This is a genomic window from Pseudomonas sp. PAMC 29040 (assembly GCF_003994535.1).
Taxonomy (GTDB): Bacteria; Pseudomonadota; Gammaproteobacteria; order Pseudomonadales; family Pseudomonadaceae; genus Aquipseudomonas; species Aquipseudomonas paraversuta.
This window is the reverse complement of record NZ_RZAA01000012.1, coordinates 56,103-113,383: the sequence shown is the minus strand read 5'-3', so window position 1 is coordinate 113,383 and position 57,281 is coordinate 56,103. Positions and strand designations below refer to the sequence as shown.

Sequence of the window (57,281 nt, the reverse complement as noted above, 5' to 3'; positions counted from 1 at the left end):
GCGGTGCGCCACGCCGACCTTGTTCAAGTAATGCTCGGCCCTGTCCCGCGCTTCGCCCTTGCCCATGCCAAGCACGTGCACCGGGGCCTCCATGACGTTTTCCAGAGCATTCATGTGGGACCACAGATTGAAATGTTGAAACACCATCGACAGTCGCGACCGCATGCGCTGCAACTGTTTCGGATCTGCCGCCTCAAGCCCTCCCCGCCTGCTACTGATCAGTTTGAGCGGTTCGCCGTCGAGCACGATACTGCCGCCGCTGGGTTGCTCCAGCAGGTTGATGCACCGCAAGAACGTACTTTTCCCGGAACCACTGGAACCGATGATACTGGTCACATCCCCGGCCTTCGCCTGCAACGAAACGCCCTTGAGCACTTCATGGGAGCCGTAGCTTTTGTGCAAATCCTGAACTTCAAGTTTGTACATGACATCCACTCTCGGGATCAGTCGCTAAGCAAGCGACCTTGGCGAATAAGGGTATTGCCGGCAACTTTGGCCAGCCACAAACCGGGCTGGGCAAAGCGCAGGCGTTCACGGGCATAGAGGATGCCGTCGGTACTGGCACGCACCACACTGTGGCGATCAGTCAGCGGGTCCATCACTTCAAACAGCGGATCGCCCGCTTTGACCCGCGCCCCCAGCGGCTGGATAAAGCTCACAACCCCCGGATGCGGTGCATAGGCGTACTGGGCACCCGCAAACGGCATGGCCTCACAGCTGTGAACGGGGGCGTCCGGCCATGCACCGCTGATCAGCCCTTGCTCGGCGAGATAACCGAGAATCGCCTCCGCACTCTCCACGCATGGCCCCGACTCGGTATCCGCCATGCCGCGCAGTTCAATGGTGGTGGCGATACAGCCCAGGGCAATCTCAGCCTCGGGAAAGCGCTCGGCCAAGTGCAACCAGGGCAGCGCACAGGCTTCATCAAACGCACTGCCCCCCGCATCCTCTGCCAACAGGGCCACCCCGGCGCGCAAACGCGCGGCCAGCGAGCGCAAGCGCGGCCAGTTTTGCGGCAAGGCGTACAGCAGCATGATCGACTCGAAATCACAGTGCAGATCCAGTACCACATCGGCGTCACAGGCATGGCGCAGCAACAGGCAACGCAAGCCATCGAGCTCAGAGGCCGGGGCTGGCTGCTCACTCAGCACATCGAGCATGGCCCGGCGGATGAGCAGTGTGTTGGCCTCGGCATCGCCACCCAACTGGCCGGCCACCCGCTCAGCCACGCCGTCTGCCAGCACTGGGAAGTCACGATTGAAATTCTTGCCGCTGGAAAACTCAAAGCGCCCCTGGTGGGTCGCCTGAAACATCTGGGCAATGCCGATGGGGTTGGCCATCGGCACCAGCTCGATCACCCCGTTCAACCGGCCTTGCCCCTCAAGCTCCAGCAGGCGACGCTTGAGCTCCACCGCAACGCGCATCCCCGGCAGCTCGTCCGCGTGCAGCGAGGCCTGGATGTAGGCCTTGCGCGTGCCCTGGCCAAAACGAAACAGGGACAGGTGGCGCTCAGTGCCCGAGGCACTCCACGGCAACAGGTATTTAATGTGTTCCATAACACGCCCCTCAGTATTTGCGCGGTGCCAGATACGCCAGCCAGCGGCGCTCGGCCAGCTTGAACAGACGGGTCAAAATAAAGGTCAGCACCAGATAGAAAACCGCCGCGGTAATGAACGCTTCAAACGGCAGGTAATAACGTGCACTGACCGTACGGGCGGCCCCGGTGATATCGACGAGGGTGACAATCGACGCCAGGCTCGTGGTCTGCATCATCATCAGCACTTCGTTGCTGTACTGCGGCAACACCCGGCGCAGGGCCGAAGGCAGGAGAATCCGCCGATACAAAGTCACTCGCGACATGCCCATGGCTTTGGCCGCTTCGATCTCGCCATAGGGGATGGACTTCAGACTGCCCGCCAGCAGTTCCGCGCTGTAGGCACTGGTATTGATCGCAAACGCCATGCACGCACAAAAGGTGGCGCTGGACAGGTATGGCCAAAACACGCTCTGGCGCACGGCTTCAAACTGCGCCAGCCCGAAATAGATCAGAAACAGCTGCACCAGCATCGGCGTGCCACGAATGACATAGGTGTAGAGCCAGGCCGGAAAGTTGATCAAAGGCGATCGCGAGACTCGCATCAGCGCCAGCGGAATCGCCAGCACCAGGCCAAAGAACAGGGAAATCAGCAGTACCTTGAGGGTTATCAGCGCGCCACCGAAATACAGCGGCAGGTTTTCCCAGATCAGGTTGTAATCAAGAATCATGAGGTGCTCCCAATCACAACTCAGCGGCTTTTATGCCGACCGAGTAGTGTCGTCCCAGAAAGCGCAGCACCAGCAATGACACGCTGGTCAGCATCAGATACAGCCCCGCCACGGCGAGAAAAAACGTAAAGGGTTCATGGGTCGCATCTGCTGCGCTTTTGGCTTTGAACATCATGTCCTGCAAGCCAATGACCGAGATCAGCGCAGTGGACTTGGTCAGCACCAGCCAGTTATTGGTGAACCCCGGCAGTGCGAAACGGACCATCTGCGGTACCAGAATTCGCCAGAACACCTGGGCGCTGCCCATGCCATACGCCAGCCCCGCCTCGATCTGGCCTTTGGGGATGGCCATAAATGCACCGCGAAAGGTTTCCGAGAGATAGGCACCAAAGATGAAGCCCATGGTGCAGACCCCGGCGACAAAGGGGTTGATATCGATATAGTCCGTGGAGCCCAGGGCCATAGCGATGCGGTTCACCAGATCCTGACCGCCATAGAAAATCAGCAGAATCAGTACCAGATCCGGAATACCGCGAATCAGGGTGGTATAGACCTCTCCCAGCCGTGCCAGCCACTTGATCGGTGACAAGCGCAGCGTCGCGCCAATCAGTCCCAGGACAATGGCCAGGGCCATGGCGGTCAGAGCCAGATTTACGGTCAGCCAGGCACCCTCGAGAATGCTCGATCCGTAGCCGTGGAGCATGATGCAGTTCCTCAAGCGAGCGCCAAAAAACGCGCGAGACAAGCCCCGGCGACTCCCACCGGGGGAGCCGCATCAGGGATACGGGTTGACTTACCTTTGACCGTAGATGTCGTACGTGAAGTACTTGGTCATCACTTGTTCGTACTTGCCGTTGGCGCGGATTGCATCAATGGCGGCATTCAGGCGTTCGGCGTTGGCCGTGTCGCCTTTACGCACAGCGATGCCTGCGCCCCGGCCGAAGAAGGCAGGGTCGTTGATATCCGGTCCGACCAGGGCGTATCCCTGGCCCAGCGGGGTTTTGATAAAGCTTTCATCGGTGTAGATGATGTCGGCGAGCGTGGCATCCAGACGGCCCGAGACCAGATCGAGGAAGGCTTCACTCTGGGTCGAGTAGCGCACCACCACGACCCCGGCCGTCTCAAGCTTTTGGGTGGCAAAGCGGTCATAGGTCGAAGAGCGCTGCACCCCGACACGTTTGCCCTTGAGATCCACCAGCGGATCGTTGATCACAGTGCCCGCCTTCATCGCGAACTTGCCGGGGGTGTGGTAGTACTTTTTGCTGAAATCGACGGACTTGAGCCGGTCTTCGGTAATCGACATGGAAGACAGCACCGCATCAACCTTGCGCACTTTGAGCGAAGGAATCATGCCGTCGAACTCCTGGACCACCCAGGTGCATTTGATTTTCATCTCCTCGCACAGCGCGTTGCCAATGTCGTAGTCAAAACCGCTGATCTCACCTTCAGGGGTTTTCATCGAAAACGGCGGGTAGGCCGCTTCGATACCAATACGCAGAGGCGCGTTATCGGCGCGGGCCACAAAGCTGAAAGCGCACAGGGCCAGTGCACCTAGAAGTACTGTCTTGTTCAAATTATTGACTCCTGAAGGGCGTTCGGGGGTGAAGAAACACTTGCCATCCAAGCTGGCGCGCAGGATCAGTCCGTCGACTGTGTGCGGCTATAGATGACACGTATTATTTCAGAAATCAACAAAGTGAAAATATTTATATCAAAAAGCGCCAGCCACCCCCTTCTCCACGGGCTCTGAGCTGCGGCTTAAAACTTTACCCCCACCGTCAGCGTCATAAAGTCCCGGTCGCTGACCGTGCTGTAACGCCCACCAAAGAAATTGGTGTATGAAAGGCTGCTGGTGTAGGTGTTCTGGTACTCGGCATCAATGCCCATGCTCACTGCCTTGCGCCCTTCGGCAAAGGTATTGTCGGGGCCCGGCGAATAGCCGCTGACATCGTGGGACCAGGCCAGATTCGGCTTCAGGTTGAGGCTGTTAAACACGTTGTTGTAGGCCCATACGGCACGTGCGCGATAGCCCCATGAATTAGCCGTGGTGAAGCCGTCGTTGCCGTCGCTACCAAATACCGGATCACGCCCGTAGCGCAAACTGCCGCCGAGACCGGCCACGTGGCTCACGCCAACCTCACCGATCAAGGTCAGCCGGTCAGCTCCCATGGCATTGTCGAAGACATGGGTCAGAGAGGTCTGAAACTGAGTGATCTCCTTGCGCCGATAGCCCTGGGAATCGGCACCCGGAGTAACGCTCAGCGGCGATGCAGCGGCCAGTCCCGGCAACAGGGTCACATTGGCGTACAGCAGATCATTGCTGTTGAGCTGTACCGGCGCATTGGGCCGATAACTCAGTTCACCTTTCCATGCCGAGCCTGTGGACAAGGTGGTGGCGAAGCTCAGGCCGTACAGGCGGATATCCTCGGGATACTCGACGTAGTAACTGGAGTTACCGGCGACGATCATCGGCGCCAGAGCGCCTGCAGCCGAGGCCGAGTCGTAGGCCGACTGCGATGCTGCACGCCCGCTGAGGATCGGATCGCGGCTGTGGTAGTTCATGAAGTAGGCGCCGAAATCGGTGTCCAGCGGCTCGAACACGTAGTGCATGGCCACGCCGAACTGCCCGCTGTTGCGCGCATCGCGATCAGCACCACGACGCACCAGCACGCCCTCGCCGTTCACATCGACACCCGCCGACGTCAGGGCTGAAAGGTCCGCCACATTCAGTGCCGAACGTTTGCTCATCACTCGATAATTGCCGTCACAGCCGTCGGCGGTTACGTCGGACTGGGAGAAAAATGTTCCGCAGTTATCGGTTTCTGACTGCTCCCAGTCCAGTTGATAAAAGGCTTGGGCCGAGAGGTTGTCGGTGAGATTTTGCGAAATGTAGAACAGATTGACCGGCACCAGTCCGTCTTTGTATTCAGTGCCCGGTCGCCGATACGCCGCGACATCTGTCGGGTTGATGGCATTGATCCCGCCACCGATAAAGCTGCTCTCACCCCAGTTGACCACCTGTTTGCCCAGGCGCACGGCCCCGGGCTGATCGGCAATGGCGTAGTTGTGATAGGCGTAGGCATCCAGCCACTGGGCTCCGGCAGACTGGGCCGAGGCTTTGCGCCCACTGTCGCTGACTGGTTTGAAGGGACGACTGTCATCCTGCAGTTCAAAGTCGTACCAATACTTGCCCCGGACATACACACCGCTGTCGCCGTACTTGAGCTCCAGCCCGTGGATGCCGGTAAAAATCTTGGAGAAGGTTTCGCCGCGCTTGAAGTTGAGGCGGCCATCATCCGAGATTTGCGATTGCCCCTTGCCGCCGTTGTTGGCGCCGATCAGCTTGCGATCGGCCTTGGCCGTGGACCAGCTGGCGCCAATGGACAGTTCGGAATCGATCTGGCCTTCGATCTCGCCTATGTTAAAGCTCACGCCCCAGGCGGGCCCGGCGAGCGTCGAGACAAGGCTGACTGCCAGTGGCAGTTTGACCTGGCGCCAGAACCGGTTGACTGAGGACATCGATACTTCTCCGAGGGCACGCACAATGAGCCGCAAGGATGAAGGAAAACCAGAAATTGACAAGATCGCCGGTGGCGCAACGCCAAACCTGTGGCCAACTGGCTGGCGCGCGTTGCGGCCAAGCCAGCCCCTGCAGCGTTCCCGCTAGCCGGGGTGGGCCCATGGAGCGATACGAAAAATCAATTCATCTCAGTGAACGCAAGCTTCACACCCAGGGCGACCAGCACCGCGCCCATGGTGCGATCAAACCAGTGGCCCATGCGCGCAAAGCCGGTGCGCACGCGCTGATGGCTGAACAACATCGCAACCATGCAAAACCACAGCCCCGTCGCGACCGCCAGGTACACGCCATACCCGGCCTGAATGGACAGTGGCGTATGCGGATTGATGACCACGGTAAACAACGACAGGAAAAACAGCGTGGCTTTAGGGTTCAGGCCATTGGTTACAAAGCCCGAAGTGAAGGCTCCGCGCGCAGTGCGCTCGCCAACCGGCAAAGAAGCAGCCACGGCTGCCGGATCAGCAGGCCTGGCGCGCAACGCCTTGATCCCGATGTACAGCAGGTAGGCAGCTGCCAGCCATTTGAGAGCGTTAAACAACACAATCGACTGCGAGACAATGATCCCGATCCCCAGCAGCGAATAGCCGACATGGACGAAAATTGCCGTGCCCACGCCGAAGGCGGTAAACATCCCGGCGCGACGGCCGTGAGTCACGCTTTCACGCACCACCACAGCAAAGTCGGGCCCGGGGCTGGCGACGGCCAGCAAGTGAATCAGGGCAACGGTCAAAAATTCTGTCCAGTACATGCACGGCTCCATTACAAATTGTTTCTTCTGTTAGGCTCGCCACATTACGCCTTCACTCGACAGCACAAAAGGTACAGTTGATGACGAACACTCAGCGCGCAGTATTCCTGGATCACACCTCACTGGATCTGGGCGACCTCGACCTTGCCCCTCTGCGCCAGTGTTTCAGCGAGTTGCAGCTGTGGTCGGACACCGACGCCGATAACCTGATCGAACGTCTGCAAGGCGCCAGCGTGGCCATCAGCAATAAAATCCAGCTCAATGCCCGAACCCTCGCGGCCTGCCCCGAGCTGAAGCTGATTCTGGTGGCGGCCACCGGCACCAATAACGTTGACCTTGAAGCCGCACGCGCCCGCGGCATTACCGTTGCCAACTGCCAGGGCTACGGCACGCCCTCGGTGGCCCAGCACACTCTGGGGCTGTTGCTGGCACTGGCCACCCGCCTTGTCGACTACAACAAAGCCGTGACTGCGGGCCAGTGGCAACAGGCCAGGCAGTTCTGCTTGCTGGACTTCCCGATTGTCGAACTCGAAGGCAAGACCCTGGGCCTGTTCGGTCACGGTGAACTGGGCAGCGCCGTGGCCCGGCTGGCCGAAGCCTTTGGCATGCGCGTCTTGCTGGGCCAGATCCCCGGCCGTCCGGCCCGAGCCGACCGGCTGCCACTGGATGAGTTGCTGCCACAGGTCGACGCCCTGACCTTTCACTGCCCGCTCAATGAACACACTCTCAATTTTATCGGCGCCCGTGAACTGGCACTGCTCAAGCCGGGGGCCTTTGTGGTCAACACTGCCCGCGGCGGCATGATTGATGAACTGGCCCTGGCCAATGCGCTGCGCAGCGGCCATCTGGGCGGCGCGGCCACCGACGTACTAAGCGTCGAACCGCCGCGCGACGGCAACCCGCTGCTGGCCCATGACATCCCGCGCCTGATCATTACCCCGCACAGCGCCTGGGGCAGTCGTGAAGCGCGCCAGCGGATCGTCGGCCAACTGACGCAAAACGCCGAAGCATTCTTTAACGGTACAGCGCTGCGGGTCGTCAGTTGATAGACTGCGGCCCTTTTTGAGGAGCAGATTATGGATCCGCGCAGTGAAGTACTGCTTCGTCAGCCTGAATACTTTCAGGGCTCGTTGCTGTTGGTAGGATTACCGGCTGACGAATTGCTCGGCGAACTGCCAAATGCCCACGGCTGGTGCTGGCACGCCGGCGACCAGGCCACCCTGGATGCGCGCTTTGAAGGACGGGTGCATTTCGGCATCGAGCTGCCTGAGCGCAGCTTCGACACCGCCGTGGTGTTTCTGCCCAAGTCCAAGGAACTGGCTGATTATCTGCTCAACGCCGTGGCGGCTCGCCTGCCCGGTGCGGACGTATTTCTGGTGGGCGAAAAGAAGGGCGGAATCGAAGGCGCATCCAAGCAACTGGTTCCGTTTGGCAAGCCGCGCAAGCTCGACAGCGCGCGTCATTGCCAGCTGTGGCAAGTCACTGTGGTCAACGCCCCGGCCGCACCGGTGCTCGCCGACCTCGCCCAGCATTACGAACTGCCGCTGGCCGAAGGCCCGTTGAAAGTCGTCAGCCTGCCGGGTGTGTTCAGCCATGGCCGCCTGGATCGGGGCAGCGCCCTGTTGCTGGAGCACCTGGACAAACTGCCCAGCGGCCACGTGCTGGACTTCGGCTGCGGTGCCGGGGTGCTGGGAGCCGCAGTCAAGCGCCGCTACCCGCATAACAACGTCACCCTGCTCGATGTCGATGCCTTTGCCACCGCCAGCAGTCGTCTGACCCTTGCCGCAAACGGTCTGGAAGCCGAGGTCATTACCGGCGATGGCATTGATGCGGCGCCTATGGGCCTGAACTCGATTTTGAGCAATCCGCCGTTTCACGTCGGGGTTCATACCGATTACCACGCCACAGAAAACTTGCTGCAAAAAGCAGTCAAACATCTGAAAACAGGTGGCGAACTTCGTCTTGTAGCCAATAGCTTCCTGCGCTACCAGCCGCTGATCGAAGAGCAGTTCGGCCACTGCACAGTCAAGGCGCAAGGTCAGGGTTTCCGGATTTACAGCGCCAAACGCCGCTGACAGAAAAGCGCAATAAGGGCTTGCCGGATCGGATTTGCCTAGGCAGAATCCGCTCCGTCCTAGGGGAGTAGTCTCCCACGAGCCTCGCGCTCGTCCGGCATGCGTCAACATACTTGGTCAACAGACCATGGTGCATGCGACCCAGGTGTCCGCACAGACGGACCGGGGTTTGACAAGACCTATGACACGAACACCTTACCCGGGGCGGGAAGGCTGTACGTGTCATAGCCGTGTCGACCCGCCCCTGGAAAACTACCTGATGATGCTCGATTCCTTACTCGTTCCTACAGCAATCGTTGCCTTGGCCGAAATCGGTGACAAGACGCAACTGCTCGCGCTGATTCTCGCCGCACGCTTTCGCAAACCCTGGCCGATCATCGCCGGCATCGTGGTGGCAACCCTCGCCAACCATGCGGCAGCCGGTGCCGTGGGCGCCTGGTTCAGCACCTTCTTCACCGATGTGATGTTGCACTGGGTGCTCGCCGCGAGCTTTGCCGCCACGGCCCTGTGGACTCTGGTCCCGGACAAGATGGACGACGACGAGGCCAGTACAGCCCGCAAATACGGCCCCTTCATCACCACGCTGATTACATTCTTCATCGCTGAAATGGGTGACAAGACCCAGGTTGCGACCGTGATGCTGGCGGCGCAATACCCGGATTTGTGGCTGGTGATTATCGGTACCACCCTGGGCATGCTGATTGCCAACGTGCCGGTGGTGCTGGCGGGTAACTTTGCGGCCGACAAACTGCCATTGACCCTGATTCGCCGACTGGCCGCGACCGCGTTCTTCGTGCTGGCCATAGTGGCGGTGTACAAGGCGATGGTGATCAGCGGCTGGCTGTAACGGCCACTGATCCCTGCAGGCGCTCTGCGATGCAGGCCAATGCAATCGCCGGCAAGCCAGGCTCCCACAAGGCGGTCTGAATTGTGGGAGCTGGCTTGCCGGCTATGGGATCACTGCGGTCTTAACCCTACTGGGTCTTCGGCGCTTGCTCATACAGCGGCATCACCTTGGGGATCGCCGCTTGCAATGCCGCAATCCGGCTGCTGGAAGCCGGGTGGGTGCTCATGAATTCCGGCGGCGCATCTTGCGCTTGCGCGGCCATTTTCTGCCACAGGGTAATCGCTGCATTCGGGTTGTAACCCGCCCGGGCAGCCAGCTCAAGGCCGATCAGGTCGGCTTCGTTTTCGTTGCTGCGGCTGTTGGGCAGCGTCAGGCTGTAGTTGACCACGGTATCGGCCAGCTGCAGGCTGTCCTGGCCCAGGCCCAACAACGCACCCGCGCCCTGTTTGGCGATCTCGATGCCATAGGCTTTGGACATGGATTCACGCCCGTGCTCGCGCAAGGCGTGGGCAATTTCATGGCCCATGATGGCGGCGATTTCGTCGTCGCTGAGCTTGAGCTGATCAATGATCCCGCTATAGAAAATGATCTTGCCGCCCGGGCCGCAGTTGGCGTTGAGCTCGTCGCTCTTGATCAGATTGACCTCCCAGTTCCATTGCGCGGCATCCGGACGAAAAAACGGCGCCCGGGCAACCAGGCGGTTGGCAATGGCTTGCAAACGCTTGGCGTTGGCGCTGGTTTTGTCCAGTGCGCCTTTGCTGCTGGCCTCGGTGACAGTCTGCTGGTACGACTGCGCATACATCTGATCCACTTGCTGACTCGACAGCATGCTGAACATGTACTGCTTGCGCTCAACCCCTACCGCGCCGCCACTGGTGGTGTTCACCGCCTGGCAACCTGCGAGCAATACCCCGGCGCCCACCGCGCACACTACCGCTAACTTACCCATCATGACTCTCCATAAACATGGCGCGCATCGTATCTCAACCCGGTGTCAGACACTCGGGCGCATTAAGTTTTGGATCATTGACCAGATTGGCCAGCGGCCGTTCGCGCAACGGCGTTTGCGGGCTGGCGAGCAATGCCTGAAGGTCCTGCAGCGGGGTTTCAGGGTCGAGCCAGGCCTGCTGCCCGGCCTCATCCAGAATCAGCGGTCGACGCTGACTGGCGGCGGCCTGAGTAATCACCGCAGTACTGAGCCACACATGCCCCTCGACCGGATAGGCCTCCCAGATGCCGGCAAAAAACAGCGAAGCGCCCTCACCCGGCGTCAGCCAGTAGGGTCTTTTACGCGTGGTCCCACGCCATTCGTAAAAACCGTTGGCCGGGATCAGGCAACGGCGCTGGCGCAGGGCATCGCGAAACATCGGTTGCTCGGCCACGGTTTCGGCCCGGGCATGGGCCGGGGTGCGCGACAGGTCAGTCAGCCACGGCGGGGTCAGCCCCCAGCGTGCCCGCGCCAGTTCACGCTGGCCGGGTTCGGCCCCGGCACGCAGGATCAATACCGAGTCATTGGGTGAAATGTTCCACTGGGCCTGCTGATCCGCCGGAAAACCGGGCAAGGCTGCAAATGCAGGGTTCCAGCGAAACAGGGCAAAACGTCCACACATGGGGCAGCACAACTCTTCTATATAGATGCAAAAAATATTCACTGATCAGCAGATCAGTACATCCGGGAAGCTTTCAGGCTCATCGCCCGCCACGGGTGACGCCGCATTGTACGCATCGATCAACTGGCGCGCGTATTGCGCCTGATCATCGGCCACCGTCAACCCCAGCAACCCGAGCGCCGGCAACTCGCCGGTCCCCCCGACCAGATCAGCCCCGTCCAGTCGGGCCTCGACCCCTTCACTGGCAAGCATGCCCAGCAATAGCTCGGCTTCCATCAGATTCTGGGGCTCGTAGATACGGCGCATGGTGATCACTCGTTCTCGCTACGCACATCAAGCATCCACTCCTGACCGTCGGTTTGAAGATGGAACACAATCGGCCGGCAACACACGGGGCAATCTTCAACGTAGGTCTGATCGCCACCCGAGAGGTCGAGCACGGCTTCAGCCACCTCACCGCAATACGGGCAATCGTAGTGTTCAGTCTCAAGCATCGCGGTCTCCAGAGTGACTTGTGCGTATAATCGCCGTCTATTTGCAGGGCTATTATTTTTGTCCTGCCCTGTGTACTAACCCTAGCCGTTTCCAACAAGAGAGCATGATGGGCGAATTCGATACCATCCGACCTTACGACGACGCAGAAGTCCCAGCAGTGCTGGCCCGGCTGCTCGGCGACAAGGCGTTTCTAGATATCCTGACCCACTTTCGCTTTCCGCGCCTGGCCGGCGCTTTCGGCTGGTTGTTAAAACCCCTTATAGCGCATCGTCTGCGTAAAGAGTTCGCCAGCGTTACTTCTGTCGCCACCTTACAGGACAAGGTCGAAGTCTATGTCGACCGCACCATCGAAAACGCAACCGACGGTGTGACCTACACCGGCGTCGAGCAGTTGAAGGCCGGCAATGCCTATCTGTTTCTGGCCAACCACCGCGATATCGTGATGGACCCGGCCTTCGTCAACTACGCGGTTTATCACGCTGGCCTGCCAACACCGCGGATCGCCATTGGCGACAACCTGCTGCAAAAACCCTTTGTCAGCGATCTGATGCGCCTCAACAAGAGCTTCATCGTGCATCGCTCGATCACCGGCCGCCGTGAAAAGCTGGCGGCGTATCAGTTGCTGTCGGCCTATATCAACCATTCGATTCGCAACGACTGCCAGTCGATCTGGATTGCACAGGCTGAAGGCCGCGCCAAGGACGGTGATGACCGTACTGATTCGGCGATTCTGAAAATGTTCCATATGAGCCGTAAAAACGAGCCGTTTGCCGAGGTTATACAGTCACTGAACCTGACTCCGGTGTCCATCAGCTACGAATACGACCCCTGTGACCAGGCCAAGGCTCGTGAGCTGTACATACGCGCCACCACGGGCACTTACAGCAAGGCTGCGGGCGAAGACGACACCAGCATTGCCAACGGCATTACCGGCTACAAGGGCCGTGTGCACGTTAACTTTTCGACACCTGTCAGCGAGCCATTCGAGGACAGCAAATTGCTGGCCAGCGAAATGGACCGGCATATTCTGAGCGGCTATCGCCTGTTCCCGGCGCACTACCTGGCGTACGCACAATGGAGTGATGCCGACCCGCAACTGCAGGTTCCACTGGCTGCGCAAGTGTTCCCTGCCGAAGAACTGGCCAAGGCCCAGCAGGAATGGCAACGCCGCCTGGACGCCTGCCCTGTCGAACACCGGCCGTATCTGGTGTTGCAGTATGCAATGCCGGTGCGTAACCAGTATCGGGTCAAGGCCGGCCTGCCTCTGTAACCCCTTCTCTGCTGCAGGCGCGGTCTCGCGAGATTTCTAGAGCTCGCGCCTGCAGGCACAGGGTAATTTCAGCTGTCACCGTATCGTCATGTAGAGAGGTCACTCTATGGCCCCTCGACACCGACACGGAGCTTGTCATGCTGCACGCAGAAAACCAGGACCGCCTCTACCTCATCACTCCCAGCGATGAACAGCAGGCGTTGATCGAAGGTCTGGCATTCAACGTCCAGGATCACCATTGGCTGGTCTATTGCGCACTCAGCGGCCACACCCATGCCGACTTGCCCGAGCTGGACCTGCTCACCGGCGTCAGCCGGCTTGAACTGTATGCCGAAGCCGCCTGAAACCTTTGCCCATAAAAAAGCCCGAACTCACAGAGTCCGGGCTTTTTGTCTTACTGGCATTACTCGCCGAGCAAACGACCAATAGCCGGGTCTTTAAACACTCGGGTCAGGGCATCACTCAGTACGTCACTCACCAGTTTGGTGTTGGTTTCCTGGTTCGGTGCCATGCCAAAGCGCTGGTCCAGCGACGCGCCGTAACGGCCACTATAGGTACGGCCGCCGTTTTTCACATCAGAGCGAAAGGTTGCGCCGATGGTCGCTTCGGTCACGTACATGGTGTCCTTGGGCGACTGATATTTCAGTTCGGCCAGGGTCACGGTCAGGGTTGGCGCATTCATCGCATTGGACGTCGGCGTGTAGCCCAACAGACGCACAGCCGCTTCGGCCTGGGCTTGCAGCTTGGGGATCAGATCTGCGCTGCTGACGCTGATCGCGCTGGTCTCCGGATACATGCCGCCACGGGTGCCCAGAGTCGGCCCCGGACGACCGTCCACCACACGCACCACCACCGGTTGACCACGTCCCACTGGCGCCAGTTGCGCGGTCAGCTTGGGTTGCGGGCTGAGTTGTTGCGGGCTGTGGGCACAGCCGACCAGGGTCAAACTGGTCACAGTAATCAAACCGAACAACAGGCGTTGCAACATGCTCATCTCTCCAGGACTGGGTAAAACAGGCCGCCAGTATAGCGGTGCACTGCACTTGCTAACTAGCCGCTTGCTGTCACCCCCTTGTCATGACCGATACATGGGGCTGTCACCTCATGCCGGTAGTGTTTGCGTTACTGACTCCCGAGGTGCCCGCCCATGAACAGTCTATGGTCGCTGCTCAGCTTTACCCGCCCCCGTCGCTGCTTCGCCCGACTGGACAGCGCAGGCCGCTGCCAGGCATTCAAGCAATGCAAACAACCGCCCGTCGGCGATGCCTGGGTCGAAATCGAAGAAATCCGCCTCAACTGGTTACACCAGGTACTACCCGCCAGCGCCCGTATCCCCTCGCGTGCAACGCGTTCGGCGGTGCTACCGCTGTTAGGTCTTTGACTGGCGAACCAATAAAAGTCATTTAACAGGATCAATTGCCCGCGTTTCTTCGTTACAATCTCCCCCCGATTATAAGGACGTCTCCTGATCGGGCCTCGCAGCACCGCTAATGCGCTTGTATTAGCTCCCCGGCACCGCCCACAGAGAGTCGCCCACACAGATCATGTGAAGCTGGCGAGCTTGCTGTTCACTGCGCAAACCACCGCCTTTACTCGATCTGCCAGAGCTGCCATTGGCCAGGCCACTGCTTTTTTCCCGTTATGCCGTTTGCGGCATGCCATTCACGGGTCAGGTACCAGGCTTGCGGCAGCCCTTTTTTGAGGTTCACGTCTTCAAAAGAGCGTGAAAAAAAAACGGGTTTCACAACTTCACAAGAGTGTGGCGAGCAAATGAAAAGTTTTGCGTCTGAACATGCACCATTAGCGTCTGAAACAGTCTCACCAAGCAGGACAGTCGCGGGCTACTGCGCACACGACTGAAAGCCTGTCCGCTTACGGATTTGGTTGCACAAACGGACGCTCTAGACCTTAAGTCGAATTGCCTCACGGGTACTGAAATGCGTTCATATGAACCCTGAAGGCCCTGGTCTGAGCGTGCGCTGAAGCTGCAAGAAATTGCGAATAATCGGACATGGCGATCCTGGCCATGAGTGACCCGGGGCCCTGACTCAAACATGCCCCGGGTGACCTGGCAGCTATGCCGTCAATTTGGTGCCGTAGATTTTGGAGACGCGTTAATGGCGCATAACGAAGCAGTCGACGTAGTACTGGTTGGAGCGGGCATCATGAGTGCCACCCTCGCCGTACTGCTCAAAGAGCTCGACCCCGGCCTCAAGCTGGAAGTTGTTGAGCAGATGGACTCGGGTGCCGCGGAAAGTTCCAACCCGTGGAACAACGCAGGCACCGGTCACGCTGGCCTTTGTGAATTGAACTACACGCCGCAGGCGGCAGATGGTTCGATCGATATCAAAAAGGCTGTGCATATCAATGCCCAGTTCGAGGTATCGAAGCAGTTTTGGGCCTATCTGGCGCAAAAAGGGACCTTCGGTTCCTGCAAATCCTTTATTAGCCCGGTGCCTCACCTGAGCTATGTCGAAGGCGAAAAAGGCGTGTCCTTCCTGAAAAAACGCTTTGAAGTGCTGAGCCGGCACCACGCGTTTTCAGACATGGAATACACCGAAGACAAAGGCAAAATGGCCGAATGGATGCCGTTGATGATGCAGGGCCGCCCTGCGGACCAGGCCATCTCGGCGACCCGCGTGATGCAGGGTACCGACGTCAACTTCGGGGCCCTGACCCAGCAACTGCTCAAACACCTGGGCAGCGCACCGGACACGCAGATCAAGTACAGCAAAAAGGTCACCGGCCTCAAGCGCAACGGCAGCGGCTGGACGGTGAGCATCAAGGACACCAATAGCGGCACTACCCGGCACATCGATGCCAAGTTCGTATTCCTGGGCGCTGGTGGCGCGGCATTGCCGTTGCTGCAGGCTTCAGGCATCGAAGAGAGCAAAGGCTACGGTGGCTTCCCGGTAAGTGGCCAGTGGTTGCGTTGCGATAACCCTGAAGTGGTCAAACTGCACCAGGCCAAGGTTTACAGCCAGGCGGCAGTGGGCTCGCCACCGATGTCAGTACCGCACCTGGACACCCGGGTGGTGGATGGCAAGAAATCGTTGCTGTTCGGACCCTATGCCGGCTTCACCACCAAGTTTCTCAAACACGGTTCATTCCTTGATCTGCCGATGTCGATTCGCCCGGGCAACATCGGGCCAATGCTCGCTGTGGCACGGGACAACATGGACCTGACCAAATACCTGGTCAGCGAAGTGCGTCAGTCGATGGAACAACGCCTGGACTCCCTGCGTCGCTTCTACCCGCAGGCCAAAGCCGAAGACTGGCGTCTTGAAGTGGCCGGACAACGGGTACAGATCATCAAGAAAGACCCGAAAAAAGGTGGCGTGCTGCAGTTCGGCACCGAACTGGTTGCAGCAAGGGACGGCTCGCTGGCCGCTCTGCTGGGCGCGTCTCCGGGTGCTTCGGTAACTGTCTCGATCATGCTCGACCTGATCGAACGTTGCTTCCCTCAAAAGGCTGCTGGCGAATGGGCGACCAAGCTCAAGGAAATTTTCCCGGCCCGGGAGAAGGTCCTCGAAACCGATGCTCAGCTGTACCGTGAAGTCAGCACCCGCAACTCCGAGTTGCTGGAACTGGTTGAACCGACCACCACCAGCATCGCGTAACCTCTGCGCCTGAAAAAAAGCCCGCCCCCTTTTGGGGGACGGGCTTTTTTGTTGCTTCGACAATGCTGCACCCTGGTCGCCGCCTCGTACCTCGTCAGCGGCGCGTCTGGTTAACCGCGGGCGTTGTCGATGAGCTCGATGTAATCGGCAGCGTGGCGCTGATCCTTGATGATTTCGACGAACGTCTGGCCATGTTCATCCTTGCCATCCAGGTCATACCCGGCTTCCTTGAAGAAGGTCAGGAAACGCTCGAAATCGTCGATGCGCAGACCACGATAGGCTTTGATCAGTTTGTGCAGCGACGGCGAAGTGGCGTCCACGGGCTCGAAGTCCAGGAACAATTTGATCTGCTCATCGCCGATCTCGTCACCAATCAACTGTTTCTTATCTTTACGCATGTCCGACTCCAGCCTGCTGATACTTCACGGGGCCCGCAGTTTACCCAAGGCTCAACGCGCGCGCACGCTGCCGGTGTGCAAGTCGGCCCAAACATGGCCATTGGCATAGGTCAAAAACTGACAGTAGACCGTGTCGTTGCGCAGCAGATCCATCACCACCCGGTATTGGGACTGCGGATAGGAAAGGCTCAAGGTCCGGGTTTTGCTGTCAAACACAGGCTTTTTCAGGCTTTTGCTTTCGCCATCGAACGATATCAGCACCTGGCGCACGGTCGCCCCCTGACTCATCGGCTTGCCCTTCAATCGCACCGACAAGGGAGACGTTACGGGAATCGGCTGCTGATTGGACTGGCGCTGACTGCCCAGCACCACGGAATACGAGGTCACCAGCATCAACTGCTGTTGCTCGGGCTGTCCGGCCCGCAGCTGAAGATCATCGGCAGGCAAGAACTGCCCATGCAGGGGCGGTGTAGCAGCGGGTGCCGCCACCAGAGGCAGGCTGGCCAGCATCAGGCTCAGAGCAGCACAGCGAAGTAAAAGACTCATGTCGGGCTCCAGAACGCAGGGAGCCGCACTCTAGCATGCGGGCTGCGGGCATCGGGAGACCCTCGGAGCCTCCCGCCCGCCTCCCTAGCGGGCAATCAACTGCCCGTCCTGAATCCGCACATGCCGTGGATGGAAGCGCGTCAGACTACTGCGATGCCCCACACTGACAATGCTCAGCCCCGGCAACTGATCAATCAGGGCTTGATACAGCATGGCCTCATCTTCCTCATCCATCGCCGAGGTCGACTCGTCCATATACAGCCACTGCGGGCGATACAGCAGCACACGGGCAAAGGCCAGCCGCTGTTGCTCGCCCCCGGAAAGCAGGCGCTGCCAGTGGTTGGGCTCATCCAGCTTGGGAATCAGATGCTCCAGGCGACAGGTACGCAGTACTTGCTCATAACGCTCGGACGGATAGCTGTCGCCGGTCTGTGGATAACTCAATGCGTCACGCAAAGTGCCTATGGGCAAATAAGGTTTCTGCGGCAAAAACAGCCCGCGTTCCTCTGGCAGGCGAATCGCCCCGCCGCCTTGCGGCCAGAGGCCTCCCATTGCCCGCAGCAAGGTACTTTTACCGCTGCCGGAACGACCACTGAGCATCAATCGTTCCCCCGGCGCCACTTGCAGGCTGGCCTCATGCAGCAAATGCCGGCCATCGGCCAGGTCCAGACTCAGATCATCAATCTTCAAGGCATGGCCCCGGGTCTCGAGGTCAATCGCCGGCGGACGCTGTTCGTTGTCAGTCATGGCCTGCCGGAAACTCAGCAGACGGTCGCAGGTGGCGCGCCATGCGGCCAGGGTGACGTAGGCATCGATAAACCAGCTGAAGTTCTCTTGTACGTTGCCAAAGGCCGAGTTGATTTGCATCAGCTCGCCCAGCTCGATCTTGCCGGCGAAGTAGCGCGGTGCCGCAACGATAAACGGAAAAATAATGGCGATTTGCGAGTAGCCCGCGGTGAAGAACGTCAGGCGTTTTTGCACCTTCATCTGGGTCCAGAAGTTTTTCCAGACCTTGTCGAAGCGGGTGCTGAGGCGCTCATGTTCATTGGGTTCGCCGTTGTACAGGGCAATACTTTCGGCGTTTTCACGTACCCGGACCATCGAGAAACGCAGGTCAGCTTCAAAGCGTTGTTGTTGGTTGTTCAGACCGATCAGACGTCGACCGATCAAGTGCGCCAGCCAGCTGCCGACAGCGGCATACAGCAACGCACACCAGAACATGTAACCGGGAATAGTGATGCCGAAGACTTCGATGCTGCCGGAAACGCCCCACAAAATAATCGAGAACGAAACCAGACTGACCACGGTGCGGATCAAGCCCAGTCCCAGGGTCAGGGTGCTGTCGGTGAACGAGTTGAGGTCTTCACTGATACGTTGGTCAGGGTTGTCGGTATAACCGCCCTGCTCCAGCTGGTAATAATTTTTGTGGGCGAGCCAGCGTGAAAAATGCTGCTCGGTCAGCCAGCGTCGCCAGCGGATAGTCAGCATCTGGGTCAGATACAGCCGGTACACCGCGCCGACAATCCCCACCGCAGCGATGATCCCGAAGTAACCGATCAGGCTCCAGAACGCCTCGCCGTCCTTTTTCTCCAGCGCGTTATAGAAGTCCTTGTACCAGTGGTTGATCCACACCGAGATGCCCACGCTGACCAACGACAGGGCAATCACCGCGATCAACAACAGCCAGGCCTTGGCCCGCTCTTCACTGCGCCAGTAGGGTGTTATGAGGCCCCAGACCCGAGGTATGAAATCTCCACGCACAGCATCATTCACCACAGAAGCCTCAGCGTTCTGATTCATCGTTCAGCCTCGGTTGGAGTAAAGAGCACTCTGCAGGCCGGTCAGGACAACCGGCCTGTAACGCTATGACACGTTTCGATACAGATTAGGGGCTGCAGCCATTTGGTTGCAAGCCGCAACACCATGGCTACAGCTGCGGTTCAGCGTCGAACCGGACGCTTCTGCAATTTGCGCTGCAACGTGCGGCGGTGCATGCCCAGGGCGCGGGCCGTAGCGGAGATATTGCCTTCATGCTCACCCAGCACGCGCTGGATGTGTTCCCACTGCAAGCGGTCAACCGACATCGGATTGTCCGGCACCAGGGTTTCAAGGTCGGCATGCTGGGAGAGCAAGGCTGCCAGCACATCGTCAGCATCGGCCGGCTTACACAGATAATTGCAGGCGCCGCGCTTGATCGCCTCGACAGCAGTGGCGATGCTCGAATAACCGGTGAGGATCACCACCCGCATTTCCGGGTCAAGTTCGAGCAGCTTGGGCAGCAATACCAACCCCGAGTCACCCTCCATTTTCAGATCCAGCGCAGCATAATCAGGCAGGTCCTGCTGTGCCAGGATCAGGCCTTCTTCAGCCGACCCTGCGGTGCTGACGCGAAATCCGCGGCGGCCCATGGCCCGTGCCATGACGCGGGTAAATGTGGCGTCGTCATCCACCAGCAGCAAATGTGGCAGCTCTTCGCCTTCGACCTGGATTTCTTCACTCATTTTCGTTTCCTCGGGCGACACGTGGCAGGCGCAGCTCGGTGAGCGTGCCGCCATCCTCGTGACTGTAGAGTTTTACCGAGCCGCCGGCGCGTGTCACGCTGGCTTTGCTCAAGAATAGGCCCAGGCCGAAACCTTTGCCCTTGGTGGTAAAAAAAGGTTTGCCGATTTGCTCGGCGATGGCCAACGGTACACCCGGACCGTGGTCGCGAATACTGATCGTCAAATCCACGGCATCCCAGTCCAGGCAAACCTCCAGCCCTTCAGGGCAGGCATCCGCTGCATTGTTCAACAAGTTGAGCAATGCCTGGGTCAGATCGGGGGGCGGTGCCATACGCGGAACCGGCGCGTGTCCCAGGCATTGAAAACGATAGGTCGCTTCCGGGCGCATCAAGTGCCAGCGATTCAAGGCTTCGTTCAGCCAGTCGGTAACATCCTGCTCTTCAATGGCCAGGCGGCGATTGGCTTCGGCGGCACGTACCAACTGCTGCAACGTCTCTTTGCATAATTTGACCTGGTCCTGCAGCACGCTCAGATCATCCTGCAGCTCCGGATCGAGGTGATCGCGGCGCATCTCTTTGATCAGCACGCTCATGGTCGACAAGGGCGTCCCCAACTCATGGGCCGCACCTGCCGCCTGGGTGGCGACCGCAAGCAATTGCTGGTCGCGCAAACCTTCTTCACGGCGCAGGGCGCGCAGTTCTTCCTGACGGCGCAGCTCATGGGCCATTTTCGTGGCAAAAAAAGTGATCACTGCCGCTGATAACGCAAAGCTCAGCCACATGCCGTAAATCTGCAGCTTTTCGCGGAAGAAGGCGCCCGCATCCAGCGGGTAGGACTGCATCATCAATAGGGTGTACAGCGCCAGGGCGATGCCGGAGAGCACCACGGAAAAACGCCAGGGCAGCGTCACTGCGGCAATGGTCAGGGGCACCAGATAGTACGAGACAAACGGATTGGTCGAGCCGCCCGAGAAATACAGCAATGCACTGTGGATAAACAGGTCGCACGCCAGTTGCAACGCGTACTCCAGTTCAGTCACCGGCCATGTGGTACGCAGCCGGATAGCGGTAAACGCACACAACAGCATGGAAAACCCGAGGGTCACACTCAGCTGGAACCAGGGCAGCGGCAGCAGATCGAATGCGTAGGCAATACCGACGGAACCTGCCTGCGCGGCCAGCACCAGAGTGCGGATAAGGGTAAGACGCCAGAGGTTTTGGCGTGTTTCTGACAATAACTGTACGGGGGCGAGCATGAGCTCTCCTGATGAGCGCTGCAGGCGAATCGCCGGGAGTATAACCAAGCAGGCGACCTGACAGACAGAAGTGCGGCAAACGGCCACAGTGTATTTGTCAGAAAACAGGCTAACAGCCCCTCAACCCGCAGGAGCGAGCTTGCTCGCGAGCCTGGATCCAGCAGCGAAGAACTCGCGAGCAAGCTCGCTCCTGCATACGGCTGGAAGATGTATTGAAAATGTAACTGGGCGAACTGATGGCCACTCTCTACAGTCTTAAGGATCTGACGCAGCTGGCACGACTGGACTGCGTTCCCCACCCCAGGAGCCTTTATGTCTACTTTCCAGCCCACCGCTGCCCTTTTGACCCTGAGCCTCGGCGCACTTGCCAGCTTGCCAGCCCTGGCTGAAGAGGTTCATTACAATCAGGTTTCCTTGCGTGCCGAAGCCAGTCAGGAAGTGCCGCGCGACTTGATGATCGTGACCCTGTACACCGAAGCCCAGAACACCGACTCGGCCAAGCTGGCCGCAGAAATCACCACCGCGATGAACAAGGCCATTGGCGAGGCCAAGCAAGTCAAGGCCGTGACCCTGCGCCAGGGCAATCGCAGCAGCTACCCCATCTATGACAACAAGACCCAGAAGATCACCGGCTGGCGCGAGCGCGCCGAGCTACGCCTGGAGAGTACAGATTTTGCCGTACTGTCCAAGCTCACCGGCGATCTGATGCAAACCCTGAAAATGGGCAACATGCAGTTCACCGTCGCCAACGCCACCCGCAAAACCAGTGAAGACGCATTGCTCAAGGATGCCGTCAACGCATTCAAGGCCCGTGCTCAACTGGCCACCGACGCACTGGGCGGCAAGGGTTACAAGATCGTCAACCTGAACCTCAACACCAACGGTTATCCGCAACCCTACATGCGCAGCGCGATGATGATGAAAGCCGCCGCACCGGCGATGGACTCCGCACCGACTCCCGATGTCGAAGCCGGCACCAGCGAAGTCAGCATGAGCGCCGATGGCGTGATTGAAGTCCAGATGCAATAAGTCCCCGACGCGACACCAAAAGCCCTTGCCGTGCTCACGCCGCAAGGGCTTTTGCGTTTTCAGGAGCCGCACCCGGAACATACGGATGAACAATCGGATAAATCCTACATCCCCAATCAGCACTGGCTGACATCTTTTCCCGACTGAAATCCAGATAAGTAACAGCCCGCTCCATACCAGTGCAGAGCAGCACCCGAAATGTCGCATACGTGTAACTAAATGAGTCGAAAAACGCCACGCAAACGATCAAATGCGCCAGAAGTTATACATAAGCGACATTCTTGTACGATCGTTCCACGTTTTATCGGTTCGTTGGCCTACGCATATTGCATTGGGTATGGGCTGTGCATAAGTATCGCCGGGTCGACTCACAAGGTCGCCCTCAAACCAAAAATGACAAAAATCATGAGGTCACCATGTTCAAACACGCGGTCATTCCGTTTCTAGTGGGCGCCAGCCTGCTCGCCAGTGCACCTTTCGCCCAGGCGGCGACCAATCTGGTGTTTTGCTCCGAAGGCAGCCCGGCCGGTTTTGACCCGGGTCAGTACACCACTGGTACTGACTTCGATGCATCAGCAGAAACCATCTATAACCGCCTGAGCCAGTTCGAACGTGGAGGCACCAACGTTGAGCCCGGCCTGGCCACCAGCTGGGACATTTCGCCGGACAACCTGACCTACACCTTCCACCTGCGCGATGGGGTCAAGTTTCACACCACCCCTTATTTCAAGCCTACGCGCGATTTCAACGCCGATGACGTGCTCTTCACCTTCAACCGCATGCTTGATAAAGACATGCCGTTCCGTAAGGCCTACCCCACCGAATTCCCTTATTTCACCGACATGGGCATGGATAAAAACATCGCCAAGGTGGAAAAAATCGATGACAAGACCGTCAAGTTCACGCTGAACACGGTTGATGCTGCGTTTATCCAGAACATGGCGATGCACTTTGCATCCATAGGCTCTGCCGAGTACGCCGACAAACTGCTCAAGGAAGGCAAGCCTTCCGATATCAATCAAAAGCCGATCGGTACCGGGCCTTTTGTATTCAAGAGCTACCAGAAAGACTCCAACATCCGCTACACCGGCAACAAGGATTACTGGAAGCCTGAAGACGTCAAAATCGACAACCTGATCTTCGCCATCACCACTGACCCGTCAGTGCGCATCCAGAAGCTGAAAAAGAACGAATGCCAGGTCACCATTTACCCGCGCCCGGCTGACCTCGCGGCACTTAAAGCCGACAAAGACCTGCAGATGCCCGAAAAGCCTGGGTTCAACGTCGGCTATATCGCTTACAACGTCATGGACAAGATCAAGGGCAGCAACGAACCCAACCCGATGGCCCTGCTCAAGGTGCGACAGGCACTGGACATGGCGGTAAACAAACAGCAAATCATTGATTCGGTATATCAGGGGGCGGGGCAATTGGCGGTTAACGGAATGCCGCCCACCCAGTGGTCTTATGACGACACGATCAAGGACGCGCCCTACAACCCTGAGAAAGCCAAGGAGCTGCTCAAGGAAGCAGGCATCAAGGAAGGCACCGAAATCACCCTGTGGGCCATGCCGGTTCAACGCCCCTACAACCCCAACGCCAAGCTGATGGCTGAAATGCTGCAGTCGGACTGGAGCAAGATTGGCATCAAGGCCAAGATCATGACCTACGAATGGGGCGAGTACATCAAGCGTTCCAAGGGCGGTGAAAACGGTGCGATGCTGATTGGCTGGAGCGGCGACAACGGTGACCCTGACAACTGGCTCGGTACGCTGTTCGGTTGCGATGCCATTGAAGGCAACAACTTCTCCAAGTGGTGCAATCCAGAGTTCGACAAGCTGATCAAGACTGCCAAGGCCACCACCGACGTGGCTGAGCGCACCAAGCTGTACAAACAGGCGCAACACCTTCTCAAAGAGCAGGTTCCGATGACACCTATCGCCCACTCGACGGTGTATCAACCGATGCGCAGCACCGTCCAGGACTTCAAAATCAGCCCCCTTGGCCTGACGTCCTTCTACGGCGTAGGCATCAGCAAATAAAAGCACTGGCGAGTGCGGCCTGAATGGCGCACTCGCTTGCCTGCCAGGACAACGGAAATCCCCCTCATCTTGAAGCTGCTGCGTACTGACGCAGAGGCTATAGGACGTCGAGACGTTTCCTACGTGATTGTCAGGCCTGGCGCATTTACGGCTGCACGCCGACGTCCTAACGTCGAGGTACAGCAAGTTTATTGCGCAGGGTGCGGCTCTCTGGCTGATGCTACCGAACCACTGAACAGCCCAGCCCACGGCGCGCGTTCAGGGACCAAAAACAAAAAAAAGGATTGGGAACGCCATGCGCAACCCACTGGTTTTATCTGTGCTATTGAGCGCCGGCGTACTTGCCGGCAGCCCGCTCGCGAACGCCGCCAACAGCCTGGTGTTCTGCTCCGAAGGCAGCCCGGCCGGTTTTGATACTGCGCAATACACCACCGCCACCGACAACGACGCGGCCGAACCCATTTACAACCGCCTGGCCGAATTTGAAAAAGGCGGCACTGCTGCCGGTCCGGCGCTGGCCACCCGCTGGGATATTTCCGAAGACGGCCTGACCTACACCTTCCATCTGCGCGACGGGGTCAAGTTTCACACCACCAAATGGTTCACCCCGACCCGTGATTTCAATGCCGATGACGTGCTGTTCACCTTCAACCGCATGCTCAGCGCCGACCATCCCTTCCGTAAGGCCTACCCGACCGAATTCCCGTATTTCACCGGGATGAGCCTGGACAAGAACATCGCCAGCGTCGAAAAGACCGACCCGATGACCGTGGTCATGAAACTCAACTCGGTGGACGCGGCGTTCATCCAGAACCTGGCCATGAGCTTTGCCTCGATCCTGTCGGCCGAATACGCCGACCAGTTGCTCAAGACCGGCAAGCCCAGCGACATCAACCAGAAACCTGTGGGCACCGGGCCGTACGTATTTCAGCGCTATCAAAAAGACTCGAACATTCGCTACGCGGCCAACAAGGATTACTGGAAGCCGGACCAGGTCAAACTCGACAACCTGATTTTCTCGATCAACGTCGACGCGTCTGCGCGCATGCAAAAACTGCGTAAAAACGAATGTCAGGTTTCCCTTAGCCCGCGCCCTGCGGACGTGGCAGCCCTCAAGGCCGATCCCAAGCTGCAAGTCATCGAAAAGCCGGGCTTCAACCTGGGCTACATCGCCTACAACGTGCAACACAAGCCCTTCGACCAGCTGCAAGTGCGTCAGGCGCTGGACATGGCGGTAAACAAGGACGCCATCCTCAAGGCGGTTTACCAGGGCGCCGGGCAAAAAGCGGTCAACGCCATGCCGCCAACGCAGTGGTCCTATGACGAAACCATTGTCGACGCACCTTATAACCCCGAAAAAGCCAAAGAGCTGCTGAAGGCCGCAGGCGTCAAGGAAGGCACCGAAATCACCCTGTGGGCCATGCCCGTACAGCGCCCGTACAACCCGAACGCCAAACTCATGGCTGAAATGCTGCAGTCGGACTGGGGCAAGATCGGGCTCAAGGTCAAGATCGTCAGCTATGAATGGGGCGAGTACATCAAGCGCACCAAAAATGGCGAGCATGACATCAGCCTGATTGGCTGGACCGGTGACAACGGTGACCCGGACAACTGGCTCGGCACCCTGTACAGCTGCGATGCGATCGGCGGCAACAACTACTCCATGTGGTGCAACAAGGAGTACGACACCCTGGTCAAGAACGCCAAGATCGTTACCGATCGCGACCAGCGCACAGTGCTCTACAAACAGGCCCAGCAATTGATCAAGCAACAGGTGCCGATGACTCCGATAGCGCACTCGACGGTCAACCAGCCGCTCAGCGCCAAGGTGGAAGGCTTCCAGGTCAGCCCGTTTGGTCGTAACGCCTTCTCCGGCGTGAGTCTCAACGACTAACTGCTCCGATTCGCTACAACCTCGGCAGGCCACCTCCAGTGGCCCGCTGAAGTGTCGCCGATCGTGCGCAGCGCAAACGTTTGCAATGCTTCAAAACGTTCCACAACAGCCGATTCAAACAAAAAAGAACGGCAATAAAAAAAGAAAGCCAAGGAGCCTCAACCATGAAAGTCACAAGCAGCGCATTGTTAGCTTTATCCATCAGCGGCCTTGCCTCGATGGCAGTTGCTGAAGAATTCATCGCGACTGAACTTAAAACCGGCGCCAGTGCGCAAAGTGAAACCAAGGGTTTTGTTGAAGAGCAGACACTGGGCGGTACCACGCGTAACTGGTACGCCAACGAGCTCAAACGCCGTGATGACCGCTTTACCTACAACCACAATGGCACCCGGGAAACCACTCCGCGCCGGATCAACTGGGTACAGGGCACCATCATCGATTACCGGTCGGGGTTCACTGAGGGTACCGTCGGTTTCAGCACCCAGGTCGCGGCTTACAACGCCGTTGCCCTTGACCGCGACGCCAAGGACATCGCCGGACCGAACAACCGCACCCTGACCCACAGCGATGGTGATGCTGTCGGTCAATGGAGCAAGCTGGGCCTGGCCAACCTCAGCGCCCGCATCTCCAACACCACGCTGACCGTAGGCCGACAGAACTTCAGCAGCCCGACCATCGACGTGATCGGCAACCGCGCATTGCCTTCCAGCTTCCAGGGCGTGGGATTGCACAGTGAAGAGTTCAACAACCTGTCCTTCGACGCCGGCTCCTTCGATCGTGTATCGCCACGGACCGAGCAAAGCCTGAGCAAGTTCCGCAGTGAATACGGCGCCACCGGCGTAGAAACCGATCGCGCCAGTGTGGCCGGCCTTAACTACCAGCCGTTCAAAAATCTGAAAACCACGCTGTATGCCACCCACGTTGAAGATTTCTGGAACCAGTACTACTTCGGCGCCGTGCACGATATCGGTGACAGCGCCGTACTGGGCCTGAACACCAACTTCAACTACTACAAGACCCTCGACACCGGCAGCAAGGCCCTGGGCAACATCAACAACGACGCCTACAGCCTGGCCTTCGCCCTGAGCCACCAGGCTCATACCCTGTCGCTGTCATTCCAGCAAATCGTCGGTGACGAGTACTTCGACTACCTGCACGAAACCAACGGCATTTACCTGGCCAACTCCTTGCTCTCGGACTTCAACGGCCCGAACGAGAAATCGCTGCAACTGGCCTACAGCATCAACATGGCGCAGTACGGCATTCCGGGCCTGAAGTTCAACGCCTACCACGCCCGTGGCTGGGACATTGACGGTACCCATTACAAGGGCACCGCCTATGACGTCAAGAACATGGACGGCGAAACCCACTACGAGTACAGCGTTGGCACGTCTTATGCTATCCAGAGCGGACCACTCAAGGCCACCGCGATCCGCGCGACCTATACCACGCACCGCGCCAGCAAAAACCAGTCTGACGGCAACATCAACGAGTTCCGTCTGGTAACAACCATTCCATTCAACATCCTTTAATCACCCGATTAAAAAACAAGGTTACGGCTGATCCGGGCATCAGCCGTAACCCTCTAGCTGGTTCAAGCGATTGGAGAAGGGTTGCCATGAAAAGACTTCCACTACGCACCGCTCTTGCTGTGGCACTGCTCAGTACAGCGGTCAGTGTTTCGGCGAAAAACCTGGTGGTCTGCACCGAAGCCAGCCCGGAAGGGTTTGATATCGTTCAGTACACCACTGCCGTGACGGCCGACGCCGCTGCGGAAACCGTGCTCAACCGCCTGGTCGACTTCGCCCCCGGAACCACCGATGTAGAACCGGCCCTGGCCGAACGCTGGGACATCAGCCCCGACGGACTCGAATACACCTTCTACCTGCGCCCCGGCGTGAAGTTCCACAGCACCGACTATTTCAAACCGACCCGCACCCTCAATGCCGATGATGTGCTCTGGAGCTTTCAGCGCCAGCTGGACCCGAATCACCCGTGGCACAAACTTTCCCTGGTCGGCTACCCCTACTTTGAAAGCATGGGCTTTAAAGACCTGCTCAAGAGCGTCGACAAAGTTGACGACATGACCGTCAAGATCACCCTCAACCACGCCGAGTCGCCGTTTCTGCGGGACATCGCCATGCCGTTCAACTCTATCTACTCTGCCGAGTACGCCGACCAGTTGCTCAAGGCCGGTAAAACCGCAGAGCTGAACAGCAAGCCGATCGGCACCGGGCCGTTCATTTTTGTGCGCTACAACAAGGACGCACAGGTGCGCTTCAAAGCCAACCCGGATTACTTCCGTGGCAAGCCGCCCAGCGACGTACTGATCTTCGCCGTCACCACCGACAGCAACGTGCGCCTGCAGAAACTCAAGGCCAACGAGTGCCAGATCGCGCTGTACCCCAAGCCCGATGAAGTCAAAAACATCCGCAAGGACCCTAACCTCAAGGTGGATGAACTGGCCGCACTGATGACCAGTTACATCGCCATGAACTCCAGCCACAAATACCTCAGCGATGTGCGGGTGCGCAAAGCCATAGACATGGCCTTCGACAAACAGACCTACCTCAACACCGTGCACGGTGAAGGCAATGCTCTGGTTGCCATCAACCCCTACCCGCCCACCATGCTTGGCTTCAACAAGGACATGCAAAGCCCGCCCCGAGACCTGGACAAGGCCCGGGCGCTGCTCAAGGAAGCAGGCGTTCCCGAAGGCACGGTACTCACCCTCTTCACCCGCAATGGCGGGGGTCCGACCAATCCCAACCCGATGCTCGGAGCGCAGCTGTTACAGTCCGACCTGCAGAAGATCGGGATCAAACTCGACATCCGGGTCATGGAATGGGGCGAAATGCTCAAGCGTGCAAAAAGTGGCGAGCATGATCTGGTCTCCACCGGTTGGGGCGGAGATAACGGCGACCCGGACAACTTCCTGACCCCACTGCTCAGTTGCGAGGCGGCCAAAAACGGCGAAAACTACGCCCGCTGGTGCAGCAAGGACTTCGAAGCACTGATCACCAGGGCCCGCAACATCACTGAACCCGAGCAGCGCGCTGCACTCTATGAGCAGGCACAGGTGATATTCCATCAGGATCAACCCTGGATTAACGTGGTACACCCAATGCTCTTTACCGCCATGCGCAAAAACGTCGAGGGCTACATCCTTAGCCCCCTGACCAACAACAACTTCGCCACCACCCGGGTGAAGTAGAACAATAAAAACACCCGCCATTGCCCACCCGGGCTCTGGCGGACCTGCCTAACCGGCTGATGAGGTACACCACACGATGTTTAGTTTTATTGCCCGCCGAGTGGGGTTGTTGATACCCACTTTCTTCGGCATTACCTTGCTGACTTTTGCCCTGATCCGCATGATTCCGGGCGACCCGGTCGAAGTCATGATGGGTGAACGTCGGGTTGACCCTGAGATGCACGCCCAGGCCATGGAACGGCTTGGCCTGAACAAGCCGCTCTATGAGCAGTATTTCGACTACATCGGCAAGCTCGCCCACGGTGACCTGGGTGAATCACTGAGAACCCGTGAAAGTGTATGGACCGAGTTTTCAGCGCTGTTCCCGGCCACCCTTGAACTGTCGATGGCCGCGCTGTTGTTCGCCGGCATCCTCGGGCTTCTGGCAGGGGTCATTGCAGCACTCAAACGAGGCTCGCTATTTGACCACGGGGTGATGGGCATCTCCCTCGCGGGATATTCGATGCCCATCTTCTGGTGGGGCCTGATTCTGATCATGTTCTTCTCGGTAACCCTGGGCTGGACCCCGGTTTCCGGACGCATCGACCTGCTTTACGACATTGAGCCGAGAACCGGTTTCATGTTGATCGACACCCTGCTCAGCGACGAGCCAGAAGCTTTCTGGGACGCGCTGCACCACATGATTCTGCCGGCCATCGTGCTCGGCACCATTCCATTGGCCGTGATCGCCCGGATGACCCGTTCATCCATGCTCGAAGTGCTGCGCGAAGACTACATCCGCACGGCCCGCGCCAAAGGCTTGTCACCTGCCCGGGTCGTATTCGTGCACGGCCTGCGCAATGCGCTGATCCCGGTACTGACCGTCGTGGGTCTGCAAGTCGGCACCCTGCTGGCCGGCGCCGTCCTGACCGAAACCATCTTCTCCTGGCCCGGCATCGGCAAGTGGCTGATCGAAGCCATTGGTGCCCGGGACTATCCCGTGGTGCAAAACGGCATCCTGTTAATCGCCTGCCTGGTGATTCTGGTCAACTTCGTAGTGGACATCCTCTACGGCTTTGCCAACCCACGCATTCGCCACCAGCGCTGAGATTCTGACCATGAGTACATCGACCAACGCTACCGAAGTGGATCAAAGCCTGCTTTATCCCTCGCCTTACAAAGAATTCTGGCACGCCTTTTCCAGGAACAAAGGGGCCGTTGCCGGCCTGATGTTCATGTGCCTGATTGTGTTTTGCGCCCTGTTTGCCCCCTGGGTCGCACCCCATAACCCGAGTGAGCAATACCGCGACTTCCTGCTGACCCCGCCGGTGTGGCTGGAAGGCGGCCAATGGCAATTTCTGCTGGGCACCGACGAACTGGGCCGCGACCTGCTGTCACGCCTGATCGAAGGTTCGCGCCTGTCACTGCTGATCGGCTTGTCCTCGGTGGTCATTTCCCTGATCCCCGGCGTGATTCTGGGCCTGTTTGCCGGGTTCTTCCCGCGCATCCTCGGCCCGGGCATCATGCGTCTGATGGACATCATGCTGGCCCTGCCGTCCTTGCTGCTGGCGGTGGCAATCGTCGCCATCCTCGGCCCTGGCCTGATCAACACCGTGATCGCAATTGCCGTGGTTTCATTGCCGTCCTATGTGCGTCTGACCCGTGCTGCGGTGATGGGCGAACTGAACCGCGACTACGTGACCGCTGCCCGCCTGGCCGGTGCCAGCTTGCCGCGCCTGATGTTCGTCACCGTACTGCCCAACTGCATGGCTCCCCTGATCGTACAGGCCACCCTGAGCTTCTCCTCGGCGATTCTCGACGCTGCGGCTCTGGGCTTCCTCGGTTTGGGCGTACAACCGCCAACCCCTGAATGGGGCACCATGCTGGCCTCGGCCCGTGACTACATCGAACGCGCCTGGTGGGTCGTCAGTCTGCCCGGTTTGACCATTTTGCTCAGCGTGCTGGCAATCAACTTGATGGGCGACGGTCTGCGCGATGCGCTGGACCCGAAACTCAAGAACGCCGCCTGAGGAGATTCCCATGTCACTTTTAGAAATCAAGAATCTCAACGTCCGCTTTGGCGACGCCAAGGCTGTGCCTGTGGTCGACGGTTTGAGCCTGTCTGTGGATAAAGGCGAAGTTCTGGCCATTGTCGGCGAATCCGGTTCCGGTAAATCCGTGACCATGATGGCGCTGATGGGCCTGATCGAGCATCCGGGTATCGTCACTGCCGACGCGCTGAATTTCGACGGCAAAAACATGCTGACCCTCAGCGCCCGTCAACGCCGGAAAATCGTCGGCAAGGACATGGCCATGGTCTTCCAGGACCCGATGACCGCGCTCAATCCCAGCTACACCGTGGGTTTCCAGATCGAAGAAGTCCTGCGCCTGCACCTGAAGATGTCGAAGAAAGAAGCACGCAAACGCGCCATCGAGCTGCTGGAAAAGGTCGAAATTCCCGGCGCGGCCAGCCGCATGGAAGCCTACCCGCATCAACTTTCGGGCGGCATGAGCCAGCGCGTAGCCATCGCCATGGCGATTGCCGGCGAACCGAAACTGCTGATCGCCGACGAACCGACCACTGCGCTGGACGTGACCATTCAAGCCCAGATCATGGATTTGCTGCTCAATCTGCAACGTGAGCAAAACATGGGCCTGGTGCTGATCACTCACGACCTGGCGGTGGTTGCCGAAACCGCGCAACGGGTGTGCGTGATGTACGCCGGCCAGGCGGTCGAAGTCGGTAGCGTGCCAGGGTTGTTTGACGTACCGGCTCACCCTTACAGCGAAGCCCTGCTGGCGGCGATCCCGGAACACAGCATGGGGGCTTCCCGTCTGGCGACCTTGCCCGGCATCGTGCCGGGGCGTTACGACCGTCCCCAGGGCTGCCTGCTGTCGCCGCGCTGCCCTTATGTACAAGACACCTGCCGCCAGCAACGTCCGGCGCTGGAGCCCAGAGCTCACAGCCAGGTACGCTGCTTCTTCCCCTTGAACCAGGAGGTGGCGTAATGACTGTCGTTCTTACCGCCCGTGACCTCACCCGTCACTACGAAGTGTCCCGCGGCATGTTCAAGGGCCACGCCCTGGTACGCGCCCTCAACGGCGTATCCTTTGAACTGGAGGCAGGCAAAACCCTCGCCGTGGTTGGCGAGTCCGGGTGCGGAAAATCCACCCTGGCCCGCGCCCTGACCCTGATCGAAGAGCCGTCTTCAGGTTCGCTGAAAATCGCCGGCCAGGAAGTCGCCGGGGCCAACAAGGCTGAACGCAAGCAACTGCGCAAAGACGTTCAGATGGTGTTCCAGAGCCCTTACGCCTCGCTCAACCCGCGGCAAAAGGTCGGTGATCAGTTGGCCGAGCCGTTACTGATCAACACCAGCCTGAGCGCCAGCGAACGCCGCGATAAAGTGCAGGCGATGATGAAGCAAGTGGGTTTGCGCCCTGAGCATTACCATCGCTACCCGCACATGTTCTCGGGTGGCCAGCGCCAGCGGATCGCCCTGGCGCGCGCCATGATGCTGCAACCGAAGGTGCTGGTGGCCGACGAACCGACCTCCGCCCTCGACGTATCGATTCAGGCGCAGGTGCTCAACCTGTTCATGGATTTGCAGCAGGAGTTCAACACCGCCTACGTGTTCATCTCCCACAACCTGGCGGTGGTCAGGCATGTCGCCGATCAGGTCCTGGTGATGTACCTCGGCCGCCCGGTAGAAATGGGGCCCAAGGAGGAGATCTACACCCGCCCGTTGCACCCCTATACCCAGGCGCTGCTGTCGGCCACACCGACCATCCACCCGGACCCGAACAAGCCGAAAATCAAAATCGTCGGCGAGTTGCCCAACCCGTTGAACCCGCCGTCGGGCTGCGCCTTCCACAAGCGCTGCCCCTATGCGACCGAGCTGTGCAGTACAGAGGAACCTGCCCTGCGCCTGCTGGACAACCGCCAGGTTGCCTGCCATCACGCGGAGCAGTTCTTGAGCGTTTAACACCGACAAACAACCTGTGGGAGCCGGGCATCCTTATCGCTGGCAAGCCAGCTCCCACGGGCCATGTAACATCCAGCTCCTGTATCCTGTCACCGGGCCGGGGAGCAGGGACAAAGCCGGATTCTGACTGTCAGGACTGGCTGTCCCCCTCGTCGCCTTCATCACCGTTGTCACCGTTGTCGCCACCGCCATCCGCGCCGCCATCACCGTCCGTTTGATCATCATCCCCCGAACTGCCACCCTGCCCCTGATCACCAGGTTCAGAGTCAGACTTGTAGATGGCATGCACCATGGGGCCAGCGACACCAGTGGCCGAAGCCCCGACTCCCGGAAGCGTCAGCGGATTGCTCGCCCATGCGGCTGAAGCACTCACCGTCAGCAAGACCAATACTTTGAGCAACAACACCATGCGTTGAAAAAGCCTCATCGCGAACTCCACCTTGTCGTAGGAAAGATACGATTTAAACCTAGTCCGCCTGCGGCGCTTTTTCCCGAAAAGCTTTTACCCGCAATAGATCTATTTGGACTTACCCGACCGAAATTGTTATGGGCTTTTGTAACCCGAGGTTCGAGGATTTACGGGCAAAAAAAAGCGAAGCCCGCAGGCTTCGCTTTTTTAACCAGAACCCCGTAGCTCTTAGTGATGCTCACGGGTGGCGCGGAATTTCACATCTGGCCAGCGCTCTTCCATCAACGCCAGGTTAACCCGGGTCGGCGCCAGGTAGGTCAGGTGACCACCGCCGTCAATCGCCAGGTTTTCCACTGCCTTGATCTTGAACTCCTCAAGCTTCTTCTTATCGTCGCAATCAATCCAGCGCGCCGAGTACACGGTGATCGGCTCATAGGAGCATTCCACCTTGTATTCGCCTTTCAGACGGCTGGCGACCACGTCGAACTGCAGCACACCAACGGCACCCAGAATGATGTCGTTGCTGCGCTCCGGGAAGAACACCTGGGTGGCGCCCTCTTCGGCCAGTTGCTGCAACCCCTGACGCAGCTGCTTGGATTTGAGCGGATCGCGCAGACGGACCCGACGGAACAGCTCCGGGGCGAAGTGCGGAATACCGGTAAAGCTCAGGCTTTCACCTTCGGTGAAGGTGTCACCGATCTGGATCGTGCCGTGGTTGTGCAAGCCGATGATGTCTCCGGCAAACGCCTCTTCCAGCTGTTCACGCTCGGAAGAGAAGAACGTCAGGGCGTCGCCGATACGGATGTCTTTGCCGGTGCGCACGTGGCGCATTTTCATGCCCTTTTCGTATTTGCCCGAGCAGATACGCATAAAAGCGATACGGTCACGGTGCTTGGGATCCATGTTCGCCTGGATCTTGAACACGAAGCCACTGAACTTCTCTTCAGTCGGCTCCACCGTGCGCTCGTTGGCCACCCGGGGCAACGGCTCCGGAGTCCAGTTGACCACCGCGTCGAGCACGTGATCGACACCAAAGTTGCCCAGTGCCGTACCGAAGAACACCGGTGTCAGCTGGCCGTCGAGGAACTCCTGCTGGTTGAATTCATGGCAGGCACCCTGGACCAGCTCCAGCTGGTCGACAAAGCGCTGGTACTCGTCACCCAGGTGCGCACGGGCCTCATCGGAGTCGAGCTTCTCGATGATTTTGGTTTCAGTGCGCTCATGACCATGACCGGCGGTGTAGACAATGATGTAGTCATCGGCCAGGTGGTAAACACCCTTGAAATCGCGGTAGCAACCAATCGGCCAGGTGATCGGCGCGGCCTTGATCTTGAGGACAGCTTCAATCTCGTCCAGCAACTCGATCGGGTCACGGATATCGCGGTCGAGTTTGTTGATAAAGCTGACGATTGGCGTGTCCCGCAGACGACAAACGTCCATCAGGGCGATGGTCCGGGGCTCAACACCTTTACCGCCATCGAGCACCATCAAGGCCGAGTCGACCGCGGTCAGGGTGCGGTAAGTATCTTCCGAGAAGTCTTCGTGGCCCGGGGTGTCGAGCAGGTTGATCATGTGGTCGCGATACGGGAACTGCATGACCGACGTGGTAATCGAAATACCCCGTTGCTTCTCCATTTCCATCCAGTCGGAGGTGGCATGGCGGTCGGACTTTCGCGATTTCACCGTACCGGCGATCGCAATCGCCTTACCCATCAGCAACAGCTTTTCGGTGATGGTGGTCTTACCCGCATCGGGGTGGGAAATAATGGCGAAAGTGCGGCGTTTCGCGACTTCGGCGGCCTGGTTGGTCATGGGAAATCGCCTGACGATTGATTCAAAAAAGGGCGCGGATTATAGCTCAAATTAGGCCCATGCAGCCACCGTTGGTGCCATGGCTCGTCGGACAAGGGTGGCAATCTGCCGTAAAAAATGTGAACCTTTTGTGCAGTGGAGGCGTCCACTCTCCTGATACGACAAACCGTCAGGTGCTGAAATATCAGCAAGTTAGCCTGACGAGGCTGCGCTAATGACAGGTGATGGCGGCGCTTTTTCGCCCCCCACCCGTTGCTCTTCGCGAACTCATCGTCGGCAGCCAGGAATGGCATTGCCACACGACAATGTGTTCGCCGACCAAGAAAAAAAAGGAGTCCGCCTGTGGCTAATCGCTATGGAAAAGGGCTTATAGGAGGTGTGATTGTTCTCGCACTCCTGGCCCTGTTGGTCCACTGGATCGGCATCAGCACTATCGAACACTATCAAGATGATCTGTTGTTCTACCTGCAAGCCCATCTGTACCTCGTACTCGTTTCAATGTTTGCCGCCCTCCTTGTAGGGATCCCCGCGGGCATTTTCCTCAGCCGACCAAGTATGGCCGGACGTGCGGAACGCTTCATGCAAGTCTTCAACATCGGCAACACCGTGCCACCGCTGGCCGTACTGGCCATTGCGCTTGGCTTTCTGGGGATCGGTAGCGGCCCTGCCATCTTCGCCCTGTTTCTCGCCTCGTTGCTGCCCATTGTGCGCAACACCTATGAAGGCCTGAAAAACGTTCAGGGTTCACTCAAAGAAGCCGCCGTCGGCATCGGCATGACCCCGCGCCAAGTGCTGTGGCGAGTCGAAATGCCCAACGCCGTGCCCATCATCATGGGTGGCGTAAGGGTCGCACTGGCGATCAACGTCGGCACCGCCCCCCTGGCGTTCCTGATTGGCGCCAACAGCCTGGGCAGCCTGATTTTCCCTGGTATCGCCCTCAATAATCAGCCGCAACTCATCCTCGGCGCAGCCTGTACCGCGCTGCTGGCATTGCTGCTCGACGGCCTGGTGATCTTCATCAGCCGCCGCTGGCTGGAACGCGGTCTACGACCTGCATAAGGTCTGGCTGAGCAAAGGAATACGCATGAAAAAATTAAGCTTGTTTTTAGGCTGCATCCTGCTGTTCGCAGGAATTGCCCAGGCCGCAGAAAAACCCCTGGTCCGGATTGGGGCGCGGGTTTTTACCGAGCAAACCCTGCTCGCTGAAATCACCTCGCAATACCTCAAGAGCAAGGGCTACAACGCTCAGGTAACCGGCGGGCTGGGCAGCAGCCTGGCGCGCAGCGCCCAGGAGTCCGGGCAGCTGGACCTGATCTGGGAATACACCGGCGTGTCACTGGTGGCCTATAACCACGTGACCGAAAAACTCGACAGCGAGCAATCCTTCGAGCGGGTCAAAGAGCTCGACGGTAAAAAAGGCCTGGTCTGGCTGCACCCGTCCAAGTTCAGCAACACCTATGCCCTGGCGCTGCCAGAAAACGTGGCCAAGGAACACCCGGAAATCAACAGCATCAGCGATCTGAACAAGGCCCTGCGCGACCCGGCGAATAAAGGCGCCCTGGTCTCACTGGATACCGAGTTCGCCAATCGCTCCGACGGGTTGATCGGCATGGCCGAGCTGTATGACATGGACCTGACCCGCAAAAACATCCGGCAAATGGACGCTGGCCTGGTCTATACCTCGCTGAAAAACGGCCAGGTGTTTGCAGGGCTGGTCTACACCACTGACGGTCGCCTGAGCGCTTTCAACCTCAAGTTGCTCGACGACGACAAGCATTACTTCCCGGATTACACCGCCGCTCCCGTAGTACGCAAAGCCTACCTGGACCAGCACCCGGATCTGGCTGACCTGCTCAAGCCACTGGCGGATCTGTTTGACGACGAAACCATGCGCCAACTCAACGCCCGGGTCGACGTCGACCACGAAAGCCCGTCCAAGGTGGCCGCAGACTTCCTGCGCCAGCACCCACAGCTTTTAGCTAACTGACCCGGAGGAAAAGACATGGAATTTCTAAACGCCTTTTCCAACATGGACTGGAATCAGGTCATGCACCTGACCCTGCAACACATTGCTCTGGTCGGGATCGCCGTGACCCTGGCCATTGTGGTTGGCGTACCGCTGGGCGTACTGATGACGCGCTTCCCGTCACTGGCCGGCCCCATGCAGGCCAGCGCCACCGTGTTGCTGACCATCCCCTCGATTGCCCTGTTCGGCCTGCTGCTGCCGTTCTATTCCAAGTTCGGCCAGGGCCTGGGCCCGATGCCCGCCATCACCGCCGTGTTCCTGTACTCATTGCTGCCGATCATGCGTAACACCTTCCTTGCCCTGACCGGCGTGGAACCGGGCATACGTGAAGCCGCCCGCGGTATCGGCATGACCTTCGCCCAGCGCCTGCGCATGGTTGAACTGCCGATCGCGGTACCGGTGATCCTGGCCGGTGTGCGCACCGCCGTGGTGATGAACATTGGTGTAATGACGATTGCCGCCACCATCGGTGCCGGCGGTCTGGGTGTACTTATTCTTGCTGCAATCAGCCGTAGCGACATGTCGATGCTGATCGTCGGCGCGGTACTGGTCAGTCTTCTGGCCATCTTCGCCGACCTGCTTTTGCAATGGCTGCAACGCACGCTGACTCCAAAAGGATTACTCAAATGATCGAACTTCAAAACCTCAGCAAGACCTTCCAAAGCAACGGCAAAGATGTAAAAGCCGTGGACTCGGTAAGCCTGACCGTCAACGAAGGCGAAATCTGCGTGTTCCTCGGGCCTTCGGGTTGCGGTAAAAGCACCACGCTGAAAATGATCAACCGCCTGATCAAGCCAACCTCCGGCAAGATCCTGATCAACGGCGAAGACACCACCGACCTCGACCCGGTCACCCTGCGCCGCAATATCGGTTATGTGATCCAGCAGATCGGTCTGTTCCCCAACATGACCATCGAGGAGAACATCACCATCGTTCCGCGCCTGCTGGGCTGGGACAAGCAAAAGTGCCATGACCGTGCCCGTGAACTGATGAGCATGATCAAGCTCGAGCCCAAGCAGTACCTGACCCGCTACCCCCGTGAACTGTCGGGTGGCCAGCAACAGCGCATCGGCGTGATTCGCGCCTTGGCCGCCGACGCACCGCTGCTATTAATGGATGAGCCGTTCGGCGCGGTCGACCCGATCAACCGCGAAATGATCCAGAACGAATTCTTCGAGATGCAGCGCGCGCTGAACAAGACCGTGATCATGGTCAGCCACGACATTGACGAAGCGATCAAGCTGGGCGACAAAATCGCCATCTTCCGCGGCGGCAAGCTGCTGCAGATGGATCACCCGGACACTCTGCTCGCCCACCCGGCCGACGACTTTGTCAGCAACTTTGTCGGTCAGGACAGCACCCTCAAGCGCCTGTTGCTGGTCAAGGCTGAAGACGCGGCCGACAACGCGCCGTCGGTCAGCCCGGAGACACCGGTGGCCGAAGCACTGGAACTGATGGACGAGCTGGACCGTCGCTACGTCGTCGTCACCTGTGCCGACAACAAAGCCCTGGGCTATGTGCGCCGTCGCGACCTGCATCGCCAGACCGGCACTTGCGGCCAGTACCTGCGCGAGTTCACCGCCACTGCAGCCTCCGACGAACACTTGCGCATCCTGCTGTCGCGCATGTACGAGTTCAACCGCTCATGGTTGCCGGTAATGGATGCCGAACGGGTATTCCTCGGTGAAGTGACCCAGGAATCCATCGCTGCCTACTTGAGCTCCGGCCGCTCCCGCGGGGCCAAGACCAGCATTGTTTCACCGGCTGATATGGCCACTGCCTAGATAACCGATCCTGCGGGAGCCTGGCTTGGCGGCGATGCAAACTACGCGGTTTTACTGACAGACCGTGCAGATACCATCGCTGGCAAGCCAGGCTCCCGCAGCAGGGCACAACTCATCTCTCCCCTTCAAATCCCCTTCTGCGGGAACATCACACTGTCATCAAGGTCGGTTACTTAAATAGCCGAAATTGAACCCCCGACGAATTCGTGCACATACGCGACATTTTTAGTTGATCAAAGGGGAATCACGCCCTAAAGTTCGCGCCGAACATCCATGCTGGAAACGATCCATCCGGCTCAAGTACTGACGACGAGACAGCAAGGTCCATTTACCTTTTTTGCTTTCGGCGGACATGCCTTGGGAAGTAGGCGAACCAAAGTGGGGATACGGAGGATGTTCAGTTGCACCCATTTATCTATGACGTTTGCCACTTGGAGTCCCTCCTCATGTCGATTCAGGTCGAAGACTATTACGCGCGCGAAACCTTCAACAAAATGAAGGCTTTTGCCGACACCCAGGAAACCCCGTTCGTGGTGATCGACACCGCCATGATCAGCAAGGCTTACGATGACCTGCGCGCAGGTTTCGAGTTCGCCAAGGTGTACTACGCGGTCAAGGCCAACCCGGCAGTCGAAATCATCGACCTGCTGCGCGACAAGGGCTCAAGCTTCGACATCGCGTCGATCTATGAACTGGACAAAGTGATGGATCGGGGCGTTTCCCCGGATCGCATCAGCTACGGCAACACCATCAAGAAGTCCAAGGACATCCGCTACTTCTACGAGAAGGGCGTGCGCCTGTTTTCCACCGACTCCGAAGCTGACCTGCGCAACATCGCCAAGGCCGCCCCGGGTTCGAAAATCTACGTGCGCATCCTCACCGAAGGCTCGACTACGGCTGACTGGCCACTGTCGCGCAAATTCGGCTGCCAGACCGATATGGCCATGGATCTGTTGATCCTTGCCCGCGATCTGGGCCTGGTGCCTTACGGCATTTCGTTCCACGTGGGCTCGCAGCAACGGGACATCAGCGTGTGGGACGCGGCGATTGCCAAGGTCAAAGTGATCTTCGAGCGCCTCAAGGAAGAAGACGGCATTGTTCTCAAGCTGATCAACATGGGCGGCGGCTTCCCGGCCAACTACATCACCCGCACCAACAGCCTGGAAACCTACGCTGAAGAGATCATCCGTTTCCTCAAGGAAGACTTCGGTGACGAACTGCCGGAAATCATCCTTGAGCCTGGCCGTTCGCTGATTGCCAACGCCGGGATCCTGGTCAGTGAAGTGGTGCTGGTTGCGCGTAAATCCCGTACCGCTGTCGAGCGCTGGGTTTACACCGATGTGGGCAAATTCTCGGGCCTGATCGAAACCATGGACGAAGCCATCAAGTTTCCGATCTGGACTGAAAAGAAAGGCGAGATGGAAGAAGTGGTCATCGCCGGCCCGACCTGCGACAGCGCCGACATCATGTATGAAAACTACAAATACGGCCTGCCACTGAACCTGGCGATCGGTGACCGCCTGTACTGGCTGTCCACCGGTGCTTACACCACCAGCTACAGCGCAGTTGAATTCAATGGCTTTCCGCCGCTGAAATCCTTCTACCTGTAAACGCAGCCCCTAAAAAACCCATGACCTGTCATGGGTTTTTTTATGCCCGCAGCCTGTAGCCGCGAGCTCGCGCCTACAGAATCTCGGCTGCCCGCTGCTGGTAAGCCGTGGCCAATGCCCGGATCTGCGGGTGCCCGGCATTCAATAAGGTCAGGGCTGCGACCTTGAGAAATTTAAGATTGCCCCCCGCCAACGCGCGCTCAAACCAGATCAACGCCTGATCGATTTCCCCCGACTCGGCCAGCACCGAGGCGTGGCTGAACTGCCCACGAAAGTCCCCCGCTTCAGCCGAGCGCCGGTACCACAGGCATGCTGCCTCTTGATCGGCAGGGCAATGCACACCCTCCTCCAGATAACGCCCCAGCAAGTTCATGGATTTGGCGTGCCCCAACTGCGCCGCCCGACGGTAATAAAACTGAGCCGTGATCTGGTCTTCAGCCACGCCGCGCCCGGTGGCCAGCAAGTTGGCGTAGTTGTACATCGCCCAGTCCAGCCCGGCTTCAGCCGCCTGGCGATACTCCAGGCTGGCCAGGGTCCAGTCCACAGGCCCGCCCCAGCCCAGTTCCCAGCAGCGCCCCAACATGTTGCGCGCCATCAGGTGATCAGCATTGGCGGCAATCTGAAACCAGCGTCTGGCCAGCACCGGATCACGCTCAATCCCCTGCCCGTCCAGCAGAATCTGCCCCAGCAAGGCCTGACCGTCGACGATGCCCTGGCGGGCCGCGAGCAAAATCGCCTGCGCTGCCCGCGCCGGGTTTTCAGCGAGCATGGCTTTGAGCTGCTCACCGTCGAGTACTTCTTCACGACGCAGTTGAAATGGCATCCCTAAACCTCAACCCAGCGCCGCAACAGGTTGTGATAAGTGCCCGTGAGCCGGATCAACGAGGGGTGATCGGGTACGTCGCGGGTCAGCTGCTGAATGGCGTTATCCATTTCAAACAGCAAGGTGCGCTGGCTGTCTTCACGCACCAGGCTTTGGGTCCAGAAGAACGAGGCATAGCGTGCGCCACGGGTGACCGCATTGACCTTGTGCAGGCTGGTACCGGGGTACAGGACCATGTCGCCAGCAGGCAATTTGACCTGCTGCACACCGTAGGTGTCCTGAATCACCAGCTCGCCACCGTCATAGTCATCGGGGTCGCTGAAAAACAGGGTGGCCGACAAGTCAGTCCGCACCCGCTCGGGACTGCCCTTGGGCTGGCGCACGGCGTTGTCGATATGAAAATCGAAACTGCCACCGCCGGTGTAGCAATTGACCAGCGGCGGGAAGACTTTGTGCGGCAAGGCAGCCGACATGAACAGCGGGGTTTGCCACAGCCGGTCAATCATTGCCGCGCCAATTTCCTTCGCCAACGGGTGCCCTTCAGGCAACTGCAGGTTGTGCTTGGCCCTGGCGGACTGAAAGCCGGCGGTGATTTTGCCGTCAGCCCACTCGGTCTGCTCCAGCGCCTCACGAATGCGCTGCACCTCTTCACGGGAAAACAAGCCGGGAATATGCAACAGCATGGCGCGATACCAGTTAGCGAAGGGACGGCAATGGTATTGATTCTTATTGTTCGTGTAAAACCCTGTTAGGACACCGGAGACGAATGAGTGTGAAAAAACCGTAAAGGGAAATTGTAAAGATTGTAAATTTAGCGCTAATAGTAATTGATCTCAATTGATACAAGGAATTGTTTGCACTATATTTCGCGGCTCAAATTCTGGGGCAAGGGATCTTCACATGTCGCGCCAACTTATAAAAATACCTGTCAGCTCACCGCGTTTACTGGCTTCGGCTATCGGTGTCGCGATTACCGCGACCTCTGCAGCCCATATGGCTCAGGCTGCCGAAAGCACGGACAGCAAAGCACAGGGCAACAGTATTTCCCTTGGCGCGACCACGGTTTCAGGCGAACAGAACGAGCAGTCCTACCAGATTGAAAAAGCCGACTCCCCGAAGTACACCGCGCCCCTGATTGATACGCCCCGCTCGATCACCGTGATCCCGCAACAACTGATCAAGGATACGGCCGCAACTTCCCTGCAAGACGCATTGCGCACCGTTCCAGGCATTACCTTCGGCGCAGGTGAAGGCGGTAACCCGCAAGGCGACCGGCCGTTCATTCGCGGCTTTGACGCCCAGGGCGACACCTATCTGGACGGCGTACGCGATACCGGCGCCCAGACTCGCGAGATTTTCGCCGTTGAATCGATTGAAGTCGCCAAAGGCCCGAACTCGGCATTTGGCGGTCGCGGTGCAGCCGGCGGCACCATCAACATGGTCAGCAAGAAAGCCCATCTGGGTAATTCGTTTGATGGCGGCTACACCTGGGGCTCGGACCAGACCCAACGCTATACCCTGGACGGTAACTATCAGTTCAGCGATACCGTTGCCGGTCGTCTGAACCTGATGAGCCACGAAAGCAATGTGGCCGGTCGCGACAATGTCAATTACGACCGCTGGGGTATTGCTCCTTCCCTGGCGTTTGGCCTGGGCACCGATACCCGGGTCAACGTCGATTACTACCACATGGAAAGTAACGACCTGCCGGATTCGGGTATTCCTTACGGTTTCTCGGTGGGCAAAACCCATACCGCAGACAGCCCGGACAAGCCGAACGACGGTGGCGACAGCAGCAATTTCTACGGCCTGAAAGATCGTGACTTCCGCAAAACCCGCGCCGATATCACTACTTTTTCGTTTGAACACGACTTCAGCGAAGACCTGCACGTCAAGAACACCCTGCGCCACGGCAACACCCTGCAGGATTACATCCTGACCCAGCCGGACGACAGTAAAGGCAACGTCAACAACGGCAGCGTCTGGCGCCGGGCCAACACCCGTGTGAGCAACACCGCCACCACCACCAACCAGACCGATCTGTTTGGTGACGTATATATCGCCGGCTTCAAAAACAGCTACTCCACCGGTATCGAACTCAGCCGCGAGACCAGCAGCAAGTCGTCCTATACCGTTAATACCAGCACCACCCCGGGTACCGCTGGCGGCACTAACTGCACTCCGGGCATGATCGGCGCCCCAAGCGACTGGAACTGCACATCCCTGGGCAACCCGAATGCCAATGATCCATGGAACGGCTCGATCGCACGCAACTATGCCGGTACTGACAGCGCCAACACCACACGCGCCATTTATGCGATGGACACGCTGGAACTGTCACCTGAGTGGCTGCTGAACATGGGTCTGCGTTACGACCACTTCGAGACCAAGTACAAATCGTACACGGCCGCCGGAGCGACCACTTACAAGGGATCTGACACCAGCGACTTCTTCTCCGGCCAGCTCGGCCTGGTGTGGAAAGTCCAGCCTAACGGCAGCGTCTACGTGTCTTACGCCACCTCGGCCACCCCGCCGGGCTCGATGCTGGACAGCAATGAAACCAACCCGTTGAGCGGTACTCCGGATCGCACCGGCAAGATTCTGGCCAGCGACATGGAACCGGAAGAAACCACCAACTACGAACTCGGTACCAAGTGGGATGTGTTCAACGACCGCCTGTCTCTGACGGCAGCCATCTTCCGCACCGAAAAAGAGAACACCCGGGTCCAGACAGACGCTGATACCTACGAGAACGCCGGCAAAACCCGCGTCGACGGCATCGAACTGTCTGCCTCCGGTAAAATCACCGAGCAATGGCAAGTGTTTGCGGGCTACACCTATCTGGACGGCAAGCAGCGCGATGGCGGCCCTTTGAACAAGGCTACCGATGGCAACCAGCTGCCCAACACCCCGAAAAACAGCGCCAGCCTGTGGACCACTTATGCGATCACACCCAAGCTGACCATCGGCGGCGGTGCGTTCTACGTGGATGAAGTATTCGGTAACGTCGCCAACTCGACTTACGTTCCGGCTTACACCCGCTACGACGCAATGGCCAGCTACAAGCTGACCAAAAACGTTGATCTGCAACTGAACGTACAGAACCTGACCGACAAGACTTACTACGACAAAGCCTTTTCGACCCACTTCGCCAACCAGGCGGCGGGCCGTACAGCCTTGTTGACCACCAGCGTTCATTTCTGATGCCAACCTGGTAATGATCACTGGTGGGAGCTGGCTTGCCAGCGATGCAAGCGATACGGTTTTACCGTTAAACCGCGCAGCTGCAATCGCTGGCAAGCCAGCCGCCCACACAGAGATGCCACAGCTTTAGCGCAAAGCCCTGTCCAACGATGGTCGGGGCTTTTGTGTGTAAACAACCTGCACGGCAAACTGCGCCGTGAAGCATTCAATTGAGCGAGCAAGGCGGTCGTCGTGTTTAAGAAAACCCTTTTTCAGCTGCACTGGTTTTTCGGGATCACCGCAGGGCTGGTCCTGGCCCTCATGGGGATTACCGGCGCGACGGTGTCGTTCCAGGACGAACTGCTGAACTTGCTCAACCCCTCGGTGCTCAAGGTCGAGAAACTCGACAGCGGCACCCTGGCGCCCGCCGAACTGGTACGCCGGGTCGAGGCCACTGAAGGCAAACAGGTGTCCATGCTCTGGGTCGGGGTGGACAGCGACAGTGCCGCACGGATTTTCTTCACCCCGCCGCCGGGGGAGCGCCGCGGTCAACTGCGCTATGTCGACCCTTACACCGGCACCTATCAGGGCGACGCCAGCGGCCAGGGCTTCTTCGATCTGATGCTGCAACTGCACCGCTTTCTGGCCATGGGCCAAACCGGTCGCCAGATCACCGGTGCCTGCACCCTGATGCTGATTTTCTTCTGCCTCTCGGGCCTCTATCTGCGCTGGCCGCGCCAGGCACTGAACTGGCGTGCCTGGCTGACCCTGGACTGGGCCAAAAAAGGCCGCAGCTTCAACTGGGACCTGCATTCCGTGGCGGGTACCTGGTGCATGATCTTTTACCTGCTGGCCGCCCTGACCGGCTTGTCGTGGTCCTACGAGTGGTACAACAAAGGCCTGCAAAAACTGTTTTCGGACAGCCCCAACAGCCAGCAGCGCAAAGGCGGTCGCGGTCAGCCCGGCCCTGCGGGGCCGGCCCCTGTAGCCGATTACGATGCCATCTGGGCCACTATCCAGCAGGCTGCCGGGCCGCAACTGAGCCTGTACAACGTGCGGATGCCACCGGTGGCCGGGCAGCCGGCCACGGTTTTTTATCTGCGCAGCGACTCGCCCCATGAGCGCGCCTTCAATCAGATCGTGCTCGACCCGGTCACTGGCGTAATCAAACAACACCAGCGCTACGCAGACAAAAGCTACAAGGCGCAATTGCTGACCAGCATTTACGCGCTTCACGTGGGCAGTTACTGGGGCCTCCCCGGGCGCATCCTGGTGACCATCGCCAGCCTCAGCATGCCGTTGTTCTTTATTACCGGCTGGTTGCTGTACCTGGACCGGCGCCGTAAAAAGCTTCAGATCAAACAGGCGCGCCAGGGTTTGTCCTCGGCGCACAGCGATGCATCGCCCTGGTTGATCGGCTTTGCCAGCCAGAGCGGTCTGGCAGAACAACTGGCCTGGCAGAGCGCCGGACAATTGCAGGCCGCCGGATTTGCAGTGCGGGTGCAACCGCTGGCAGCGCTCAGCGAGCAGGACTTGCAGCAGGCCAGCCATGCACTGTTTGTCGTCAGTACCTTTGGCGATGGTGAAGCCCCCGACAGTGCCCGTGGCTTTGAACGCAAAGTCCTGAACCAGCCTTTGGCCCTGAGCAGTCTCAAGTATTCGTTGCTGGCCCTGGGCGATCGCCAATACCCGCACTTCTGCGGCTTTGCGACCCGGGTTCAGCAATGGCTGAACGAGCGTGGCGCACAATCATTGTTCACTCCGGTCCAGGTCGACAGCGGCGACCCCGAGGCGCTGCAGCACTGGCAGCAACAGCTCGGTCAACTGACCGGTACTGCGCCGGCGGCCAACTGGCAGGCACCGGGTTACAACAACTGGACCCTTGAACAACGCCAACTGCTCAACCCTGGCAGCAGCGGCTCCGGGGTTTACCTGCTGGGGCTCAAGGCCCCCCATGCCAGCGATTCATGGCAGGCAGGTGATCTGGTTGAAGTCATGCCACGGCAGTCCCCGGCAGCGATTGAGCATTTCCTGCAAGGTCTGGGTCTGTCGGCAGACACCCGGGTACAGCTCGATGGTCTGCAAGAAACCCTGGCCCAGGCCCTGGGCGGGCGTCAGCTGCCGGACAATCGCGGGCATCTGGTGGGCATGCATGCACAGGCATTGGTCGACGCCTTGATCCCGCTGCACATGCGTGAATACTCCATTGCCTCGATCCCCGAAGATGGCCTGCTGCAACTGATCGTGCGTCAGGAGCGCCATGCCGATGGCAGCCTGGGCCTGGGTTCGGGCTGGCTGACGGAACACGCAAATGTGGGTTCTGCCATCAGCCTGAGGGTACGGCGCAACAGTGGTTTCCATCTGCCCGCCGAACCTTGTCCGCTTATTTTGCTGGGCAATGGCACCGGCCTGGCGGGGCTGCGCAGCCTGCTCAAAGCGCGCATTGCCAAGGGCCAGCAGCGTAACTGGCTGTTCTTTGGTGAACGCAATGCCGCCCATGACTTCCACTGCCGCGAAGAACTGCAGGGCTGGCTGGCCAGTGGTGATCTGGCGCGGCTGGATCTGGCGTTTTCACGGGATCAGGCACAGAAGATTTATGTACAGGATCGCTTGCGCGAGTCAGCTGATGAAATACGCAGATGGCTGGCAGACGGCGCTGCTATTTATATCTGCGGCAGTCTGCAAGGGATGGCGGCGGGTGTGGATCAGGCCTTGACCGAGCTGCTGGGCGAGCCAGCGCTACAAGCACTGATCGAGCAAGGGCGTTATCGGCGGGATGTGTATTGAACCGATGCCCGCCCCCCTGCAGGAGCGGGCTTGCCCGCGAGCGGTTCAAGGGCTCGCGAGCGGTTTGAGTCAAGGCCTCAGGCCTTGGCAGTCTCCAGCGCCATTTCCGCCGGTTCCGCACGTTTGATCACGGCATATACCACTGCCGTCACCAAGCTACCGGCGACAATCGCCAGCAAGTACAGCAGCGCATGGTTGATCGCATTCGGGATCAGCAGCACGAACAAGCCACCGTGCGGTGCCATCAGCTTGCAGCCGAAGTACATCGACAGTGCACCGGTCAAGGCGCCCCCCAGAATGCTCGCCGGAATCACCCGCAGCGGGTCTTTGGCGGCGAACGGAATCGCACCTTCGGAGATAAAGCACAGTCCCAGCACCAACGCGGCTTTGCCCGCCTCGCGTTCGGTCTGGGCAAATTTGCGCCGGGCAATAAAGGTCGCAATCCCCAGGCCGATCGGCGGCACCATGCCGGCAGCCATGGTGGCGGCCATCGGCGCGTAACTCTGCGAAGCCAGCAGCCCCACCGAAAACGCGTAGGCCGCCTTGTTGATCGGCCCGCCCAAGTCGACACACATCATGCCGCCCAGCAGAACGCCCAACAAAATGGCGTTGGTGGTGCCCATGCTGTCGAGGAAGTGGGTAAGGCCTTCGAGCATGCCGGCCACTGGCTTGCCGACCACATAGATCATCACCAGGCCGGTAAACAGGCTGGCAAACAACGGGATGATCAGAATCGGCTTCAGCGCTTCCAGACTTTGCGGCAATCGCGCATAGCGATTGATCGCCTTGGCGCAGTAACCGGCGATAAACCCGGCAATGATCCCGCCGATAAACCCGGCACCCAGGGTACTGGCCAGCAGCCCGCCAATCATCCCCGGCGCCAGGCCCGGGCGGTCGGCAATCGAGTAGGCGATATAGCCCGCCAGCAATGGCACCATCAGTTTGAACGCCGCATCGCCACCGATCTGCATCAGTGCCGCCGCCAGCGTGCCGGGCTCTTTATAGGCCGTGATCCCGAACACGAAGGACAGGGCAATCAGCAAGCCGCCCGCCACCACCATTGGCAACATGAACGACACGCCGGTCAGCAGATGCTTGTAAACCCCGGTTTTCTCTTGCTTGGCCGGTGCTGAACCATCAGCCGCTGCCGTCTCTTCCCGGCCTTCGCTCAAGGCTTTGTTCAGGGTGGCTTCGGCTTGCTTGAGGGCGATGCCGGTGCCGCAGCGGTAAATCTTCTTGCCGGCAAAACGCTCGGTCGGCACTTCGATATCAGCCGCCAACAGCACCACATCGGCTTCTCTGATGGCCTGCGGGCTCAGCGGATTGCGCGCACCGACCGAGCCCTGGGTTTCGACCTGCAGCTCGTAGCCCAGACGCTTGGCCGCCTGCTGCAATGCTTCGGCGGCCATAAAGGTGTGCGCCACCCCGGTCGGACAGGCGGTGATGGCGACGATTTTCGGACCGTGCTGCGGGCTCTCAGCCTCGGTAGAGACTGCTGGAGCGACATACACCCGGGCTTCCTGGGCGCCGCGCTGCAGTATCGCTTCGACATCTTGCAGGGCCTGGGCCGGGGTGCTCTGGAACACGGGTTTGCCAACAAAGCGCTGCATGTCCAGAGGCGTGCTGCTGACCACCAGGACCCATTGCGCTTGATCGATGGTTGCCTGGGACAGCTGGCGTTCCGGATGCTTGGGGTCATGCACTTCGACACTGGTGCTCCACCCCTGACGTTGCGCCGCTGCGTCCAGCAATCGGGCGCACAGCACGCTGGTGACCATGCCGTTGGGGCAGCCCGTGACAATGGCTAATTTCATGTGCAGTCCTCTTATTCTTGTGTCAGGGGGCAAAGGCTGACACCGCTTTCAAGCGTCGCCAGGTGCACCGCATCGCTGATGCCAAAACCGATTTGAGTGACCGCCAGCGCCCCGATGGCGGTGGCGGTGCGCAAGGTCTGCTCGGGGGTGTGGCCGCTGAGCAGGCCATGCAGCATGCCCGCCAGCAGTGAATCGCCGGCACCCACGGTGCTGGCGACGCGAACCTTGGGCGGCCGCGCCTGCAAGGCAAATGCCGGGTTGAACCAGTTCACCCCTTCAGCACCGTGGGAAATCACCACATGCTCAACGCCCCGGGCCTGCAATTGCGCGGCAGCCGCGGTCTGCGCCTCAAGGCTGGCAATGTCGTGCCCCAGCGCGGCGCTGAGTTCTTCGGTGTTGGGTTTGATCAGCCAGGGGCCCGCACTCAAACCTTGCTTCAAGGCTTCGCCACTGGTGTCCAGCACCACTTTCAGGCCAAGGGACTTCAGACGTCGCAGCAATTCACACAACCACTGCGCGCTGATGCCTTGGGGCAAGCTGCCAGCCACCACCACCGCGTCATGGCTGGCGGCAATCTGATCGAGCTTGTCGAGCAAGGCCTGTTGCGCCAGCTCACTGACCTGTGGCCCCGGCCCGTTGAGGTCGGTTACGCGGCCATCGTCTTCAGCCAGCTTGATGTTGCTGCGGGTGTCACCGGGCACGCGGATAAAGGCGTCGACAAAACCGCGGCTGGCAAACAAGGCGTTGAACGGCGCTTGATTGTTTTCACCGAGAAAACCGCTAACGGTGACGCTGTGACCCAGATCGGCCAGCACCTGTGCGACATTCACCCCCTTGCCCGCGGCATGGCTCAGCAAAGCCTGGCTGCGGTGGACTTGCCCCGGTTGCAGATGGGACAGGCGCACGGTCAGGTCCAGGGCCGGGTTAAGGGTTACGGTCAGGATTCTGGCCATCAGAGCGCCTCCACCAAGGCCCGGACTTCTTCCGGGCTACCGACACTCAAGGCCTGGGTAGCCAGGGTCTTGAGACGCTCCATGCTCAATTCGCGAACCCGCGCCTTGACCTCGGGAATGCTGCGCGCAGACACACTCAACTCATCCACGCCCAGGCCAACCAGCACCGGCACCGCCAGCGGATCGGCCGCCAGCTCGCCGCATACGCCGACCCATTTGCCATGGGCATGGGCGGCACGCACGGTGATGTCGATCAATTGCAACACCGCCGGATGCAAACCGTCGGCCTGTGCCGACAGGGTCGGGTGGCCCCGGTCGATGGCCAGGGTGTACTGGGTCAGGTCGTTAGTGCCGACGCTGAAAAAATCGACTTCCTTGGCCAGCACCGGGGCCAGCAAGGCGGCGGACGGCACTTCAATCATGATCCCCAGCTGTAAGTCAGCCACCGGGATTTCCAGGCGCAGACGTTCGGTCATGTCACGGGCGGCGCGCCATTCGGCCACGCTGCCTACCATCGGGAACATGATGCGCAGCGGGCGGTTATCCGCTGAGCGCAACAGCGCCCGCAACTGGCTTTCCATGATGTGCGGACGTTGCAACGTGAGACGAATACCCCGTACGCCAAGAAACGGGTTTTCCTCTTTCTCGATCGGCCAGTACGGCAGCGGCTTGTCGCCGCCCACGTCCAGGGTGCGTACCACCAGAGGCCGCCCGTCCAGGCCATCGAGCACCCGACGGTACTCGGCTTCCTGGGTGGCTTCGTCCGGCGCCTGGCTGTGGGCCATGAAAATCAGCTCGGTGCGCAGCAGGCCTATACCTTCGGCGCCCTGCTCGACCGCGTTGGCCACACCCTTGCTCTCGCCGATATTGGCAAACACTTCGACCCCGTGCCCATCCACAGTAACGGCCGGTTCATGACGTTGCTCGGAGGCAGCCAATAAGCGCTGTTCGCGGCTGTCACGCTCAGAAGTGGCGCGCTGCAGGGCGTCGGCATCCGGTGCGACATGCAGGCGGCCACGCTGGCCATCAATCAATAGTTGAGTGCCGGGCGCCAGCAGCAATACCGCTTCGCCAGCTCCGACCAATGCAGGAATCCCCAAGGCCCGGGCGACAATCGCACTGTGCGCGGTGGCACCACCACGGGCCGTCAAAATGCCTGCAACCCGTGCCGGATCAAGACGCGCCACGTCGGACGGACCCACTTCGTCCATCACCAGCACATAGGGTTGATCAGGTTCGGCCGGGGTTTGCACGCCACACAACTGCGCCAGAACACGGCGCCCGATGTCACGTAAATCCGCGGCGCGCTCGGCCAGCAATGCATCCTGCAACGACTCTTGCTGACGTGCAGCCGCCTCGATGACCGACATCCACGCGGCCTCGGCGCTTTCGCCCTGCTTGAGCCGGGTATCGACCTCATCGGTCAGCTCCGGGTCATCGAGCATTTCCTGATGGGTGATAAAAATTTCGCGAATGGCCTTGGACTGACTGCGCTGAATCAGGCCTTCAATGTCCTGACGTACCTCGGCCAAAGCTTTTTTCAGACGTTCACGCTCAATCGCCGCTGATTCGCCACGCAGCGGGTAATCGATAATTTGCAGCACTTGAATGTGTGCCGGCCCGATGGCAATTCCGGGCGCGGCGGCGATGGCCTGGATCACGCTGCCGTCAGCCGGGGCTGTGAGCAGCGTGGCGATGTCGGCCACGGGTGCTGCTGACTCGGCCAGCAGCGGCAGCGGCTCGACTTCTTCGCCCAGGCCTTCTTCAATGGCGGCCAGTATCGCCGGCAATGCATCACCGGCAATTGCGGGTTCGGCGACAAACTCCAGCACCTGGCCGCGACGTGCGCCCAGGCTGAGCAATTTGCTCAGGCTCTTGGCCGATACTGCCGACTCCTGGCCGTCAACAATTCGTACACGGATCTCGCCATCAAAGCTCTTCGCCAGTTGCGCGAGTATTTTCGCCGGACGGGCGTGCAAGCCGTGGGCGTTGGCCAGGGTGATACGGGCACTCGGCCAGTCAGCCGGTAATTCGCCGCCCAGCACTTCAAGTACTGCACGACTGCTGGTGGCGCGTCCCAGTTCATGCCCGCGACCTTCGATCAGCAGCGCACACAAGCGTTCAAGCAATGCCTGGTGGGCTTCTCCCAGGCTTGCCAGGCAGAACAGCCCGCTCAGTGGCTGGCCCAGATAGCGCATCGGCTTGTCCGGGGTCACGAAAGCCAGGCCCGGGCGCTTGACTGTTTGCTCGCTGTGCAGCCACCACAAACCATCACCCAGGGGCAATGCGTCCACCTGTTGCAACACTGCAGCAAAGCCGTTGCTCACACAATCGGCCTGACGCAGCAGGCGGGCACCGCGCCAGACCAGTTCTTCGAAATCATCGGCGGAGACACCGAGGCCGATCATCTGCGCATCCAGTGCCAGTTCCTGTGGCGCGCCCTGGAGCAATTTGAGCAAGGCTTCGGCGGAACTGGCACGACGCAATGCCTGGCCCAGATCGGTTTCGCCCAAAGCCCGGGTCAGCAGTTGCAGCAGGCGCAAATGCTCGTCGGACTTGGCCGCAATGCCGATCGCCAGGTACACGATCTGACCGTCGCCCCAGTCCACTCCATCGGGAAACTGCAATAAACGCACGCCTGTGGCATACACCAGGTCGCGGGTTTCAGGAGTGCCGTGGGGAATGGCAATTCCCTGACCCAAGAAGGTCGAGCCCTGAGCCTCACGCGCTTGCAAGCCTTTCAGATAACCTTCGGCCACCAAACCATCGGCGACCAGCTTATCGGCGAGTAAATGCAGCGCCGCAGACTTATCCACAGCCGTCTGGCCCATGGAAATCTGCTCTATGGTGAGCTCGAGCATGCGTTCTCCTTTTCCGGCGCTCCGTGGCACCAGGTATTGTTTTGAATAAAGTCAGCGTAGATAGCTCCCCCCGAAGGCCTGAGTCATGTGTGGCAAGCACATTGCTCTGCGGGGTAAAGATCCATTAAACACGCTTGCTGAAACGTTTAACCAAGAATGTCCGGCACGTTACTGCATAATTGCCCGCGCTTGAAGCCCAACTTGTCGTATTGATCAATGCAAAACGGCCGGGCTTGCAAAAAAACCAGATGCCGACAAGGCAGACGAAGATCGACTGCCTTTATCGGTTAGGATTGGCCAAAATGTCGACATGTACTACAAAAAATAAGGAATTTCCGGCGTGAAGCTCAGTGATATCGCTCAACTGGCAGGTGTTTCCGTGACCACCGCCAGCTACGTCATCAATGGCAAGGCCGAACAGCAGCGCATTAGCAGCAGCACAGTCGAGCGTGTCCGCGCGGTGGTCGAAGAGCATGGTTTTACCCCCAACCCGCAAGCCGCAGGGCTGCGCAGCCGGCACACGCGCACCCTGGGCTTTATCCTCCCGGACCTCGAAAACCCAAGCTATGCGCGCCTGGCCAAGCAACTGGAACAAGGGGCCCGGGCCCGCGGCTATCAATTGCTTATCGCCAGCTCGGACGATGCGCCGGACAGTGAGCGCCAGTTGCTCAAACTGTTTCGCGCCCGCCGTTGTGACGCCCTGTTCGTCGCCAGTTGCTTGCCTGCGGACGATGACAGCTACCGTCAACTGCAAGACCTGGGCATGCCGATCATTGCGATTGACCGGACTCTGGAGCCTTCGCGCTTTTGCTCGGTCATCAGCGATGACTGCGAAGCCAGTCTGCAATTGACCCGCAGTTTGCTACAACCGATGCCACGGCAAATTGCATTGATCGGCGCGCGCCCCGAGCTGAGTATCAGCCAGGCCCGGGCGGCGGGGTTCAAGCAAGCCCTGGAAAATTTCGACGGCGAAATACTGATCGAGCATGGTGCTGCCTTCAGCCGCGAATGCGGACGCCGGATCATCGATGATCTGCTGGCTCGCCAGGGGCACTTCCCCGAGGCGCTGATCACGACCTCATACGTTCTGCTGCAAGGGATGTTTGATGCACTGCTGGAGCACCCGAGCCAGCGTCCGCCGTTGCGTCTTGCCACCTTTGGCGACACTCAACTGCTGGACTTCCTGCCATTGCCGGTCAATGCCATGGGCCAGCAACACAGGCTGATTGCCGAAAAAGCCCTGAGCCTGGCCTTGTCGGCGATTGAAGAGCAGCACTATGAGCCCGGCATTCATGCCATTGCCCGAGTGTTCAAACAGCGCATCCATCAGGCCTGAGCATGCAACTGATCGACAGCCACACCCATCTCGATTTCCCGGACTTTGACGCCGACCGCCTGCCGTTGCTGGCACGCAGCAGAGCACTGGGGGTTGAGCAGATGGTGGTGCTGGGGGTTGAGCAGAATACCTGGCAGCGGTTGTGGGATCTGGTGCAAACAGACAGTCAGCTATATGCCGCCCTGGGTTTGCACCCGGTGTACCTCGACCGGCATCGACCCGAGCATGTGACTGAACTGGGTCAATGGCTGAACCGTCTTGCCGGGCATCCGCAACTATGCGCCGTAGGCGAAATCGGCCTCGACTTCTTCCTTCCCGAACTTGACCGCGACGCTCAACAACAGCTGTTTGAAGCGCAGCTGAAGCTGGCGTCGGACTTCCAGCTCCCGGCCCTGCTCCACGTTCGCCGCAGCCATGCGCAAGTGATCGCCACGCTCAAGCGTTTCCGGCTCCAGCGCGGCGGGATCATTCATGCGTTTGCGGGTAGCCGGGAAGAGGCGCGTGAATACCTGAAGCTGGGGTTCAAACTGGGCCTGGGCGGTGCGGCGACCTGGCCACAGGCATTGCGCCTGCGCAAAGTGCTTGCCGACCTGGCACCGGACACAATAGTGCTGGAAACCGACTCGCCCGACATGGCCCCGGCCATGTACCCCAACCAGCGCAATAGCCCCGAACATTTGCCGGATATTTGCCGGGCACTGGCCGAAGTGATGGGCTTGCACCCGGAGCAACTGGCCAAGGCTTCAACAGCCAATGCCTGTGAAGTGTTTGGCTGGACGCTGCCGGTGTAGGAGCGAGCCTGCTCGCAAGGGTTTTAAATGGTCATCAGAGCAACAATGTCCATACCGCAAAACCTGCGTACCACAGCACGGCAGCCCGCAGCAGCAGCGCCCACAGGGTATCAAGGCTGGCGACGCCTTCAGGGCCGGCCTGGGGGGCGGGGATTTCAGCGGCGGCACAGCCAGCCTTGTTGATCAACTGTTCGGCGCTGATGTCCCAGCTCAGCAGTTCATGCAACATCACCCGGCTGACGGCCGCGAAGTTGCCCACCAGCGCAAAACTTGCTCCCAGCAACCGAACCGGCAACCAGTCAAAAGCGTGACGCAGCTGCTGTGCACGCTCGACCAGTTCCGGGTTGTTGCCATGCTCGGCAGCCAGCGCCAGCAGGCGATAGCTCAAGGCGGCGACCGGCCCCAGCAGGAAGTACCAGAAAATCACGGCGAAGAAACTTTGATACGCCTGCCATAACAAATGACTCTGCACCCTTTCCAGCAATTGCTCGCCACTGTCGGCGGTTTCGCCCAGATCGCGCTCGGCAACATGGGCGCAGGCCTGCAAGTCACCACGGCGCCAGGCATCCCGGAACGGTCCGAGCCCGGCCAGCAAGTCGCCTCGCCCCAAGCTGTAAATCACCACCAGCAAATGCACCGGCAGCACCAGCAAGCCATAGGCCACAGGTTCCAGCACCCATAGCAGCAGCCCCAATACAGCCACCGGGAACAGAATCAGGATCGCCAGTACCCACCATGGCCTGCGCCCGAGCCCGGGGCTGGACTCCAGCTTGTGCAGCTCGCGCAGCCAGCCGCCATCGCACTGAAGACGCTGACGCAAACCCGAGAGTTTCTCGATCAGTATCGCCAGCAGTAACACCACAAAACTCATTGCATCTCTCCTGTGTGCTGCAACGCGCCGCGAAAGCGCGTCCAGTCAAAAGCCGGGCCAGGGTCAGTCTTGCGCCCGGGGGCCACGTCACTGTGGCCACATATCCGGTGCAGGGTAATGGCGGGAAAAGCCGCTTGCAATTGCCGGGTCAACCCGATCAGCGCCTGATACTGCGCATCGCTGAACGGCAGGTCGTCGGTGCCTTCAAGCTCGATCCCCAGCGAAAAGTCATTGCACGCCTCACGCCCCTCGAAGCTCGAGACACCTGCATGCCAGGCACGATCCAGACAAGACACAAACTGAGTGATTTTGCCGTCACGTTCAATCAGAAAGTGCGCGCTGACCCGTAACTCACTGATGCCTTCAAAGTAGGGATGTTCTGTGACATCCAGGCGATTCTGGAAAAATCCCTGAACCTTGCCGGTAGCGAATTGCCCCGGTGGCAGGCTGATGTTGTGGATAACCAGCAAGGAGACTTCGCCGTTCGGGCGCGCATTGAAGTTGGGTGACGGACAATGGCATACGCCTTGGCACCAACCGCTCGCGGGGTCCAGCTGCATACAGGCTCCTTCAACGGGAAAAACGAAAGGCCCAGTATGCCGCGATGCGCAGGCCGATGGGGAGCAATCTGTAACGCCGCGTATTACTGCGCGGCGGATTGGCCCAGGCTCTCAATCACCGAGGCCAGTGCCCGGTCGAACAGCAGGCTGTCGTCGAGCAGCAATATCGTGCCGCAACGCAGTTGGCGAATTAATTCGGAACGGTTTTTTTCCAGGGTTTTGATGCCACTGCGATTAACAAAAACATACCTGCCCTCGGGTTCGACTATCGCGATCAGCTTGCAGCGCAGGTGCGAACCCTGATCGTCCT

52 protein-coding genes and 1 riboswitch (2 of these 53 cut by a window edge) are annotated in these 57,281 nt (G+C 59.2%); of the genes, 25 read left to right on the top strand and 27 right to left on the bottom strand.

Annotation, left to right across the window (positions count from 1 at the left end):
- The 7 genes from WG29040_RS20345 to WG29040_RS20315 form a co-directional block, all read right to left on the bottom strand.
- On the bottom strand, nt 1–426 hold the 5' portion of the coding sequence (locus tag WG29040_RS20345) for an ABC transporter ATP-binding protein (protein WP_003443714.1). It extends 339 nt beyond the left edge of the window; 426 of the gene's 765 nt are visible here — the first part of the coding sequence; it begins with the start codon at nt 424–426; its stop codon lies off the left edge, out of view.
- Between the two features lie 17 nt (nt 427–443).
- Nucleotides 444–1,556: a succinylglutamate desuccinylase/aspartoacylase family protein gene (locus tag WG29040_RS20340; protein ID WP_127196793.1), complete on the bottom strand. Its 1,113-nt coding sequence runs from the start codon at nt 1,554–1,556 to the stop codon at nt 444–446.
- Nucleotides 1,557–1,566: 10 nt separating this feature from the next.
- Nucleotides 1,567–2,265: an ABC transporter permease gene (locus WG29040_RS20335; RefSeq protein ID WP_003443719.1), complete on the bottom strand. Its 699-nt coding sequence runs from the start codon at nt 2,263–2,265 to the stop codon at nt 1,567–1,569.
- A gap of 13 nt (nt 2,266–2,278) precedes the next feature.
- Nucleotides 2,279–2,968 carry an ABC transporter permease gene (locus WG29040_RS20330; protein WP_003443721.1) on the bottom strand — a complete coding sequence of 230 codons (690 nt, stop codon included), beginning with the start codon at nt 2,966–2,968 and terminating at the stop codon, nt 2,279–2,281.
- Between the two features lie 90 nt (nt 2,969–3,058).
- Nucleotides 3,059–3,838, bottom strand: coding sequence for an ABC transporter substrate-binding protein (locus WG29040_RS20325; RefSeq protein ID WP_127196792.1), 780 nt, complete (start codon nt 3,836–3,838; stop codon nt 3,059–3,061).
- A 185-nt stretch (nt 3,839–4,023) separates the two neighbouring features.
- Entirely contained in the window at nt 4,024–5,784 is a 1,761-nt protein-coding gene (locus WG29040_RS20320) for a DUF1302 domain-containing protein (protein ID WP_003443726.1), read from the bottom strand.
- Nucleotides 5,785–5,963: 179 nt separating this feature from the next.
- Complete coding sequence (locus WG29040_RS20315) at nt 5,964–6,593, bottom strand: LysE family translocator (protein ID WP_003443728.1); 630 nt, start codon at nt 6,591–6,593, stop codon at nt 5,964–5,966.
- Between the two features lie 80 nt (nt 6,594–6,673).
- Between WG29040_RS20315 and WG29040_RS20310 the strand changes: the two genes are divergently transcribed.
- The 3 genes from WG29040_RS20310 (at nt 6,674) to WG29040_RS20300 (ending at nt 9,515) form a co-directional block, all read left to right on the top strand.
- On the top strand, nt 6,674–7,639 hold the full coding sequence (locus WG29040_RS20310) for a 2-hydroxyacid dehydrogenase (RefSeq protein ID WP_127196791.1): 966 nt from the start codon (nt 6,674–6,676) through the stop codon (nt 7,637–7,639).
- Between the two features lie 30 nt (nt 7,640–7,669).
- Complete coding sequence (locus WG29040_RS20305) at nt 7,670–8,668, top strand: class I SAM-dependent methyltransferase (RefSeq protein ID WP_003443734.1); 999 nt, start codon at nt 7,670–7,672, stop codon at nt 8,666–8,668.
- Between the two features lie 50 nt (nt 8,669–8,718).
- Nucleotides 8,719–8,838, top strand: a riboswitch (yybP-ykoY riboswitch).
- Nucleotides 8,839–8,930: 92 nt separating this feature from the next.
- Nucleotides 8,931–9,515, top strand: a complete 585-nt coding sequence (locus WG29040_RS20300; protein ID WP_003443736.1) for a TMEM165/GDT1 family protein — start codon at nt 8,931–8,933, stop codon at nt 9,513–9,515.
- A gap of 127 nt (nt 9,516–9,642) precedes the next feature.
- On the opposite strand, the gene WG29040_RS20295 is transcribed toward WG29040_RS20300, so the two are convergent.
- The 4 genes from WG29040_RS20295 to WG29040_RS20280 are packed head-to-tail and all read right to left on the bottom strand — an operon-like array spanning nt 9,643 to nt 11,619.
- On the bottom strand, nt 9,643–10,464 hold the full coding sequence (locus WG29040_RS20295; protein WP_127196807.1) for a M48 family metallopeptidase: 822 nt from the start codon (nt 10,462–10,464) through the stop codon (nt 9,643–9,645).
- 34 nt (nt 10,465–10,498) lie between these two features.
- Nucleotides 10,499–11,125 (bottom strand): SOS response-associated peptidase, encoded by a 627-nt coding sequence (locus WG29040_RS20290; RefSeq protein WP_003443741.1) that lies wholly within the window; start codon nt 11,123–11,125, stop codon nt 10,499–10,501.
- 45 nt (nt 11,126–11,170) lie between these two features.
- Nucleotides 11,171–11,431: a putative signal transducing protein gene (locus WG29040_RS20285; RefSeq protein ID WP_003443742.1), complete on the bottom strand. Its 261-nt coding sequence runs from the start codon at nt 11,429–11,431 to the stop codon at nt 11,171–11,173.
- Nucleotides 11,432–11,436: 5 nt separating this feature from the next.
- Nucleotides 11,437–11,619, bottom strand: a complete 183-nt coding sequence (locus WG29040_RS20280; RefSeq protein ID WP_003443745.1) for a CPXCG motif-containing cysteine-rich protein — start codon at nt 11,617–11,619, stop codon at nt 11,437–11,439.
- A gap of 107 nt (nt 11,620–11,726) precedes the next feature.
- Here WG29040_RS20280 and WG29040_RS20275 point away from each other — a divergent pair, with 107 nt between their 5' ends.
- Both WG29040_RS20275 and WG29040_RS20270 read left to right on the top strand, forming a co-directional pair.
- Nucleotides 11,727–12,890 carry a 1-acyl-sn-glycerol-3-phosphate acyltransferase gene (locus WG29040_RS20275; protein ID WP_177412995.1) on the top strand — a complete coding sequence of 388 codons (1,164 nt, stop codon included), beginning with the start codon at nt 11,727–11,729 and terminating at the stop codon, nt 12,888–12,890.
- A gap of 137 nt (nt 12,891–13,027) precedes the next feature.
- Entirely contained in the window at nt 13,028–13,234 is a 207-nt protein-coding gene (locus tag WG29040_RS20270) for a hypothetical protein (protein ID WP_003443751.1), read from the top strand.
- Between the two features lie 59 nt (nt 13,235–13,293).
- Here the strand turns inward: WG29040_RS20270 and WG29040_RS20265 are convergent, their stop codons facing one another.
- Complete coding sequence (locus WG29040_RS20265; protein WP_003443754.1) at nt 13,294–13,878, bottom strand: YajG family lipoprotein; 585 nt, start codon at nt 13,876–13,878, stop codon at nt 13,294–13,296.
- 159 nt (nt 13,879–14,037) lie between these two features.
- On the opposite strand from WG29040_RS20265, the gene WG29040_RS20260 reads away from it, so the two are divergent.
- Together WG29040_RS20260 and mqo are read left to right on the top strand one after the other, a co-directional pair.
- On the top strand, nt 14,038–14,271 hold the full coding sequence (locus tag WG29040_RS20260; RefSeq protein WP_003443757.1) for a hypothetical protein: 234 nt from the start codon (nt 14,038–14,040) through the stop codon (nt 14,269–14,271).
- A gap of 736 nt (nt 14,272–15,007) precedes the next feature.
- Nucleotides 15,008–16,510 carry a malate dehydrogenase (quinone) gene (mqo, locus tag WG29040_RS20255; RefSeq protein WP_003443760.1) on the top strand — a complete coding sequence of 501 codons (1,503 nt, stop codon included), beginning with the start codon at nt 15,008–15,010 and terminating at the stop codon, nt 16,508–16,510.
- Nucleotides 16,511–16,620: 110 nt separating this feature from the next.
- Here mqo and WG29040_RS20250 read toward each other — a convergent pair whose 3' ends face one another.
- The 5 genes from WG29040_RS20250 to WG29040_RS20230 form a co-directional block, all read right to left on the bottom strand.
- The gene (locus tag WG29040_RS20250) at nt 16,621–16,908 is read right to left on the bottom strand and encodes a PA4642 family protein (RefSeq protein WP_010655567.1); all 288 of its coding nucleotides are present in this window, start codon (nt 16,906–16,908) and stop codon (nt 16,621–16,623) included.
- A 51-nt stretch (nt 16,909–16,959) separates the two neighbouring features.
- Nucleotides 16,960–17,454 (bottom strand): hypothetical protein, encoded by a 495-nt coding sequence (locus WG29040_RS20245; RefSeq protein ID WP_003443766.1) that lies wholly within the window; start codon nt 17,452–17,454, stop codon nt 16,960–16,962.
- A gap of 84 nt (nt 17,455–17,538) precedes the next feature.
- Nucleotides 17,539–19,254 carry an ABC transporter ATP-binding protein/permease gene (locus WG29040_RS20240; protein WP_003443768.1) on the bottom strand — a complete coding sequence of 572 codons (1,716 nt, stop codon included), beginning with the start codon at nt 19,252–19,254 and terminating at the stop codon, nt 17,539–17,541.
- Nucleotides 19,255–19,394: 140 nt separating this feature from the next.
- The gene (locus tag WG29040_RS20235; protein ID WP_003443770.1) at nt 19,395–19,955 is read right to left on the bottom strand and encodes a response regulator transcription factor; all 561 of its coding nucleotides are present in this window, start codon (nt 19,953–19,955) and stop codon (nt 19,395–19,397) included.
- Nucleotides 19,948–21,210: an ATP-binding protein gene (locus WG29040_RS20230; RefSeq protein WP_003443771.1), complete on the bottom strand. Its 1,263-nt coding sequence runs from the start codon at nt 21,208–21,210 to the stop codon at nt 19,948–19,950. Before WG29040_RS20230 ends, WG29040_RS20235 begins: the two co-directional genes overlap by 8 nt.
- A 312-nt stretch (nt 21,211–21,522) precedes the next feature.
- On the opposite strand from WG29040_RS20230, the gene WG29040_RS20225 reads away from it, so the two are divergent.
- From WG29040_RS20225 to WG29040_RS20185, 9 genes are all read left to right on the top strand, one after another.
- Entirely contained in the window at nt 21,523–22,239 is a 717-nt protein-coding gene (locus WG29040_RS20225) for an SIMPL domain-containing protein (protein WP_003443772.1), read from the top strand.
- A 416-nt stretch (nt 22,240–22,655) separates the two neighbouring features.
- The gene (locus WG29040_RS20220) at nt 22,656–24,281 is read left to right on the top strand and encodes an ABC transporter substrate-binding protein (RefSeq protein ID WP_003443773.1); all 1,626 of its coding nucleotides are present in this window, start codon (nt 22,656–22,658) and stop codon (nt 24,279–24,281) included.
- 295 nt (nt 24,282–24,576) lie between these two features.
- The gene (locus tag WG29040_RS20215; protein WP_003443782.1) at nt 24,577–26,175 is read left to right on the top strand and encodes an ABC transporter substrate-binding protein; all 1,599 of its coding nucleotides are present in this window, start codon (nt 24,577–24,579) and stop codon (nt 26,173–26,175) included.
- 164 nt (nt 26,176–26,339) lie between these two features.
- A complete protein-coding gene (locus tag WG29040_RS20210) occupies nt 26,340–27,707 on the top strand; it encodes an OprD family porin (protein WP_003443785.1) in 1,368 nt (455 codons plus the stop codon).
- 86 nt (nt 27,708–27,793) lie between these two features.
- Nucleotides 27,794–29,389 (top strand): ABC transporter substrate-binding protein, encoded by a 1,596-nt coding sequence (locus tag WG29040_RS20205; RefSeq protein ID WP_127196789.1) that lies wholly within the window; start codon nt 27,794–27,796, stop codon nt 29,387–29,389.
- Between the two features lie 76 nt (nt 29,390–29,465).
- The gene (locus tag WG29040_RS20200; protein WP_003443789.1) at nt 29,466–30,476 is read left to right on the top strand and encodes an ABC transporter permease subunit; all 1,011 of its coding nucleotides are present in this window, start codon (nt 29,466–29,468) and stop codon (nt 30,474–30,476) included.
- Nucleotides 30,477–30,486: 10 nt separating this feature from the next.
- Complete coding sequence (locus WG29040_RS20195) at nt 30,487–31,398, top strand: ABC transporter permease subunit (protein ID WP_003443791.1); 912 nt, start codon at nt 30,487–30,489, stop codon at nt 31,396–31,398.
- A 10-nt stretch (nt 31,399–31,408) separates the two neighbouring features.
- Entirely contained in the window at nt 31,409–32,377 is a 969-nt protein-coding gene (locus tag WG29040_RS20190; protein WP_003443792.1) for an ABC transporter ATP-binding protein, read from the top strand.
- The gene (locus tag WG29040_RS20185) at nt 32,377–33,351 is read left to right on the top strand and encodes a peptide ABC transporter ATP-binding protein (protein WP_003443793.1); all 975 of its coding nucleotides are present in this window, start codon (nt 32,377–32,379) and stop codon (nt 33,349–33,351) included. The genes WG29040_RS20190 and WG29040_RS20185 overlap by 1 nt, the downstream gene beginning before the upstream one ends.
- Before the next feature lie 130 nt (nt 33,352–33,481).
- Here the strand turns inward: WG29040_RS20185 and WG29040_RS20180 are convergent, their stop codons facing one another.
- The gene (locus tag WG29040_RS20180) at nt 33,482–33,778 is read right to left on the bottom strand and encodes a hypothetical protein (RefSeq protein ID WP_127196788.1); all 297 of its coding nucleotides are present in this window, start codon (nt 33,776–33,778) and stop codon (nt 33,482–33,484) included.
- Between the two features lie 210 nt (nt 33,779–33,988).
- A complete protein-coding gene (locus tag WG29040_RS20175) occupies nt 33,989–35,572 on the bottom strand; it encodes a peptide chain release factor 3 (protein ID WP_003443795.1) in 1,584 nt (527 codons plus the stop codon).
- 342 nt (nt 35,573–35,914) lie between these two features.
- Between WG29040_RS20175 and WG29040_RS20170 the strand changes: the two genes are divergently transcribed.
- From WG29040_RS20170 to WG29040_RS20150, 5 genes are all read left to right on the top strand, one after another.
- The gene (locus WG29040_RS20170; protein WP_029612199.1) at nt 35,915–36,631 is read left to right on the top strand and encodes an ABC transporter permease; all 717 of its coding nucleotides are present in this window, start codon (nt 35,915–35,917) and stop codon (nt 36,629–36,631) included.
- 25 nt (nt 36,632–36,656) lie between these two features.
- Nucleotides 36,657–37,559 (top strand): glycine betaine ABC transporter substrate-binding protein, encoded by a 903-nt coding sequence (locus WG29040_RS20165; protein ID WP_003443797.1) that lies wholly within the window; start codon nt 36,657–36,659, stop codon nt 37,557–37,559.
- Between the two features lie 15 nt (nt 37,560–37,574).
- Nucleotides 37,575–38,228: an ABC transporter permease gene (locus WG29040_RS20160; RefSeq protein WP_003443798.1), complete on the top strand. Its 654-nt coding sequence runs from the start codon at nt 37,575–37,577 to the stop codon at nt 38,226–38,228.
- On the top strand, nt 38,225–39,382 hold the full coding sequence (locus WG29040_RS20155; protein ID WP_003443800.1) for a betaine/proline/choline family ABC transporter ATP-binding protein: 1,158 nt from the start codon (nt 38,225–38,227) through the stop codon (nt 39,380–39,382). The genes WG29040_RS20160 and WG29040_RS20155 overlap by 4 nt, the downstream gene beginning before the upstream one ends.
- 446 nt (nt 39,383–39,828) lie before the next feature.
- The gene (locus WG29040_RS20150; RefSeq protein WP_003443803.1) at nt 39,829–40,992 is read left to right on the top strand and encodes a type III PLP-dependent enzyme; all 1,164 of its coding nucleotides are present in this window, start codon (nt 39,829–39,831) and stop codon (nt 40,990–40,992) included.
- A gap of 73 nt (nt 40,993–41,065) precedes the next feature.
- Here the strand turns inward: WG29040_RS20150 and WG29040_RS20145 are convergent, their stop codons facing one another.
- Complete coding sequence (locus WG29040_RS20145) at nt 41,066–41,815, bottom strand: tetratricopeptide repeat protein (RefSeq protein ID WP_127196787.1); 750 nt, start codon at nt 41,813–41,815, stop codon at nt 41,066–41,068.
- Between the two features lie 2 nt (nt 41,816–41,817).
- Nucleotides 41,818–42,498, bottom strand: a complete 681-nt coding sequence (locus tag WG29040_RS20140; protein WP_003443806.1) for a Fe2+-dependent dioxygenase — start codon at nt 42,496–42,498, stop codon at nt 41,818–41,820.
- Between the two features lie 217 nt (nt 42,499–42,715).
- On the opposite strand from WG29040_RS20140, the gene WG29040_RS20135 reads away from it, so the two are divergent.
- On the top strand, nt 42,716–45,019 hold the full coding sequence (locus WG29040_RS20135) for a TonB-dependent siderophore receptor (protein WP_127196786.1): 2,304 nt from the start codon (nt 42,716–42,718) through the stop codon (nt 45,017–45,019).
- 231 nt (nt 45,020–45,250) lie between these two features.
- Nucleotides 45,251–47,785: a sulfite reductase flavoprotein subunit alpha gene (locus WG29040_RS20130; protein WP_127196785.1), complete on the top strand. Its 2,535-nt coding sequence runs from the start codon at nt 45,251–45,253 to the stop codon at nt 47,783–47,785.
- A 77-nt stretch (nt 47,786–47,862) separates the two neighbouring features.
- Here the strand turns inward: WG29040_RS20130 and WG29040_RS20125 are convergent, their stop codons facing one another.
- From WG29040_RS20125 to ptsP, 3 genes are read right to left on the bottom strand one after another with little or no spacing between them, the layout of a single operon-like run.
- Nucleotides 47,863–49,599, bottom strand: coding sequence for a PTS fructose-like transporter subunit IIB (locus WG29040_RS20125; RefSeq protein ID WP_010655562.1), 1,737 nt, complete (start codon nt 49,597–49,599; stop codon nt 47,863–47,865).
- Between the two features lie 11 nt (nt 49,600–49,610).
- On the bottom strand, nt 49,611–50,552 hold the full coding sequence (pfkB, locus tag WG29040_RS20120; RefSeq protein WP_003443814.1) for a 1-phosphofructokinase: 942 nt from the start codon (nt 50,550–50,552) through the stop codon (nt 49,611–49,613).
- Nucleotides 50,552–53,413: a phosphoenolpyruvate--protein phosphotransferase gene (ptsP, locus tag WG29040_RS20115; protein ID WP_010655560.1), complete on the bottom strand. Its 2,862-nt coding sequence runs from the start codon at nt 53,411–53,413 to the stop codon at nt 50,552–50,554. The genes pfkB and ptsP overlap by 1 nt, the downstream gene beginning before the upstream one ends.
- Nucleotides 53,414–53,753: 340 nt before the next feature.
- On the opposite strand from ptsP, the gene cra reads away from it, so the two are divergent.
- Both cra and WG29040_RS20105 read left to right on the top strand, forming a co-directional pair.
- A complete protein-coding gene (gene cra / locus WG29040_RS20110; protein ID WP_010655559.1) occupies nt 53,754–54,749 on the top strand; it encodes a catabolite repressor/activator in 996 nt (331 codons plus the stop codon).
- Between the two features lie 2 nt (nt 54,750–54,751).
- Nucleotides 54,752–55,540 (top strand): TatD family hydrolase, encoded by a 789-nt coding sequence (locus tag WG29040_RS20105; protein ID WP_003443820.1) that lies wholly within the window; start codon nt 54,752–54,754, stop codon nt 55,538–55,540.
- Nucleotides 55,541–55,574: 34 nt separating this feature from the next.
- Here the strand turns inward: WG29040_RS20105 and ampE are convergent, their stop codons facing one another.
- The 3 genes from ampE to WG29040_RS20090 all read right to left on the bottom strand — a co-directional run.
- The gene (gene ampE / locus WG29040_RS20100; protein ID WP_003443823.1) at nt 55,575–56,411 is read right to left on the bottom strand and encodes a regulatory signaling modulator protein AmpE; all 837 of its coding nucleotides are present in this window, start codon (nt 56,409–56,411) and stop codon (nt 55,575–55,577) included.
- Nucleotides 56,408–56,971, bottom strand: a complete 564-nt coding sequence (gene ampD / locus WG29040_RS20095; protein WP_127196784.1) for a 1,6-anhydro-N-acetylmuramyl-L-alanine amidase AmpD — start codon at nt 56,969–56,971, stop codon at nt 56,408–56,410. Before ampD ends, ampE begins: the two co-directional genes overlap by 4 nt.
- Nucleotides 56,972–57,054: 83 nt before the next feature.
- Nucleotides 57,055–57,281, bottom strand: partial view of a DUF1631 family protein gene (locus WG29040_RS20090; protein ID WP_127196783.1) — the end only. The gene runs 1,276 nt beyond the window's last position; the window shows 227 of its 1,503 coding nt (coding positions 1,277–1,503); its start codon lies beyond the right edge, outside the window; it ends in the stop codon at nt 57,055–57,057.

What these genes read in the sequence shown, in the direction of transcription:
- WG29040_RS20340 (WP_127196793.1), bottom strand. Translation starts at nt 1,556, where the DNA reads ATGGAACACATTAAATACCTGTTGCCGTGGAGTGCCTCGGGCACTGAG.
- WG29040_RS20335 (WP_003443719.1), bottom strand. Translation starts at nt 2,265, where the DNA reads ATGATTCTTGATTACAACCTGATCTGGGAAAACCTGCCGCTGTATTTC.
- WG29040_RS20330 (WP_003443721.1), bottom strand. Translation starts at nt 2,968, where the DNA reads ATGCTCCACGGCTACGGATCGAGCATTCTCGAGGGTGCCTGGCTGACC.
- WG29040_RS20320 (WP_003443726.1), bottom strand. Translation starts at nt 5,784, where the DNA reads ATGTCCTCAGTCAACCGGTTCTGGCGCCAGGTCAAACTGCCACTGGCA.
- WG29040_RS20315 (WP_003443728.1), bottom strand. Translation starts at nt 6,593, where the DNA reads ATGTACTGGACAGAATTTTTGACCGTTGCCCTGATTCACTTGCTGGCC.
- WG29040_RS20310 (WP_127196791.1), top strand. Translation starts at nt 6,674, where the DNA reads ATGACGAACACTCAGCGCGCAGTATTCCTGGATCACACCTCACTGGAT.
- WG29040_RS20305 (WP_003443734.1), top strand. Translation starts at nt 7,670, where the DNA reads ATGGATCCGCGCAGTGAAGTACTGCTTCGTCAGCCTGAATACTTTCAG.
- WG29040_RS20300 (WP_003443736.1), top strand. Translation starts at nt 8,931, where the DNA reads ATGCTCGATTCCTTACTCGTTCCTACAGCAATCGTTGCCTTGGCCGAA.
- WG29040_RS20295 (WP_127196807.1), bottom strand. Translation starts at nt 10,464, where the DNA reads ATGGGTAAGTTAGCGGTAGTGTGCGCGGTGGGCGCCGGGGTATTGCTC.
- WG29040_RS20290 (WP_003443741.1), bottom strand. Translation starts at nt 11,125, where the DNA reads ATGTGTGGACGTTTTGCCCTGTTTCGCTGGAACCCTGCATTTGCAGCC.
- WG29040_RS20285 (WP_003443742.1), bottom strand. Translation starts at nt 11,431, where the DNA reads ATGCGCCGTATCTACGAGCCCCAGAATCTGATGGAAGCCGAGCTATTG.
- WG29040_RS20280 (WP_003443745.1), bottom strand. Translation starts at nt 11,619, where the DNA reads ATGCTTGAGACTGAACACTACGATTGCCCGTATTGCGGTGAGGTGGCT.
- WG29040_RS20275 (WP_177412995.1), top strand. Translation starts at nt 11,727, where the DNA reads ATGGGCGAATTCGATACCATCCGACCTTACGACGACGCAGAAGTCCCA.
- WG29040_RS20270 (WP_003443751.1), top strand. Translation starts at nt 13,028, where the DNA reads ATGCTGCACGCAGAAAACCAGGACCGCCTCTACCTCATCACTCCCAGC.
- WG29040_RS20265 (WP_003443754.1), bottom strand. Translation starts at nt 13,878, where the DNA reads ATGTTGCAACGCCTGTTGTTCGGTTTGATTACTGTGACCAGTTTGACC.
- WG29040_RS20260 (WP_003443757.1), top strand. Translation starts at nt 14,038, where the DNA reads ATGAACAGTCTATGGTCGCTGCTCAGCTTTACCCGCCCCCGTCGCTGC.
- mqo (WP_003443760.1), top strand. Translation starts at nt 15,008, where the DNA reads ATGGCGCATAACGAAGCAGTCGACGTAGTACTGGTTGGAGCGGGCATC.
- WG29040_RS20250 (WP_010655567.1), bottom strand. Translation starts at nt 16,908, where the DNA reads ATGCGTAAAGATAAGAAACAGTTGATTGGTGACGAGATCGGCGATGAG.
- WG29040_RS20245 (WP_003443766.1), bottom strand. Translation starts at nt 17,454, where the DNA reads ATGAGTCTTTTACTTCGCTGTGCTGCTCTGAGCCTGATGCTGGCCAGC.
- WG29040_RS20240 (WP_003443768.1), bottom strand. Translation starts at nt 19,254, where the DNA reads ATGAATCAGAACGCTGAGGCTTCTGTGGTGAATGATGCTGTGCGTGGA.
- WG29040_RS20235 (WP_003443770.1), bottom strand. Translation starts at nt 19,955, where the DNA reads ATGAGTGAAGAAATCCAGGTCGAAGGCGAAGAGCTGCCACATTTGCTG.
- WG29040_RS20230 (WP_003443771.1), bottom strand. Translation starts at nt 21,210, where the DNA reads ATGCTCGCCCCCGTACAGTTATTGTCAGAAACACGCCAAAACCTCTGG.
- WG29040_RS20225 (WP_003443772.1), top strand. Translation starts at nt 21,523, where the DNA reads ATGTCTACTTTCCAGCCCACCGCTGCCCTTTTGACCCTGAGCCTCGGC.
- WG29040_RS20220 (WP_003443773.1), top strand. Translation starts at nt 22,656, where the DNA reads ATGTTCAAACACGCGGTCATTCCGTTTCTAGTGGGCGCCAGCCTGCTC.
- WG29040_RS20215 (WP_003443782.1), top strand. Translation starts at nt 24,577, where the DNA reads ATGCGCAACCCACTGGTTTTATCTGTGCTATTGAGCGCCGGCGTACTT.
- WG29040_RS20210 (WP_003443785.1), top strand. Translation starts at nt 26,340, where the DNA reads ATGAAAGTCACAAGCAGCGCATTGTTAGCTTTATCCATCAGCGGCCTT.
- WG29040_RS20205 (WP_127196789.1), top strand. Translation starts at nt 27,794, where the DNA reads ATGAAAAGACTTCCACTACGCACCGCTCTTGCTGTGGCACTGCTCAGT.
- WG29040_RS20200 (WP_003443789.1), top strand. Translation starts at nt 29,466, where the DNA reads ATGTTTAGTTTTATTGCCCGCCGAGTGGGGTTGTTGATACCCACTTTC.
- WG29040_RS20195 (WP_003443791.1), top strand. Translation starts at nt 30,487, where the DNA reads ATGAGTACATCGACCAACGCTACCGAAGTGGATCAAAGCCTGCTTTAT.
- WG29040_RS20190 (WP_003443792.1), top strand. Translation starts at nt 31,409, where the DNA reads ATGTCACTTTTAGAAATCAAGAATCTCAACGTCCGCTTTGGCGACGCC.
- WG29040_RS20185 (WP_003443793.1), top strand. Translation starts at nt 32,377, where the DNA reads ATGACTGTCGTTCTTACCGCCCGTGACCTCACCCGTCACTACGAAGTG.
- WG29040_RS20180 (WP_127196788.1), bottom strand. Translation starts at nt 33,778, where the DNA reads ATGAGGCTTTTTCAACGCATGGTGTTGTTGCTCAAAGTATTGGTCTTG.
- WG29040_RS20175 (WP_003443795.1), bottom strand. Translation starts at nt 35,572, where the DNA reads ATGACCAACCAGGCCGCCGAAGTCGCGAAACGCCGCACTTTCGCCATT.
- WG29040_RS20165 (WP_003443797.1), top strand. Translation starts at nt 36,657, where the DNA reads ATGAAAAAATTAAGCTTGTTTTTAGGCTGCATCCTGCTGTTCGCAGGA.
- WG29040_RS20160 (WP_003443798.1), top strand. Translation starts at nt 37,575, where the DNA reads ATGGAATTTCTAAACGCCTTTTCCAACATGGACTGGAATCAGGTCATG.
- WG29040_RS20155 (WP_003443800.1), top strand. Translation starts at nt 38,225, where the DNA reads ATGATCGAACTTCAAAACCTCAGCAAGACCTTCCAAAGCAACGGCAAA.
- WG29040_RS20150 (WP_003443803.1), top strand. Translation starts at nt 39,829, where the DNA reads ATGTCGATTCAGGTCGAAGACTATTACGCGCGCGAAACCTTCAACAAA.
- WG29040_RS20145 (WP_127196787.1), bottom strand. Translation starts at nt 41,815, where the DNA reads ATGCCATTTCAACTGCGTCGTGAAGAAGTACTCGACGGTGAGCAGCTC.
- WG29040_RS20140 (WP_003443806.1), bottom strand. Translation starts at nt 42,498, where the DNA reads ATGCTGTTGCATATTCCCGGCTTGTTTTCCCGTGAAGAGGTGCAGCGC.
- WG29040_RS20135 (WP_127196786.1), top strand. Translation starts at nt 42,716, where the DNA reads ATGTCGCGCCAACTTATAAAAATACCTGTCAGCTCACCGCGTTTACTG.
- WG29040_RS20125 (WP_010655562.1), bottom strand. Translation starts at nt 49,599, where the DNA reads ATGAAATTAGCCATTGTCACGGGCTGCCCCAACGGCATGGTCACCAGC.
- pfkB (WP_003443814.1), bottom strand. Translation starts at nt 50,552, where the DNA reads ATGGCCAGAATCCTGACCGTAACCCTTAACCCGGCCCTGGACCTGACC.
- ptsP (WP_010655560.1), bottom strand. Translation starts at nt 53,413, where the DNA reads ATGCTCGAGCTCACCATAGAGCAGATTTCCATGGGCCAGACGGCTGTG.
- WG29040_RS20105 (WP_003443820.1), top strand. Translation starts at nt 54,752, where the DNA reads ATGCAACTGATCGACAGCCACACCCATCTCGATTTCCCGGACTTTGAC.
- ampE (WP_003443823.1), bottom strand. Translation starts at nt 56,411, where the DNA reads ATGAGTTTTGTGGTGTTACTGCTGGCGATACTGATCGAGAAACTCTCG.
- ampD (WP_127196784.1), bottom strand. Translation starts at nt 56,971, where the DNA reads ATGCAGCTGGACCCCGCGAGCGGTTGGTGCCAAGGCGTATGCCATTGT.